The sequence below is a fragment of the Streptomyces roseochromogenus subsp. oscitans DS 12.976 genome, assembly GCF_000497445.1.
GTDB classification, from domain to species: Bacteria; Actinomycetota; Actinomycetes; order Streptomycetales; family Streptomycetaceae; genus Streptomyces; species Streptomyces oscitans.
The window spans coordinates 5,079,126-5,126,939 of sequence record NZ_CM002285.1 but is presented as its reverse complement, the minus strand read 5'-3'; the positions used below and the strand labels follow the sequence as shown (position 1 = coordinate 5,126,939).

Genomic DNA, 47,814 nt, shown 5'->3' with positions numbered 1-47,814 from the left:
GTCGGCTTCGCCCAGCCCCCACCGACCTCTCCGAGCCCCATCGACTCCGCCCAGCCCCCATCGACTCCGCTGAGCCCGTCCGCTTCGCCGGGCCCCCACCGACTCCTGAGCCCGCCGTCGACTCCGCCCAGCCCCCACCGACCTCGTCAAGCCCCGCCGACTCCGCCCAGCCCCCACCGACCTCGCCAAGCCCCGTCGACTCCGCTGAGTCCCTGATCAGGGGATCAGCTCTCGTCGGCAGCCGGAAGTTCCGGCCACCCCTTACCGCGCTCGTCGGGCACCGGAAGCGGCTGCCGGCACGGTGTGGAGGCGTCGATCTCCGGTGCGGCCCGGACCAGCGAGGCAGCCATGGCCGCCGCCTCCGAGCGGTTCGGGGCGGAGACGGCGAGGAGGCGGAACGGGGCGGAGGGGCGCAGTTCGACGCATACGACGGGTCTGCCGGGCCGCAGGACGACGAAGTCCGCTCCGGCGAGGTGGCCGCGCGTGCCGACGCACCGGGTCCCGGGAATCCACACCCCGCGCCGGGGGTCACCGCGCAGCGCGCGCCACCAGGCTGGTTCGACGGTCACCCGGCACACCGCAGCGAGCGGCACCCGTACGTCACCACGCCGCGCGGCGACCCGTTCCCGCCACGTCAGACGGACGACCAGGTCGTCACCGCGGACGTCCATCCGGGCCATCGCCGGCCTCTCCGCGCAGGACGCGCAGGACGACCGGCGGGGCCGTCCTGCGCGTCTCACGCCCGTTTCGATCCTCAGGACCTGCGTCCTCAGGACTCGGCGATCTCGATGTGGCGCGGCTTCGTGGCCTGCGCCTTGGGAACGGTGACGGTCAGCATGCCGTCGCAGAGCGTCGCGTGGACGTCCTCCGACCTGACGTCGGCGGGCAGCAGGGCCCCGTACTCGAAGCGGCCGCTACGGCGGGTGCTGCGGCGCAGGACACCTTCGCGCTCCTGCTCCTTGTACTCACCTGTGATGCGCAGCTCGCGCGCGCTCATCTCGATGTCGATGTCGTCCCGCTTGATTCCCGGCAGCTCCGCCTCGATCACATAGGCGTCGTCGGTCTCCCGCATGTCGGCCGCGGGGGACCAGGCCATCGCGGCGGGAGCGGCAGCGGCGGCGCCTTCCAGCAGCCGGTTCATGCGCTCGAACAGCTCATCGAACTCGGCGGCGACGGGCTCGCCCCAGCCAAAGGCGTGGAACGGCCTCTCCAGCAGACTGCCGTGCCGGTGTCGGACAGGCAGCGTCATCGGGGTTCACCTCCCCGAATGTGGGTACATGGGTACTTTTCATACTCCATGTACCCATGTGTGGAGCCCCCTGTCGGATTCGAACCGACGACCTTCGCTTTACAAGAGCGGCGCTCTGACCAGCTGAGCTAAGGAGGCCTGCGCATGGGCGCCCGTGCAGTGTACCCAGGTCTGAGCCCGTCCCTGTCGAAAATTTCCGCGAAGTTCACAGTCGTCTTGGTGCTGACAGGGCGAGTGAACGGCAGGTACCGTCGTGAGCCAGTTCACCCGCGTGGACTACACCACCACCTTCCTACAACGGATCGTCCGGCACGTTCCTGCCGGTAGAAGGGGGCCCATCACCATGGCCACTGTCACGTTCGACAAGGCGACCCGGATCTACCCGGGTTCCACCAAGCCCGCCGTCGACTCGCTCGACATCGCGATCGAGGACGGCGAGTTCCTCGTCCTGGTCGGCCCGTCGGGTTGCGGAAAGTCCACCTCGCTGCGGATGCTCGCGGGGCTCGAAGACGTCAACGCCGGCGCCATCCGGATCGGCGACCGCGACGTCACGCACCTGCCGCCGAAGGACCGGGACATCGCCATGGTGTTCCAGAACTACGCCCTCTACCCGCACATGTCGGTCGCCGACAACATGGGCTTCGCGCTCAAGATCGCCGGCGTCAACAAGGCGGAGATCCGGCAGAAGGTCGAGGAGGCCGCGAAGATCCTCGACCTGACCGAGTACCTGGACCGCAAGCCCAAGGCTCTGTCCGGCGGTCAGCGCCAGCGTGTCGCGATGGGCCGCGCCATCGTGCGTGAGCCGCAGGTCTTCCTCATGGACGAGCCGCTGTCCAACCTGGACGCCAAGCTCCGTGTCAGCACCCGTACACAGATCGCGTCGCTGCAGCGCCGTCTCGGCATCACCACGGTCTACGTCACCCACGACCAGGTCGAGGCCATGACGATGGGCGACCGGGTGGCGGTCCTCAAGGACGGTCTGCTGCAGCAGGTCGACTCGCCGCGGAACATGTACGACAAGCCCGCGAACCTCTTCGTCGCCGGCTTCATCGGCTCCCCGGCGATGAACCTGGTCGAGGTGCCGATCACCGACGGCGGTGTGAAGTTCGGCAACAGCGTCGTCCCGGTCAACCGCGAGGCCCTGAAGGCGGCCTCGGACAAGGGTGACCGCACGGTGACCGTGGGCGTCCGGCCCGAGCACTTCGACGTGGTCGAGCTGGGCGGGGGTGCCGCCGCCTCCCTGACGAAGGACAGCGCGGACGCCCCGGCCGGTCTGGCCGTCTCGGTGAACGTGGTCGAGGAACTGGGCGCCGACGGGTACGTCTACGGCACCGCCGAGGTCGGCGGCGAGGTCAAGGACCTGGTCGTCCGGGTCAACGGCCGCCAGGTGCCGGATAAGGGCTCCACGCTGCACGTGGTGCCGCGGCCGGGCGAGATCCACGTGTTCTCGACGTCCACGGGTGAGCGCCTCTCCGACTGAGCAGCGCATTTGCTCCGAAGTTGACGAAAGGGGCCCCGCAGAGCGCCGCGGGGCCCCTTTCGTGTGCCGACTACGCCCGGATATACCCCGGCACAGCGATCATTCCGGGCGCGGCTGGTCAACCCTTTACCCAGAAAGAAGTGCCTTTTCATCCCCCGAAAGGGTGACTAAATGTCGCCAAATCATTACCCCGCGCTACCCTCACACGCGTGAAGCACTCCACCATCCCGCATACACGACGCGGCCACCGGGGCGGCCCTGCCCGCCGGATCGGCCGCACTCTCGCCCTCGTCCTGCCCGTCGTCCTGGTGCTCTCGGGGACCCTCGCGGTCACCCGGGTCAATTGGACGGGAAGCCCCTCCAGCTCGCTGCTGGCCGCCTCGGACGTCTCCTCGGCGGGGGTCTCCGCCAAGAGGGTCTCGCGCGCCCCACAGGACGTGCTCCGAAGCCAGCTGATGGGTGAGCTCCAGGAGAAGAACCCGGGGGTCGTCCTCACCCACCTCCAGCAGGCGGTCAACGGACGCCCTTCGCTCGCCCGGCACTGCGCCGCGATCGCCCGCGCCCTGGGCCAGGCCGCAGAGCGCATGTACGGCCCCTCCCGCGCCCAGTCCTACGCCCGCCCGGTGTGCGACACGTCGTTCGCCTCCGGCGTGCTCGCCGCGCACAGCTGACGCTCCTCTCGGGGGCGGCTGTTCCTTGTAACGGCTCCTCAAGAAGCGTGCCGCTGTCGGCCGGCCCGAGTGGGGCGCCACGTACAGTGCGGTCATGACCCATCCCAACGCCGCGTCGCGCCCCACTCAAGCCGTGGTCCTGGCCGGTGGCCAGGGCTCCCGGCTGCGTCCCTACACCGACGACCGGCCCAAGCCGATGGTCGAGATCCCCGGTACGGGCACTCCGATCATCGGCCACCAGCTGATCTGGCTCGCCGAGGAAGGCGTGACCGACGTGGTGGTCTCCTGCGGCCACCTCGCGGAGGTCCTGCAGAAGTGGCTGGACTCCGCCGACCTGCCCGTCTCGGTCACCACGGTCGTGGAGACCGAGCCCCTCGGCCGTGGCGGCGGCCTCAAGTACGCCGCCGCGCATCTGCCCCGCCCGGATCAGCCCTGGTACGCCACCAACGGCGACATCTGGACCCGTTTCTCGCTGCGGGACATGGCCGACTTCCACACCGAGCGGGATGCCACGGCCACGTTGGCGCTGGCACGTCCGCGTATCCCCTGGGGCGCGGTGACGACGGACGGGTTCGGGCACATCACCGACTTCATCGAGGCCCCGCCGTCGACGTTCGAGATCAACGCGGGTGTCTACGTCTTCTCGCCCGGGTTCGCCTCGCTGCTGCCGGAGCGGGGGGATCACGAGCGGACGACGTTTCCGGGGCTGGCCCGTGAGCGGAAGCTCTTCGGGTTCCCGATTCCCCAGGGGGCGTACTGGCGGGCCATCGACACGGCCAAGGATCTGACGGAGGCGGCCAAGGAACTGGCGGCGCTGGGGCGGTAGTTGAGTAGTTGACGTAGTTCAAAGGGATTCGAAGCAGTTCAAAGAGATTCAAAGGGAAGGGCCCCGTACCTCCACTGGGTACGGGGCCCTCTCCTTCTCTGTGGGCTGCCCGAGCAGGTTCTCTGTGGGCTATCCGAGCAGGCCGCCCACCAGGCCCTCCTGGCCGGAGGACGACGAACCGCCGCCGCTCGTCGACGAGCCGCCGCCGGTCGAGGAGCCGCCGGTGCTCGTCGGGCCGGCCGACGTGCTCGGGGCGCCTCCGGTCGGGGAGGACTGGCGGGGCGGGATCTGGCCCGTGGTGCCCTGGGTCTGGCTGGGCGTCGTGGTCGTACCGCCGGCGGAGCGGGTGGCGCCGGGGGTCGCCGCCCGGCCGGACGGGCTGGCGCCCGCGGTGGCGCCGCCCGTGGGCGAACCGGAGGAGGACGGGCTGTGGCTGTGCCGTCGGCTGGGCCCCTGCGGGAGCGGGGAACCGGGCTGGTCGTTGCGGGGGGCCTCGCCGGGGCCGGGGACGACCACGCGGCTGGAGTCGCGTACGGCGCCACCGAGCAGAGAGCCGACGAGCAGTGTGAGGCCGACCGTGACGACCGTGATGAGGGCGCCGCGGCGCAGGACGTAGCTGCGCAGGTCCCAGATGTCGGCGCGGGGGCCGAGGCGGCGCCAGGCGCTGGCGGCAAGGCGGCCGTCCACGGAGTAGACGGGGGCGCCGGCGATGATCAGCGGGGACCAGGCGGCGAGGTAGATGATGTCGGGGGCGTCGTAGGCGGGGACCGTCTTCCAGCTGACGGTGACGATCAGGGCGGCCGAGAGCAGGGCACCGACGACCGCGGCCACGCGCTGCCAGCAGCCGAGGATCGTGAGGACGCCGACGACCACCTGGAGGAAGGCGATGACCAGGCCGGAGCCGACCGGGTGGTGCAGGGCGAACTGGCGCAGCGGTTCGGCCACGTCCCACGGGTGCAGGGTGTTGAGCCACTTGACCATCGAGCCGCGCTTGCCGCCGTCGAAGTAGACGGGGTCGCACAGCTTGCCCATGCCGGCGTAGATGGTGATGAAGCCGAGGAAGATGCGGAGGGGGAGGAGGACGACGCCGAGGTTCATCCGGCGGCCGGGGTAGTAGGCGTGCCGGGCCGGGTCGTCGCCGTGGCGGCGGGTGGGGCGCGGGGCGTCGGGGTCGGATTCGGCGTACTCGTCGTAGTCGTCGTAGTCCTCGAAGTCCTCGTACGACTCGTAGCCGGCGTCCGGATAGGGCGGGTCGTCGTAGGCGCCGGCTTCCGTGCGCATGGGGGGCAGCAGGCGGGTCCCGGAGTCGTCGGGGGCGGTGCGCTGGTGGCCCACGACCGGGGTCTCCGACGTATGGTCCAGTACGTCGTAGCCGTCGCCGTAGCCGGTCTCGACGCGCGGGATGACCTGGGTGGCGCCGGGCTCGGGCTCGTCGGCGTGGCGGACGCTGCTGCCCCGCACGGCCTGGAGGAGGCGGTGGGCGCCGGTGTCGTCGGGGGCGGACTTGCCGCTCCACACGACGGGGCGGCGGCGGCCGGCGGCGCCCGACCGGCCGGCGGCGCCCACGACGGGCATCCGGGCGGGGTCGGCACTCAGATGCCGGGCGATCCGCGGGGACTGGGTACGTTTCGCCGACGGGCCCAGCTGTACGCGGAAGCTGGGGTGGTTGACGATGACCTGCGCCGGATCGCTCGGCACCTTCACCATGCTCAGCGCGGGAGCGTCGTCGGGCCCGGACTGGAATCCCGACGAGCGGTCCCCCGTGGGTGTGCGGGGTGTTCTGGTGTCCACACTCATCTAACCGAGTGACGTGGAGTTAGGACACTGCTTTGACCGGGACGGATGTGTCCGGACCCCGTCAAAGCAGCCTCGAACGCCACGCGGGCGCCAGAATTACCCCGTAAGGGTGAAGTTCCGGACGGGTGTTCAATCCTCGTTCCATCCCGTCCGCGTGCCGAAGTCAGCTACGCCTGCGCGCCGCCTCGTAGAGCACGATGCCCGCCGCCACACCGGCGTTCAGCGACTCCGCGCCGCCCGGCATCGGGATCCGGACGCGGACGTCGCAGGTTTCGCCGACCAGGCGGGACAAACCCTTGCCCTCACTGCCGACCACGATGACGACCGGGCCCTGGAGGGCTTCCAGGTCGCCGAGCTCGGTCTCGCCGTCGGCGGCGAGACCGACGACCGTGATGCCTGCCTTCTTGTACGCCTCCAGGGCGCGGGTGAGGTTGGTGGCGCGGGCGACCGGGGTGCGGGCGGCCGCACCGGCGGAGGTCTTCCAGGCGCCGGCGGTCATGCCGGCCGAGCGGCGCTCGGGCACGACCACGCCGTGGCCGCCGAAGGCGGAGACGGAGCGGACCACGGCGCCGAGGTTGCGCGGGTCGGTCACGCCGTCCAGCGCGACGATCAGCGGGTCGGCACCCTCGTCGTAGGCCGCGTCGGCGAGGTCCTCGGGGTGCGCGTACTCGTACGGCGGGACTTGCAGGACCAGGCCCTGGTGGTTGAGGCCGTTCGTCATGCGGTCCAGCTCGGGGCGCGGGGCCTCCATCAGGTTGATGCCGCCGCGCTCGGCGGCGAGCTGCAGGGCCTCGCGGACGCGCTCGTCGTTGTCGATGAACTGCTGGACGTAGAGGGTGGAGGCGGGTACGCCCTCGCGGAGCGCCTCGACCACCGGGTTACGGCCGACGACCATCTCGGACGCCGACCTGCCGGCGCCCCGGCGCTGCTGGGGGCGGCCCTGGGCGCGGCGGGCCTTGGCCGCGGCGGCGCGCTGCTTGGCGTGGCCCTTGCGCATCTCGGCGGGCGGGGTCGGGCCCTTGCCCTCCAGGCCCCGGCGCCGCTGTCCGCCGCTGCCGACCTGCGCGCCCTTCTTGCCGGACATGCGGCGGTTGTTCGCGGCCATGAGTTACCTGTCTCCGTGAGCTTTGTGTTGAGCGTCGTACGTACGTCTTATGCAGTGTGCCGCCCGGGAGGCCGGGCGGCACAGTCGATCTTCATGACCTGGGGTCAGGACTTGAGGCTCCAGCGCGGGCCCTGCGGGCTGTCCTCGATGGCCAGTCCGGACTGGGTGAGCTGGTCGCGAATGGCGTCGGCGGTGGCCCAGTCCTTGCGGGCGCGGGCGGACTCGCGCTGGTCGAGGACGAGGCGGACGAGGCTGTCGACCACGCCGTTCAGGTCCTCGCTCTGGTCGGACTCCCCCGCCCACTGCTCGTCCAGCGGGTCGAGGCCGAGGACGCCGAGCATGGCCCGCACCTCGGCGAGCCGGGCCACGGCGGCCTCCTTGTCGTCGGCCGCCAGCGCGCTGTTGCCCTGCCGGACCGTGGTGTGCACGACGGCGAGGGCCTGCGGGACGCCCAGGTCGTCGTCCATCGCCTCGGCGAAGGCGGGCGGGACCTCGGCGGCCGGGTCGACCGTCTTCCCGGCCAGCTCGGTGACCCGCTGCACGAAGCCCTCGATCCGGGCGAACGCGGACTCGGCCTCGCGCAGCGACTCCTCGCTGTACTCGATCATCGAGCGGTAGTGGGGGGTGCCGAGGTAGTAGCGCAGCACGATCGGGCGCCACTGCTTGACCATCTCGGACACGAGGACGCTGTTGCCGAGCGACTTGGACATCTTGTCGCCGGCCATGGTCACCCAGGCGTTGTGCACCCAGTACCGGGCGAAGTCGTCGCCGTAGGCCTTGGCCTGGGCGATCTCGTTCTCGTGGTGCGGGAAGATCAGGTCCAGGCCGCCGCCGTGGACGTCGAAGGCGGAGCCCAGGTACTTGTGCGCCATCGCCGAGCACTCCAGGTGCCAGCCGGGGCGGCCGGGGCCCCATGGCGTCGGCCAGGTCGGCTCGCCGGGCTTGGCGGCCTTCCACATGGCGAAGTCCCGCGGGTCCCGCTTGCCGGTCTCGCCCTCGCCGGACGGCTGCAGCAGGTTGTCCAGCTCCTGCCGGGACAGCTCCAGATACTGCGGGAAGGACCGTACGTCGAAGTAGACGTTGCCGTCGGCCGCGTAGGCGTGCCCGCGCTCGATCAGGCGCTGCATCATCTCGATCATCTCGGTGATGTGGCCGGTCGCGCGCGGCTCGTAGGTCGGCGGCAGGCAGCCGAGGGCGGTGTAGCCCTCGTTGAAGGCGCGCTCGTTCTCGTACCCGATCGACCACCAGGGCCGGCCCTGCTCATGGGCCTTGGCGATGATCTTGTCGTCGATGTCGGTGACGTTCCTGATGAACGTCACCTCATAGCCGCGGTACTCGAACCAGCGGCGCATGATGTCGAAGTTGAGGCCCGAGCGGATGTGGCCGATGTGCGGTGCCGCCTGCACGGTGGCGCCACACAGGTAGATCGAGACACAACCCGGCTTGAGCGGGGTGAAGTCACGGATCTGCCGGGCGCTGGTGTCGTACAGGCGAATGGTCACCACTCCAGGGTAGTGGGCGTGCAGTGGTGCCTCGTGCCGCTTGGCTCAGAACATTCCGACGACCTTCTCCGGCGTGATCCTGACGACCACACGGGCGGCGTCCTTGGCGGAGGCCGGGTTGAAGTCTGCGTATTTCTTGCCGGTGTACTTCACCGACAGTTCGTCGATCAGCTCGCCGGCGCCCTGCGTGGTGAACTCCGCGGTACCCCGGATCTCACCGTAGATGTAGGGCGTCTCGGGGTCCTGGACGACGACGCTCACCCGGGGGTCGCGGTCGAGGTTCTTCTTCTTGCGGCGGTCGACGGTCGTGGAGAAGAGGATCTGGTCCCCGTCGCGCTTCACCCACACCGGGGACAGCTGCGGGCGACCGTCGGGCTGGATCGTGCCCACCACGATGAAGACGGGGCTGTCGAGCAGCGACTTGAGCCGGTCCGGCAGGGTGGCGGGCATGGGTACCTCCTGGGTCAGCGGTGACTCTCCGGGTACCCTCGCACGCTCTCCGCTCACCCGCATCACGAGCGGAACGGCGGCCTCAGCCGGTATGGACCACCAGTGCCGTCGCGATCGCCATCAGCCCCTCCTCACGGCCCGGGAAGCCGAGGCCGTCCGTGGTGGCGCCGGAGACGGAGACGGGGGCGCCGGCCGCCGCGGAGAGGATCTTCTGGGCCTCGGTGCGCCGCTTGCCGATCTTCGGGCGGGGGCCGATCACCTGGACGGCGATGTTGCCGATGGTGAAGCCCGCCGCGCGGACGATCCGGGCGGCCTCGGTGAGCAGGGTCACCCCGGGGGCGCCGGACCACTCGGGGCGGCCGGTGCCGAAGTGCTGTCCCAGGTCACCGAGCCCGGCGGCGGAGAAGAGGGCGTTGCAGGCGGCGTGGGCGACGACGTCCGCGTCGGAGTGCCCGGCCAGCCCCGGCCCCTCGCCCTCCCACTTCAGGCCCGCGCACCACAGCTCGCGGCCTTCCTCGAAGGCGTGGATGTCGGTGCCGATGCCGACCTGCGGCAGGGGCAGTACGAAGCCGGCCTCAGAAGCCATCGTTCAGCCTCCTGCGGGCCAGGACCGCCTCGGCCAGGACCAGGTCGAGGGGGCGGGTGACCTTGAAGGCCTCCTCGTGACCGGGGACGGCCACGACCGTGAGCCCCAGCTGCTCGACCATGCTCGCGTCGTCCGTGACGTTGTCGGTGACGGTGTCGTGGGCGCGGACCAGGGTGGCCCGGTCGAAGCCCTGGGGCGTCTGGACGGCGCGCAGCCGGGCGCGCTCCGGGGTGGCGACGACCGGTTCGGGCTCGCCGGCCTCGGCGGCGGGCTCGACCTCCTTGACGGTGTCGGCGAGCGGGAGCGCGGGGACCACGGCGGGCGCGCCGGCGCGTACGGCCTCGATGACCGCGTCGACCGTGTCGACCGGGACGAGCGGGCGGGCCGCGTCATGGACGAGGACGACGCCGTACTCGGGCGGCAGGGCGTCCAGGCCGAGCTTCACCGATTCCTGCCGGGTGTCCCCGCCGGGCACGACCAGGAAGTCGGTGCGCTCGGGCAGGGCGTGCGCGTCGAGCAGGGACTTGACCTCGGCGGCGCCGTCGGACGGGGCGACGACGATCACCAAGGAGACATGGCGGGACGCGGCGAGCGCGCGGACCGCGTGGATGAGCATGGGCGTGCCGTTCAGCGCGCGGAGCGCCTTGGGGGCGCCCGGGCCGAGGCGCACGCCCCGGCCGGCGGCGGGAATCACGGCGGCGACGGGGGTCTGCGCGGGCGAAGGGCGCGATTCGTCAGACATCGGTTCCTGTCAGGTTTGTGTGCTCGACCTAGGTGGGTATGGCCTGGAGGAGTGCCGGGCGCGACGCTTTGACCGGACCCTTTCCGTGACCCTGGTCGAGCCATCTGCCCGGGCCCGGCACATCAAACAGGGGGATTTTCCCTGAGGTGTACGGCGGGCGTTTCGGCGCCCCGTTTTCGGCTGCCGAAGCTGTGGTGAAGTTTTGCGGTTTTTCCGGGGACGAACATGCCGCAGCGCCCGGCGACAGGGTCAGTGTCATCGGGCACCGCGGCATTTCACTGTGCTGAACGTGCTGAGCGTGGCGGGAGCGAAGGTTCGCTGCCGTGGTGCGTCAGGAGGCGAGCACCTCGTCGAGCAGGGCCTCGGCCTTGTCCTCGTTCGTGTTCTCCGCGAGAGCCAGCTCGCTCACCAGGATCTGGCGGGCCTTGGCAAGCATGCGCTTCTCGCCGGCTGAGAGCCCGCGCTCACGCTCACGACGCCACAGGTCACGCACGACTTCGGCGACCTTGATGACATCGCCGGAGGCGAGCTTCTCCAGGTTTGCCTTGTAGCGACGGGACCAGTTCGTGGGCTCCTCGGCATACGGTGCGCGCAGCACCTCGAAGACCCGGTCCAGCCCGTCCTGACCGACCACATCACGCACGCCCACGAACTCAGCATTGTCCGCTGGCACACGCACCGTCAGGTCACCCTGGGCGACCTTCAGCACCAAGTAGGTCTTGTCCACGCCTTTGATCTGGCGAGTTTCGATGGCCTCGATCAGCGCGGCCCCGTGATGGGGATAGACCACGGTGTCGCCAACCTTGAACGTCATGTGACAGGTACCCCTTCCGTGGCTATCCAGGGTAACACGGATACGGCGTCTTCTGAATGGCGTTTTCGCAGGTCAGGGCATATCTCGGGGCTTGACAACTGCGACAGGAACGTGCTGCGAGGGGCCTGCGGAAGCGGGAATTCGCAGGTCGGAGGGGCTCTTCGGGCGGGGTGAAACGCGTACGTTACACACTCCCGGAGCCGCCTCCAAGTGGACGAACGTCCCGTTTTGTCCACTTCCAAGCGTACGACTTCCGCTACTCCGTTCGGTGCCGTGAGGCCGATCCGGACCGATTCCGGAATTGATCAACGGCTGCCGGACAGGTGCCGCGTGATCAATATCGAGGCGGTCATCCAGAGGGTCATCAAGAGCGGTCATCGACGGAGTCATCAAGGGAGCCATCGACGGATCCCGCATTCCTTCACGGAAATTTTGCGAGCGGTTATGTGAATGGCGGACGAGCGCCCGGCAAAGTGACTGGAGAGTCACTTGTGACGGGAGTGACGAGGGGGCGCGGTACCCCCAGCCGGAGGCAAGCCGAACGCTTGGGGAGGGTCGGGTGCGGCCGCCTGGGGACGGCTCGGTAACCTAAGCCCGCTGACAGACACTTAGGGTGGCTTTATAAGAGGAGCCGCCCGCGCGTTCAAGGAGTTGCCGCCGCCGTGAGCAGCAGCCTTCGACGCGGCGCCCTCGCCGCCTCCGCCATCGTCTTCTCGATCGCCTCGCTCGCCGCCTGCGGCGCCGGCAACGGCTCCCAGACCCTGCAGGTCAAGCCGGACAACGCGGCGACCTCGGTCGGCAACATCAAGATCCAGAACGCGATGGTCATCACCCAGCCCGACCTGAAGTCGACGGGTCCGGCGGTGATCTCCGCGACCCTGTTCAACCAGGGCGGCACGGACGAGACCCTGCAGTCCATCGCCGTCGAGGGCAGCAGCCAGACCGTCAAGCTGACCCCGGCCAAGGGCGGCAACCTGACCGTCCCGGCGCACGGCTCGCTGATTCTCGGCGGCAACGGCAACGCCTCCGCGGAGCTGCCCAACGGCCGGCAGTCGGTCCAGGACGGCAACGCGCAGAAGATCACCTTCACCTTCAGCAAGACCGGTGCGGTGAGCCTGCAGGCCTTCGTGGTGCCGGCCACCAGCTACTTCGACAAGTGGGGCCCGAGCACGATCCCGTCCGCCCCGGCGATCCCCACCGGCGTCCCGGGCGCGAGCGGCTCCCCGTCCACCAGCGGCAAGCCGGCCAAGGGCAAGGGCGGCAAGGCCACCCCGTCGTCCTCCGCGAGCGACAAGGCGGGCACCGGCGCCACCCCGAGCGACTCGGCGTCGCAGTCGGTCGCCGGCCACTGAGCAGCCGTACACACGAGGGCGGCACCCCAGCGCGGGGTGCCGCCCTTCGCCGTACGGCGAATACGAGCGGTTTACGGCTCGTATTCGCCGGCGCGTGCGGTTTACGGCTCGAACTTGTAGCCCAGACCGCGCACCGTCACCAGGTACCGCGGCGCCCCGGGGTCCGGCTCGATCTTGGCGCGGAGGCGCTTGACGTGGACGTCGAGCGTCTTGGTGTCGCCCACGTAGTCGGCGCCCCAGACGCGGTCGATGAGCTGCATGCGGGTCAGGACACGGCCGGCGTTGCGCAGCAGCATCTCCAGCAGGTCGAACTCCTTCAGCGGGAGGTCGACCTTGGAGCCGGAGACGGTAACCACGTGGCGGTCGACGTCCATGCGGACCGGGCCCGCCTCCAGGGCGGCCGGGGCGACCTCCTCCGGCTCGCCGCGGCGCCGCAGGACGGCCCGGATGCGGGCGACCAGCTCACGCGAGGAGAACGGCTTGGTGACGTAGTCGTCGGCTCCTATTTCGAGACCGACCACCTTGTCGATCTCGCTGTCCTTGGCCGTCACCATGATCACGGGGACGTTGGAGCGGCCGCGCAGCTGGCGGCACACCTCCGTGCCGGGCAGTCCCGGCAGCATCAGGTCGAGGAGGACGAGGTCGGCGCCGTTGCGCTCGAACTCGTCGAGTCCGTCGGGGCCGGTGGCCGCGATGGCGACCTCGAAGCCCTCCTTGCGGAGCATGTACGACAGGGCGTCGGAGAAGGACTCCTCGTCCTCGACGACGAGCACTCGGGTCACGGAAGGACCTCCGGGGCGGGAAGCGGTTCGTACGGGGATGACTCGGGGTTGCCGGCCTCGTCGTCGAGGTCGGGGTCGGGGTGCTGCGATGCGCGGTCGCGGGCCGCACCCGCCTCCGGCAGCCTCAGGGTGAAGGTGGAGCCCTGGCCTTCGGCGCTCCAGACCGTGACCTCCCCGCCGTGCGAGGCGACCACGTGCTTGACGATCGCGAGACCCAGACCGGTGCCTCCGGTGGCTCGCGAGCGGGCCGGGTCGACGCGGTAGAAGCGCTCGAAGATGCGCTCCTTGTCCTTGTCGGAGATGCCGATGCCCTGGTCCGTCACGGCCAGCTCGATCATGTCGCCGCCGGGGGCGTTGACCCGGCGGGCGGCTATGCCGACACGGGTGCGGGCCGGGGAGTAGTTGACGGCGTTCTCGACGAGGTTGCCCAGGGCGGCGGCCAGCTGGCCGCGGTTGCCCCAGACGTGCAGATCGGCGGTGCCTCCGGCGGCCATGGTGATCTGCTTCGTACCGGCCTGGTGGCGGCAGCGGTCGACGGCCTCGGCGACCAGCTCGTCCACACGGATGGGCTCCGCGTCCTCCAGCGGGTCGTCGTTCTGCACCCGGGAGAGGTCGATGAGCTCCTGGACCAGGTTGGTCAGGCGGGTCGCCTCGATCTGCATACGGCCCGCGAAGCGCTGTACGGCCTCGGGGTCGTCGGAGGCGTCCATGACCGCCTCGGAGAGGAGGGAGAGTGCGCCGACGGGCGTCTTCAGCTCATGGCTCACATTGGCCACGAAGTCGCGTCGTACGGCCTCGATTCTCCTGGCCTCCGTCAGGTCCTCGACCAGCAGCAGGACCAGGCGGGAGCCGAGCGGGGCCACGCGGGCGGAGACGGCGAGGGCCTCGCCGCGTCCGGTGCCGCGCCGGGGGAGATCCAGCTCGACCTGGCGTATCTCACCGTCCCGTCTGGTGTCCCGGGCCATCAGGAGCATGGGCTCGATGGCGAGCTTGCCGCCCCGCACCAGCCCGAGGGCGTAGGCGGCGGAGCTGGCCTTGACGACGGCATCGGCCTCGTCGAGGACGACGGCCGAGGAACGGAGCACGGACAGCACGGTGTCCACGCCCGGCGGGAGTACGGGATCGATATGCAAGGAAGTCCTGGTCGGTCGCTTCTGGTCGCGCTCGCTCCAGCGGAACGCCAGCATGGCGATGACGCCGGTGAGCACCCCGGCGATCGCTGCCGCTGCGGCGACCGCCGCGTTCACGTCCATGCATCCAGGTTAAGCAGGGCGTACGACAAGACCACAGCCATCGAGGGGCGACCTCGGACACTCGTCGCCCAGAGTTCACCTTGGAGCCAGTATTGGTTCATTTGGGGTGGCAGAAACGGACGCGTACAGGCCACAGCGTGGGAGCGTGGGGTTCGCACCGCCGGTTTTGCCACGGGGCGCTCGGTCCGCTTGGTCCAATTGGCCGACTCCGACCACTCGGTGTCACAGCCCCGGGAACCCCGGAACACGCACGTAGGAGAGGAAAACCCTGATGCGGGACGCGTACCACGAGGAACTTGACTCGATCGGTGACGGTCTGGTGGAGATGGCCCGGCTGGTCGGGTCGGCGATCGGGCGCGCCACGACCGCCATCCTGGACTCCGACCTGAAGCTGGCCGAGAGCGTGATCGAGGCGGACCAGAAGGTCGACGAACTCCAGCACGACCTGGAGGCGCGGGCGATAGCCCTGCTGGCCCGCCAGCAGCCGGTGGCGACCGACCTCCGGATCGTCGTCACCTCCCTGCGCATGTCCGCCGACCTGGAGCGCTCCGGCGACCTCGCCCAGCACGTGGCGAAGCTGGCCCGGCTGCGCTTTCCCAACCGTGCGGTCCCGCAGGACCTGCACGCCACGATCCTGGAGATGGGGCAGCTCGCGCAGCGCCTGATGGCGAAGGCGGCCGAGGTGATCATCACGAAGGACGTCGACCTCGCGATGCAGCTGGAGCAGGACGACGACGAGATGGACCTGCTGCACCGCACGCTGTTCCAGCACCTGATCGACGAGCGCTGGAAGCACGGCATCGAGACCGCGGTGGACGTCACCCTGCTCGGCCGCTACTACGAGCGCTACGCCGACCACGCGGTGGCCGTCGCCAAGCGTGTCGTATACCTGGTCACGGGCGAGCACGCGGACGAACTGCAGCCGGACATCCAGCCGGTCACGGGAGTCGAGGGATCCTGACCCCGCGGGGCGCGGCCTCCGGGCATCCGGGCATCCGGATTTCCGGGGCAGCTTCTCAAGGCTTCCCGGGGCTTCCGGCGCTTTCCGGGGCTTCCGGAGTGGCGTCGGGGGCGCGTGGACGCGTGAGCGCCTCCGTGCGCCGTTGATGCGCCCAGGGAAGCGGGCATGAAATAGGCGAGGGCACCCCTGCCCCAGCGTCTAGGAGGGACCCATGGCCGAATCCCCCAGCACTACGCCCGACCCCACGCGGGAGCGTGAGACCGACCAGCCCGCCGAAACGAGGAACCTTCCGCTGATCGGTGCGTGCGGCTGCGGCTCAGGCTGCGGCTGCGGCTGCCAGTCGGGTGGCCCCTGCCAGTGCGGCTGAGGGCGGCACGGCGTCACGAGGGCCGGTGTGCACGCGGCATGCGCTGCACACCGGCCCTTGTCGTTCCCGCACAACCCGGCCGCTGATCGGGTCAGCGCCTCCGCGCGGTGCTCGGCAGAAGTGGGCCGTTCGGGGTCGCCGGGAAGACACTCCACGCTGAGATCCACCTCATTCATGTTCTCATCTTTTATGCTTTCTCCGTCACTCAGCGTGAGGAATCATATGAGAAGCGTGATTGAAGCGCTGCGTAACCCGCGGCGCCCCCTTGTGCTCGGCGCAGTGCTGACCGTCGCACTCGTCGTGCAGTCAGCGTTGCTCCTCACCCAGCACATGCAGATCGTCGATCTGCAGGCGCAGCCCGTCGGCCAGCAGGAGCACATCGAGTCCAGTCCGTCCGGTCCGCCAGGTCCTCGCGGTCCGGCCGGCCCTGTCGGCCCGCCAGGGAAGGACGGTCATGACGGGAGGGACGGCAAGGACGGGAAGGACGGTCATGACGGGAAGGACGGGAAAGACGGGAAGGACGCCGTCTGCCCGGGCTAGGCCCTCGGCCGCAGGGGGAATGCACGGGCAGGACCCTCCCGGGCAGCTCCTCGTCATGAGCCGGGGAATGTTCGGCCCCACGGTCTTCGCCGTCACACAGAGTGAGGAACAGCGTGAGAAGCGTAGTCGAGGCGTTGCGCAGCCCGCGGCGCCCCCTTGTGCTCGGCGCAGTGCTGACCGTCGCGCTTGTCGTGCAGTCAGCCCTGCTCGTCGCCCACCAGCAGCAGCTCGACAGACTCCAGGCACGGCGCGTCGCCCTCCAAGGGGAGGGCATCACACCCGGCCTGCCCGGCCCCTCCGGCCCGCCTGGCCCTACCGGCCCGCAAGGCAGACCGGGGCGGCACGGGGAAAACGGCTATGACGGCAGAAGGGGTCATAACGGCAGACCGGGTCATCACGGCAGGAACGGGCATGTCATCGCGGCGAAACCATCACCGGACGAGGCCGACTAGAAAACAACAGCACACAGCGACCTCTGCACCGGATTGCCGGAAAGCCCCCTACCAGCAGAGAAACTGCAGGTAGGGGGCTTTTCGTGGGCGGTTACTTCTTCTTGCCCTGGTTCTTGACCGCCTCGATGGCCGCCGCGGCCGCCTCGGGGTCGAGGTACTTGCCGCCGGGGGTGGTCGGCTTGAAGTTCTCGTCCAGTTCGTAGTAAAGCGGGATGCCGGTCGGGATGTTCAGGCCCGCGATGTCGGCGTCGGAGATGCCGTCCAGGTGCTTGACCAGGGCGCGCAGCGAGTTGCCGTGGGCCGCGACCAGGACCGTGCGGCCGGCCAGCAGGTCGGGGACGATGCCGTCGTACCAGTAGGGGAGCATCCGGACGACCACGTCCTTCAGGCACTCCGTGTCCGGGCGCAGCTCCGGCGGGATGGAGGCGTAACGGGGGTCGTTCGCCTGGGAGAACTCGGAGTCGTCCGCGAGCGGCGGGGGCGGGGTGTCGTAGGAGCGGCGCCAGAGCATGAACTGCTCCTCGCCGAACTCGGCCAGCGTGGCCGCCTTGTCCTTGCCCTGCAGGGCGCCGTAGTGGCGCTCGTTCAGCCGCCAGCTGCGGTGGACCGGGATCCAGTGGCGGTCCGCGGCCTCGAGGGCCAGCTGGGCCGTACGGATCGCGCGCTTCTGGAGGGACGTGTGGACCACGTCGGGGAGGAGATCGGCGTCCTTCAGGAGCTCGCCACCGCGGACTGCCTCCTTCTCGCCCTTCTCGTTGAGGTTGACGTCCACCCAGCCGGTGAACAGGTTCTTCGCGTTCCACTCGCTCTCGCCGTGGCGGAGGAGGATCAGCTTGTACGGTGCGTCGGCCATGGGAAAGAGCGTAATCCACCCGTTCCCGCGCCCGCCCGGACCGGTCGAGGGATGGACCGTTGACGGCATCTGTTAATTGAGTGGTCACCGTCAACCCTCCGCTGTAACTTGTGGCCACCGCTTGCGCTACTTACAGGGCCCGTATCGGGGCGTCCTGTGATCCATGGGGGGTCTTTTCATGTCAGCCGCTCGTCTTCGACGTGCTGCCCGGGAGACCGTCTCCGGGCTACCCCGTGAGTTCTGGTGGCTGTGGACGAGCACCCTCGTCAACCGGCTCGGCGCCTTCGTGGCCACGTTCATGGCCCTCTACCTCACCCTCGACCGCGGCTACTCGGCCTCGTACGCCGGTCTCGTCGCCTCGTTGCACGGGCTCGGCGGGGTCGTCTCCTCGCTGGGGGGCGGAGTCATGGCCGACCGGCTGGGACGGCGGCCCACCCTGCTCATCGCCCAGTCCGCCACGGCCGCATCGGTCGCGCTGCTCGGCTTCATGACCGACCCGGTCGCCATCGCCGCCGTCGCCTTCCTCGTCGGCATGGCCTCCAACGCCTCCCGGCCGGCCGTGCAGGCGATGATGGCCGACATCGTCAGGCCCGAGGACCGGGTGCGGGCGTTCTCGCTGAACTACTGGGCCATCAACCTCGGGTTCGCCGTCTCCTCCATGGCCGCCGGGTTCATCGCCGAGTTCAGCTATCTCGCCGGGTTCCTGATCGAGGCCGGGATGACCCTGGCCTGCGCGCTCGTCGTCTTCCTGAAGGTGCCCGAGTCCCGGCCCACGGCTCATGCGAAGGAGACGGACAGCCCCGTCAGTCTCGGCACCGTGCTGCGCGACGGGCGGTACATGGCCGTCGTCGGACTGTCCTTCCTGGTCGCGCTGATCTTCCAGCAGGGGTCCGTGGGGCTGCCGGTGGCCATGGGGCGGGCCGGTTTCTCGCCCGCGGACTACGGCCTCGCCATCGCCGTCAACGGCATCCTGATCGTCGCCCTGCAGATCCCGGTCACCCGGTTCATCGAGCACCGCGATCCGCGCACCCTGCTCGTCGTCTCCTCGCTGCTCGCCGGCTACGGCTTCGGACTCACTGCCTTCGCCGGGTCGGTCGGCGTCTTCATGGTCACCGTGTGCGTCTGGACGCTCGCCGAGATCGTCAACGCACCGACCCAGACCGGACTCGTCGTACGGCTCTCTCCGGTGCACGGGCGCGGGCGCTACCAGGGCGTGTACACGCTGTCGTGGTCCGTCGCCGCGCTGGTCGCACCGCTGATGTCCGGCGCGGTCATCGACCGCCTGGGCGCGCGGTGGCTGTGGGGGATGTGCGCCGTGGTGGGGACGGTCGCGGGGCTGGGGTACGCGGTGCTCATGCGGGGGCTGCCGAAGAAGAGCCCCGCGGCGCCCGCTCCGGCCGTGGACACCGAGCCCGAGGTCCGTACGGTCTGAGCCCCGGGAGCGCTGTCCCACGACCAGTGCCGACCGGTGCCGTCACATGCCGTCCCGTGCCGTCACATGCAGGGGAACACCCCCGCCCCGCACCGAGAGCGTCACGGCACGGGGCGGGGCGGGAAATGGGGGCACGGTCCGGCAGTCAGTTACCGACGGCCTTGTCGAAAATTCCCCCGACATGGCCGAAGCCGGACGTCTTCGGGCCGAAATCGGATTTACCGTGAGAGGCGCTCCCGAAATCCCCTCCGCTGTTCCCCATGTTCCCCATGGCGTTTCCGGTGTTCCCCATGACGTTTCCGCCGCTACCCATGAGGTCGCCCATGCCGTCGTTGTTGTCGGCGAGGGCCTGGGCCGCACCTCCGAGCAGAACGGTCCCGGTGAGGGCGATGGCGGCCAGCACGGTACGTGTACGCATAAAGCGTCTCCTTCGGTGGATGTGTGGTTGCCAGAGGTATGCCGCCGGTCCACACACGAGAAGCGGTGACGTGCGCACAAGCACCCGAATAGGGGCGCACATGGCGCCACCCGAATGGGCGCCCCCCGCCGAAAGATTTGCACGAAAGAATCGCCGGAGACATGACCGAGCCCCCTGCCCTGGAGTCTCCTCCGGCAGGGGGCTGGGTGCGCTGATCGGGACGATCAGAGGGAGGCGTTGAAGCCGACCTGGTGGGTCTGGCCGAGGGCGCCCAGGGCCTCTCCCTGGACGGCGCTGAGCTGGGACAGGGCGTCGGCGCTGCTGAGGGTCGTGTCGTCGAGGGAGAGGGTGACCTCGGGCATCAGGCCGCCGGCGACGGTGTCGAGGTCGGCGTCGGAGATCTCGAGGGTCTCAACCTGGTGAGCGGAGTTCATGGGGAAACTGCCCTTCGCATGATGGTCCACAGGGGGAAGCGGCACCGCCGGGGGACAGACGGTGGGCCGCGGCCGCAGGCGTGCGCCGTCCCTTTCGGACACCTGGCGCGATTCCGGCGGTGCGAGCGATCAAACCACGGAGCGCGCCGACCATCCAGCCAACCGAAGCCCGACCCTGGCCAGTTGACCCCGCGGCGTGCCCCATCCGTGCGGACGCGGTCACGCTTCCTGGGCGGTTTCTCCACATGCGGCGCCACACAGGCAGGCCACAGCTCTTGCCACCGCCGCGCCGGTCCGGACAACTCGGCACCAACGGAACCAGTCCGTTCCGGGGTTGCGTACGCCCTGTGCAGATTCCGTTCCAGGCTCGCTCCCGGGGTCACCGGCAGGCGTGTCACATCTCCTCCGGCCCGTACGTCAGCTAGGTGTAACCACCGCAACCACCACACAGGAGCACACCATGGACGCTCGTCTGAACATCTTCGCCAACCCGGTCACCGGCAAGTTCTTCAAGTACATCAACTCGGCGGGGAAGGTCGTCTCGGACTCGCCCCTGCCGGCCGCGACGCAGGAGCTGGTGAAGATCCGGGCCAGCCAGATCAACGGGTGCGGGTTCTGCACCGACATGCACACCAAGGACGCCACCGCCGCCGGGGAGACCGCGCAGCGGCTGCACATGATCGCGGCCTGGCGGGAGGCCAAGGTGTTCTCGGACGCCGAGCGGGCCGCGCTGGAGCTGACGGAGCAGGGCACCCGTATCGCGGACGCGGCCGGCGGGGTCCCGGACGAGGTCTGGGCGAACGCCGCCAAGCACTACGACGAGGACCAGCTCGCCGCCCTCGTCTCGCTGATCGCCCTGATCAACACGTACAACCGCATCAACGTCATCGTCCAGCAGCCCGCCGGCGACTACCAGCCCGGCATGTTCGACTGATCCGGACCGGGGGCCTCACGGGTGCATCCGTGCGCCCTTGAGGACCTTGTCCACCACGCCCCGCGCGCCGTACACCGCCAGCCCCACCAGGTCCAGCTCGGCGGTCGGTACGGCCCGCACCGCCGCGCGGTTGTCCCGGTCGTTGCCCGTCGTGAACAGGTCCGCAGTGAAGACGGCGCGGGGCAGGGCGCGGCTCAGTGCCCTGTCGTGGGCTGCCTTCAGGATCTCCTTCGAGCCCTCGAAGACCAGCACCGGCTGGCGGAACATGGGGAGGTAGCCGACACCGTCCGCGTCCTCGTACGGCTCGCCGATCACCTCGGGGACCTGGCTGCCGAGGCCGCTGACCAGGAACGCGGTGACGTTGAGGCCCTGCCAGGGCTCCAGGTCCGCGCGCAGCAGTACGGCGATCTTCGTGTCGAAGCGGACAGGCTCGGTGGGGATCGGTTCGGTGTTCATGCAGTGAGACTGCCGGACGGTCCGGTGCCGGGTCTTGTACGTTTTTTGCGTGGCTGACCAGCAGGAAGTATCCGCCTGGCGCCCGCGCGTCCCGGGTGTCGTGGAGGTCTTCCACGCCCACTTCACCGAGTACGCCTATCCGATGCACGTCCACGACGCCTGGACGCTGCTCATCGTGGACGACGGGGCCGTACGGTACGACCTCGACCGGCATGAGCACGGCACCCCGCTCGGCACCGTCACCCTGCTCCCGCCGCACGTGCCGCACAACGGCTCCCCCGCGACCCCGGACGGCTTCCGCAAGCGGGTCGTCTACCTCGACACCAGCCGTCTCGGCAGCGATCTCATCGGTCGCGCCGTCGACACACCCGGTCTCCGGGATCCCGTACTGCGGCTGCGCGTCGGGCAGTTGCACGGCGCCCTCGCCCACCCCGGCGACGAACTGGAGGCGGAGAGCAGGCTGAGCCTCGTCGGGGAGCGGCTGTGCGAGCATCTGCGGCGGACGGCCACGGCGGAGCACCGCCCGGACCCCGTTCTCGCCCGTTCGCTGCGGGAGCTGCTCGACGCCCGGGTCGTCGACGGTGTCTCGCTGGAGGAGGCGGCGCGGCTGCTGCACGCCCATCCCGCCCATCTGGTACGGGCGTTCAGCGGCGCGTACGGCATCGCCCCGCACCAGTACCTGATGTCGCGGCGGGTCGGGCGGGCCCGGCGGCTGCTGCTGGACGGGCTGGCGCCGGGCGAGGCGGCCTCGGCCGCCGGGTTCTACGACCAGGCCCATCTCACCCGGCACTTCAAGAAGCTGGTGGGCGTCACGCCAGGGCGCTATCGGCGCAGCTCGCGCTGAGCGTCGTACAGGTTGCGCGGGCGTACGGCATCCGTCGTGCCGTACAGCTCCAGTCGGGAGTGCAGATCGCCGGTGAAGTCGGGGACGTCGATCTGGTCGAACTCGCTCACCTCGTTCAGCCCCACGGTCGCCGAGTACGGGGCCAGGCCGTCGATCTTCATCAGGCCCGCGCGGCCGTTGGTGACCCGGATGTTCCAGTGCGTGAAGCGGGCGCCGAAGAGCGGGCCCGCGCCGGCGTCTCCGCCGTGGCGGCCGTTGTTGTTCACGGTGATGTCCGTGCGGACGTTCGCGAAGGGCAGGCCGCGGTGCGAATCGAAGGTGCCCATCCGCATCTCGCCGCGCGACCAGACGTTGTACGACGACAGTCCCTCGACGTTGATGCCGTGCAACTGTGTGTTCGGCGGGGCCGGGACCGTGCGCTGCTCGATGGTGAAGTCCTCGATCAGGTTGTCGTGGGAGCCCTCGCGGCAGAAGTAGGGGTGGTGCGAGCCGCGGCCGGCCATGCGCGTGCGGCGCAGGGTGCAGGCGGAGGCGGCGACCAGGCCGAAGCCGTTGTCGACGTTGCGGACCGTGACGTCGTCCACCCAGCAGTCGTAGGCGCACTGCAGGACCACGCCGTTGTAGCCCTTGTCGAGGAGGTGCGGGGACATCGGGGTCTGCAGCACGTCCAGCGTCAGGCCCTCGACCGCCGATCCGGTCAACTCCGGTACATGGGTGGTCAGTTGCGGGCTCCACTCGGGACGCAGGTCCAGCGGGAGCGGGCGTTCGAGGGTGATCCGGCGGCCCCGGACGCGGGCGATGCGCACCGGCCACTCGTAGGGGATGTACGACAGCAGTTTCGTCTTGTCGTCCCAGGTGTACGACGCCGGGCCCGGGCCGCCGCCCGCCATGTGCTGCAGGAGGGTGTGGGCGGGGTCGTCGGCGAGGCGGAGGAGGACGAGCCGGCCGGGGTGCAGGGCCGAGGCGTCGGCGACGGTGACGGTCCAGGAGCCCCGCTCGGCCGGTTCCACCGCCGTCAGGGCCGTCCACTCGTCCCGCTTGTTGCCGGTCCAGCCCTCGAAGGGCCAGGCACGGGACCGGATCGCGGCCACCAGGGAGTCCCAACGGGCCTTCGGCGCCAGCCATATGAGGCCGCCCGCCCAGGACCAGGCGGACTTGTCGCCGCCGTAGCGTGAGCCGTAGACGCCGATCAGTTCGGTCAGGGACTTCGTCGCGTGGAGGGTCGTGCGGTCGCTGCCGGCGCCGCGCAGGACGACGTTCGAGTCGCCGATGCGGATCACGTCGTCGATGCGGAAGGTGCCGGGCGGGATGGTGACCGTGCCACCGCCGGCCCTTCCGGCGGCGGCGATGGCACGGTTGATCGCGGGGGCGCAGTCGGTGGTGCCGTCGGGTACGGCGCCGTAGTCCGTGACGTCGGCGACGGTCCGGGGGCGCGGGAAGCGGGTGGCTCCGCCCTGGCGGCCGGACCGGCCGACGTAGGGGATCTGCGGATGGGTGAACGGGGTGCGCCTGAACTCCTGCCACAGCGAGGGGAATTCCGCCGCCCGTGCGGTACCGGTCGCGGCCCCGAGCGCCACGGCGGTGGCACCGGCCAGCAGGGTCCGTCTTGTGAGGTGCGTGCCGCTCGGCTGCGCGCTGCTCATGCCCATCCGCCCCTTCATATTCATGGATATGAACGACGTTCAGGTTCTCGTCGGCGGTGAGCATGCCACTGCCCGGGCAGCAGAGGGAAGGGGGCGAACCGTAAGTCAGTCAGCGGAGCGTTCGATCAGATGCCTGAACGCGTCCAGGTTGCGTGTGGACTCGCCGCGGGACACCCGCCAGGCGTACTCCTTGCGGATGGAGGAGGCGAAGCCCAGTTCCAGCAGGGTGTTGAAGGCGCCGTCGGCCGCCTCCAGGACCTGGCCGAGGAGGCGGTCGATCTCGTCGGGGGTGACGGAGGCGAGGGGCAGGCGGGCGGTGACGTAGATGTCGCCGAGGCGGTCGACGGCGTAACTCACGCCGTACAGCTTGAGGTTGCGCTCCAGGAGCCAGCGGTGGACGCCGGCCTCGTTCTCGTCGGGGTGCCGGACGACGAAGGCGTTGAGGGAGAGGGAGTGGCGGCCGACGAGGAAGGAGACCGTCGTGGAGAGCTTGCGCGTACCGGGGAGCTTGACCACGTAGTTCCCGGGCTCGGGGCTCTCCCACTCCAGTTCGGCGTCCTTGAGGACCGCCTCGATGACCTGCGCGGCCCTCTCCACATCACCCATGGTGGGAGCGTACGCGACGGCGGTGCGACTGGGTCGCGGCCGTGTAGACGTCGGCGGTCGCGGCGGCCGCCCGGTCCCAGCCGAAGGACCGCGCGTGCCGGGCGGCGGCCCGGCCCATGGTCGCCGAGAGGTCCGGCGCGTCGGCGAGACGGTCCAGCACGCGCGCGTAGTCGGCGGGATTGTGGCCGTTCACGAGGAAGCCGGTCTCGCCGTCGCGCACGGCCACCGGCAACCCGCCGACCGCGGCCGCGAGCACCGGCGTACCGGCCGCCTGCGCCTCGATCGCGACCAGCCCGAAGGACTCGCTGTACGACGGCATGACCAGCACGGACGCGGCCCGGAACCAGTCCGCGAGCTGTTCCTGGCCGACCGGCGGGCGGAACCGTACGACGTCCGCGATGCCGAGCCGGGCGGCGAGCTTCTGCAGCCCCTCCGGCTTGGCGAGCCCGCTGCCGCTCGGGCCGCCGACGACCGGGACGTGGATGCGGGTGCGAAGCTCGGGGCGCTCGTCCAGCAGCACCGCCACCGCGCGCAGCAGGATGTCCGGGGCCTTCAGGGGCTGGATACGGCCCGCGAAGAGCGGGATCAGCGCGTCCGGGGGCAGTCCCAGGCGGGCGCGGGCCGCCGCGCGGCCGTCGTCCGGGCGGAAGCGGTCGAGGTTCACGCCCGGGTGGACCACGGCCACCTTCTCGGGGTCGGCGGCGTAGTGCCGTACCAGCTCGCCGGCCTCCTCCGCCGTGTTGGCGATGAGCCGGTCGGCGGCGGCCACGATCTGGGTCTCGCCGATGACCCGGGCGGCGGGCTCGGGAGTGTCGCCGTCGGCCAGGTTGGCGTTCTTTACCTTGGCCATGGTGTGCATGGCGTGCACCAGGGGGACGCCCCAGCGCTGGGCGGCGAGCCAGCCGACATGGCCGGAGAGCCAGTAGTGGGAGTGGACGAGGTCGTAGTAGCCGGGGCGGTGGCCGGCCCAGGCCTGCATCACGCCGTGCGTGAAGGCGCACAGCTGGGCCGGGAGGTCCTCCTTGGCAAGGCCCTCGTAGGGGCCCGCGTCGACGTGCCGGACGAGGACGCCGGGGGCCAGCTCCACCGCGGGAGGCAGGCCGCCTGCCGTGGCCCGGGTGAAGATCTCGACGTCGATGCCCAGGGCTGCGAGCCGCTGGGCCAGCTCCACGATGTAGACGTTCATGCCGCCGGCGTCGCCGGTGCCGGGCTGGTGGAGCGGAGAGGTGTGCACGGAGAGCATCGCGACCCGGCGGGGCCGGCGGTGGAGCCTCAGTAGTGACGCGGCCGACGGGGAACGTCGCCCGAGCCTGCTGACGTACTGGCTCACGTGGCGGTCCTCCTTGCTGCGGGCATGCCGAACGGAGGAACGACCTCGCCCTCCAGGGAGGTCCAACAGCGGACGGGCGCCCGGCCATTTCCCGATCAAGTCGCTTTACCTAATCATTGCCATAATTCGATCGACAGTTCGAATGTGGTCGCCTCGGCGGGGCGCGTCCGCGAACCCGCTTACCCTCGTACGCATGACAGCCCGCGCCGCATCCCTCCCCCACTCTCGGCTTCGCCCGAGCAGGGGGACCCCCATCGTGGGCACGGTGACGCGCGGGACCACCAACCCCAACCGGCTGCGCCGTATGGACCGCTGGATCGCTGCGACCCACGGCGCCGAACTTCGCCGCGCCGAGGACCCGCTGGCGATCGACCTCGGCTACGGCGCCGCGCCCTGGACCGCCGTCGAACTGCTCGGCCGGCTGCGGACCGCGGCGCCACGCGCGCGCGTGGTCGGCGTCGAGATCGAACCGGAGCGGGTCGCGGCCGCGCGGCCGTACGAACGGGAGGGGCTGGCCTTCCGGCACGGCGGCTTCGAGGTCCCGGTGCCCGGACGGCCGCTGCTCATACGGGCCGCCAATGTGCTGCGCCAGTACGACGAGGCCGAGGTCGCCGCCGTCTGGGCGCGGCTGTGCGCGCGACTGGCTCCGGCCGGCGCCGGCTCGCACGGCGGGCTGCTGGTCGAGGGGACGTGCGACGAGATCGGACGGCGGCACGTGTGGGTGGCACTCGGCCCGGAGGGGCCGCGGACCGTGACCTTCGCCGCCCGGCTGGGCTCGCTGGAACAGCCGTCCGACCTCGCCGAGCGGCTGCCGAAGGCGCTGATCCACCGGAACGTCCCCGGCGAGCCGGTGCACGCCTTCCTGCGCGACTTCGACCGCGCCTGGGCCGCCGCCGCGCCCTACGCCTCCTACGGCGCCCGGCAGCGCTGGCTGTGCACGGTACGGGACTTGACGACCGACTGGCCGGTGACGGACTCCCCGGCCCGCTGGCGGCAGGGCGAAGTGACGGTGGCGTGGGCGGCGTTGGCGCCGAGGACCTGACCTCTCCGGTTGCGAGGACGCCATCACCCTTTCGGGGGCTGTGGGGTGGAACGAATCCCGCGCGTCGTTCGTCACACCGGCGGGGAGATCGTCATGACCGGGCGGTACGGGGGGAAACACCTACCTCTGTCGCTTTGAGCCGCGACGTGGCACCATCCCCGAGGCACCATAAGTTACTGACGGTAAATCAGCTTGGGGGCATCTGTGACGGGCTGGGGCAAGCGCAGCATCCTCTCGGCCGCCGTGACCGTGGTCTGCGCGGTGACCGTGCTGGGCGCGCCCGGCACGGCCTTCGCCGCCCCGAAACCGACCCCGAACACCTCTCCGAGTCCGAGCACCACCCCGACTCCCCCGCCGGGCAAGGACCTTGAGAAGGTCCGCGAGCAGCTCGACAAGCTCTACCACGACGCGGCCGTCGCCACCGACGCCTACAACGCGGCCGAGGAGAAGGCCAAGCAGCAGTCCGCCGAGATCGTCGCGCTGGCGAAGAAGATCGACGAGGGACAGCAGACGCTCACGAAGCTCAAGGACCAGGCGGGCGCGGCCGCCCGCGCCCAGTACCGCACCGGCGGCATCCCGCCCACCGCCCAGTTCCTGCTCAGTGACGACCCCGGACAGGTCCTGGACGGGGCCGGACTGCTCCTGCAGGGCCAGCGGGCAACGAAGTCGCTGATCAGCGAACTGACCAGCACCCAGAAACAGTTGCAGGCGTACGCCGCCGACGCCGCCGACCAGTGGAAGAAACTGGACGCCGACCGCAAGGACAAGGCCGCCGCCCAGAAGAAGGTCCAGCAGCAGATCGACGCCGCGAAGAAGCTGGAATCCAAGCTGCAGAAGAAGGAGCAACAGCAGCTAGACCAGCTGGAGCAGCAGGCCGCGCTGAAGGCGCAGACGGACTGGCTGGACACCGGCATTCTCAAGAAGATCCACGGCAAGGCGTCCGCGCAGGGCGAGAAGGCCATCGCGTTCGCCACCGAGCAGCTCGGCAAGCCGTATGTGTGGGGCGCCGAGGGCCCGCAGTCCTACGACTGCTCCGGCCTGACCTCCCAGGCCTGGGCGGCGGCCGGCCACCCCATCCCGCGCACCTCGCAGGAGCAGTGGAAACAGCTCCAGCACGTCGGCATCCAGGACATGCGCCCGGGCGACCTCATCATCTATTTCGACGACGCCAGCCACGTCGCCCTCTACATCGGCGACGGCGCGATCATCCAGGCCCCGCGCCCGGGGCGTACGGTGACGATCGCGGGCGCCGGTTCGATGCCGATCCTGGGGGTCGTACGACCGGACGCGTAGGCCTCCGGCCGGGGCGCGGGGCAGTACAGGGCCGTTGAGAGGCGGTACAGCGCCGTTGAGGGGCGGTGCAGCGCCGTTGAGAAGCGGCCGTCTTCCGGGTGCGGCTTTCGCCGCGGCTGGTCGCTCCCGCGGGCAATCCCCGTGACCCACGCCATGTGACCCACTCCACCAACCCGCCGCCCGTATCCGGGCCGGACGTGAGCTTCGTCATCCCCCGGGCCGGGGCACCCTGTCCAACTGTCGTACGGAACGCGGCATATGACAGCGGCCTGCGCGCGAGCGACGCGGCTCACACCATTCCATCGGGGCGGTCAATGCCGCTATGGTCCCCGTCGGTGGCTTCGAGACCCTCGACGCCGCCATGCCCTCGGGGGGAGGGAAGGAACCCAAGAGATGCCCGTACCCGTACCGCGGCAGAGAGCGATCCCGGCCGTGGAGAGTGGTCAGGCGCAGGCCGCCTCCGCAGTCGGCGGCCCCCTCAAGGAAGAGGCCCACCGCGACGCCACACCCACCGGCACCACTCTCACCCTGCTGCTGATCGAGGACGATCCGGCCGGCTCGCCGATCGTGCCCGATCTGCTGGACCCCGCCGGCAAGCCGATCCGCGTGCGCACCGCCCGCAACCTCACCGAGGCCGAGCGGCTGCTCACCGACGACGTGCACTGCATCCTGCTGGACCTCGCGCTGCCCGCGCCCGGTGGCAGCGACGCGGACGACGAGCTTGCCGTGCTCCGGCATGTGCTGAGGCTCGCGCCCCGGCACGCCGTGCTCGCACTGACCGGCTCCGGCGACGCCGAGCGCGGCACCGAGGCCGTGCGCGTGGGCGCCCAGGACTATCTCTACCGGGAAGAGCTGGACGGCCGGCTGCTCAGCCGTGCCATCCGGTACGCGGTGGAGCGGAAACGTTCCGATACGGCCGAGCGGCGGCTGGCCGAGGGCCGGCTGCGCGCGCAGGAGAACCGCCGCCTGGAGCGCGGGCTGCTGCCCACGCCCCTGCTGGACGGCTCCGCGCTGCGCTTCGCCGCCCGCTACCGCCCCGGCCGTTCCCGGGCGCTGCTCGGCGGCGACTTCTACGACGCCGTCCGCACCCCCGACGGCACCGTGCACGCCATGATCGGCGACGTCTGCGGCCATGGCCCGGACGAGGCCGCGCTCGGCGTGGAGCTGCGCATCGCCTGGCGTGCGCTGACGCTGGCCGGGCTGTGCGGGGACGAGCTGCTGGGCACGCTGCAGCAGGTGCTGGAGCATGAGCGGTCAGACGAGGAGATCTTCGCGACGCTGTGCACGGTCGATATCGCGCCGGACGGCCGGAGTGCGGGCCTGTGCCTGGCCGGGCACCCGGCACCGCTGCTGGCCCGTCCCGGGCGGCTGGCCGGGCTGCTCCCCTACGACAACAACGGACCCGCCCTCGGCCTGCTGCCGGGTGCCCGCTGGCCGCGGATGCAGGTGGAGCTGGGTGCCGAGTGGAGCCTGATGCTCTACACCGACGGGCTGATCGAGGGCCGGGTCGGTCAGAGCGGGGAGCGGCTGGGGCAGGACGGAATGGTGTCGATGATCCGCCGGCAGCTGGCTGAGGGGCTGCGGGGGGAGACGCTGTTGCGGGCCGCGGTGAGTGAGGTGCGGGATCTCAATGGGGGCGAGCTGACCGACGACGTCGCCGTTGTGCTGCTGGACCGGACGTCGTAATCCGGGGGCTCGCCGTGGGGGTCTCCTCGCCTTTGCCAGGGTGGCCCCGCGACATACCCCTCAGCGGCCGCCGTTGTACGGGCCGTAGGGGCCGTCGCTGCTGCTCCCGCGGCCCCGGCGGCGGAAGCCCCTGCCGCCCGAGACCTGCTGGAGGGCGGGGCGTACGTCCACGAAGAAGACGATCGTCGCGACCAGGCCCGCCAGCTGCAGGAACAGCATAGGGACGAAGAGGTTCACGGCGACCGCGATGCCGAGGATGATCAGCCAGAAGCCCTTGTTCTGCTTGTCCGCGGCGCGGTACGCGTCCACGCGGAAGATCGCGGCCATCACGAACGCCACGATGGCGAGTGCCAGCATGGCGGTGAAGATCAGCCACATCAGTCCGCCGACTGCCGTCATCAGCACAATGCCCACCACCTGAGTCAAGTCGTCCGTACAGCCACCGTACCCGTACAACGGGCCGGACACCCCCAAGGTGCCCGGCCCGATGTCATCTCCCCGGTCCCGCTCACTTCGCCGGAGGGGTCGTCTTCTTCGCGGTGGTGGTCTTGCGGGCGGCCGGGGCCTTCTTGGCCGCCGGCTTCTTGTCCGCGGCCTCGGCCTCGGTCTCGGCCGGCTTCGGCTCGTCCTTGACCGCGACCGGCTCGGGCTTGCCCTCGACGACGACCGCGAAGTCCTCGATCTCGTCGGCGGCCTCGCCGCGCCATGTCCGCACGGTCTGCTCGCCGTGCTCGGCGACCTTCTCGTAGGTCTCGCGGGCCTTGACGGCGTACTCGGCGGCGACGCCGACGCCGCGCAGGGCGAGGTCCTGGGCCTGCTCGCCGAGCTTCTTCAGGTCCACGTCGAGGGTGCCGAGGAACTCGTTGACCTTGGCCTGGAGGGTCTCCTGCGCCTCCTTGGCACGGGCGGCGGCCTTCTCCTGCACGGCCTTCGGGTCGGTGTGGCGCACGGCGTCGATGCGGGCCGGGGCCTCGGCGCGCAGCTGCTCCACCAGGGCGGGCACCTTCTTGGCCTGCTGCAGGGCGAGGTCGGCCGTACCGGCGGCGAAGTAGAGCGGAGTCGGGTCGCTGAGGGTCTTGCGCAGGTCGTCGGTGATGGCCATCGTGATCAGGTCCTCCCGGATTCGCGTTCGGCTGAGGTTGGTGTGGTCCGCGGTGGGGCGGCCGGCGCCCTGGTCCGGTTACCCGGCCGTCCGCCGCGGACCGGCATCGGTATCGCTCACGTCGGCCGTACCGGTGTCGTCGGTGTCCGCACCCGCGTCCTGTGCCGGGTCGCCGGCCGCCTCGTCCGCGTCGGGCTCGCCGCCCCCGAATCCGTTCTCCTTGCGGAAGGACTCGTAGATCTGGAGCAGCACCTGCTTCTGCCGCTCGTTGAGCGAGGGGTCGGCGAGGATGACCGCACGCGTCTCCGCCTCGTCGCGGTCGCGTTCGGCATCGAGGATGCCGGCGCGGACGTACAACGTCTCGGCGGAGATGCGCAGGGCCTTGGCGACCTGCTGGAGCACCTCCGCGCTGGGCTTGCGCAGCCCGCGCTCGATCTGGCTCAGGTACGGATTGGACACCCCGGCGGCGTCGGCGAGCTGCCGCAGCGACAGCTGGGCATTGCGCCGCTGCTCGCGCAGGTACTCACCGAGATTGCCGACGTTCAGCGATGCCATGCCTCTACCTTGCCCCACTCCCGCTAACAATTGCAAGCGACCCGCTTGCAAAAGTGTTCGCGGGGGTGAGACGAGTGGGGCCGACGGGCCTAACTGTCCGGTCTCTGCGATGTGTAGGCAGTCCCGCTCTTCTGTGGGCATGTGCGATTGCGTCCCGGTCATGTGTAGGCAGGGCCAATCAGACCCTTGGTTGACCTTCACCTTGGGGGAGCCCACAGCATCAGTGGGGCCGGGCGACGTGCCCGGCACGAGGAGGAACGAGCATGGGGTTGCTGACCATTGGGGCGTTCGCGAAGGCGTCCCGGCTGTCGCAGAAGGCGCTGCGTCTTTACGACGAGCTCGGCCTGCTGCCCCCCGCCCGCGTCGACCCGGTGACCGGCTACCGCCTCTACGCACCGGAACAGCTGGACCAGGCCCGACTGGTCGCCTGGCTCCGCCGCCTGGGAATGCCCCTGGCCCGCATCCAGCACGTCCGCACGCTGAATGCAGACGCGGCAGCCCAGGAAGTCCGCGCGTTCTGGGCCCAGGTCGAAGCTGACACCGCCGCACGGCGGGACCTGGCCACCTTCCTCATCGACCACCTGTCACGGAAGGACCCCGCCATGTCCCCGACCGCCAAGCCCCTGGGAATCCGTTACGCGGCTCTTTCGGACACGGGCCTTGTCCGCGAGAGCAACCAGGACACCGCCTATGCCGGACCGCGCCTGCTCGCCGTCGCCGACGGCTGCGGCAGCCAAGGAGCCCCCGCCAGCGCAGCCGCCATCGACGCGCTCAAGCACCTCGAAACCGACAACATCCCCGCCGGCAATCTCCTCAACGTCCTCGAAGACGTCATCGAACAGGCCCAGCAGGCCGTGCACGACATCGCCGAGAACGGCTCATCGCCCGAAGGCACCGGCACGACGCTCACCGCGATGCTCTGGACCGGATCACAGCTGGCACTGGTCCACATCGGCGACTCCCGCGTCTACCTCCTGCGCGAGGGAGAACTGTTCCAGATCACCCACGACCACACCATGGTCCAGTCGATGGTCGATGAAGGACGCCTCAGCCCGGAAGAAGCCGCCTCCCACCCCCAGCGGTCACTGTTGATACGCGCCCTTGGCCAAGGAGCGAATACCACCCCCGACATGCGCCTCCACGACGCCCAGCGGGAAGACCGATACCTGCTCTGCTCCGACGGCCTGTCGACCGTCGTGCCGACCCAGGACATCCACCGAGCGCTCTCCGAGATCAGCGAACCCGAACTGGCCGTCCGCGAACTCATCACGCTCGCCAACGGCTCCGGCGGCCCCGACAACGTCAGCTGCGTAGTCGCCGACGTCCCTCTGGAGCTCGAGCAGTAGGAGCGAGCGGCATGCACTTCAAGTTGCACCAGCTCCGCTCTCAAGAACTCATCCGCGAAGCCGACGAATACCGACTCGCCCAACAAGTCAGGAGAGCCGCATCGGCTCCCCGATCCACGTCGGGCAGCGCATCACGACCGACTCCACGACGCCCCTGCTGGCTGGCCTGGCTCCGAGGGTGAACCATCATGCTGCCTGCAGTCGAGCGGGACACCGACCGCCAGTCTCTTCACTCAACCTTAGGCGCCAGAGCCGCCGCTATGGCGTCCGACACAGGACGCCAGTCAGCGCGTGACGATGCAGAAGGGATGCCCAGCAGGGTCGGTGAGGACCCGCGCCTTGTCCCCGTGCGGCTGGTGATCCGGCTTGCCCGCACCCAGCTTCAGTAGCCGGGCCTCGGCCTCGTCCAGGCTCTCCGCGACCTTGAAGCAGATGTGAAGCTGCTGAGGAACGGTCTGGCCAGGCCAACTCGGAGCCCGGTAGTCCTCGACCCGCTGGAAGCCGATGAAGAGTCCGTCCTCACGGTTGAGACCGGCGAACTGGGCGTCCGACTTCGGGTGTGGTTCAAAGCCGGTGGCCTGCTGATAGAACGCCGCCAGAGCCAGCGGATCAGGGCAATCAAGTGTTATCGCGACCAGTTCCATCTGCAGGGGCATGAGACCTCCGAGCCGATCAGTGGACTTCCGTGCACGCCGCAGAGGCGGCTGCCTACTGTTGAGCGGGACGGGGAGACTGCCTTCGTTCCGCTCAACCGTAAGCACACCAGGTCAGAGCCCCCACCATGCCAACAGTTATCTGGGACAGGACACTAACGCGGTCCAACGGGCGAGTGACCTGTCTCGCTGAAGGTGGGCCAGTCTCGGTCTATCTGAGTCATCTGGTCTTGCGTCCCGGTCGACCTGGGCCATCTATCGATCCGTCTCGCTCTTTCTGAGCCACTGCCGTGCCCGGCTCCCTATGGTCGTCGTACGTGGTCAGTGCCGGGCGGGGGTGGCTGGTGGAGCCTGAGGACTACTCGCTGGAGTACGTCGACGCTCGCGGTGAGCTGCAGGGGCCGCTTGGGGTGATGTGGTCGACGCGTTTCGAGGCTGCCAGGCAGGTGCGGGCGTTCCCGTCGTACCGGGGACAGCGCAACTTTCCCGGCTGGTACTGGGCCGCCACCAGCGGCGAGTTGGTGGGCTTCGAGTCGTGGGTGGAGCTCGGTCATCTGATGCGGCTGGACTCCGAGCCGGACGTGGTGGCCGTCGCGTCACAGCCGTTCCGGCTCTCATGGCGACCGGGTGACCAGGCCCGCCGAGTCAGTCATACGCCGGACTATTTCGTGCGCCGTCGGGACGGGTCCGCCGTGGTGCTGGATGTGCGCCCTGATGACCGGATCGAGCCCGAGGATGCCGTGAAGTTCGCGGCCACGGCGGCGGCTTGCACGGTGGTGGGCTGGGATTTCGAGCGGGTTGGTGTGCTCGATCCGGTGTTGGCGGCGAATCTGCGCTGGTTGTCGGGCTACCGGCATCCGCGAGTACGGCGCGAGCCGGTGGTGGCGGGGTTGCGGGCGGTGTTCGCCCATCCCCGTGGCCTGCTGGCCGGGGCTCGTGCGGTGGGCGATCCAGTTGCCGTGCTGCCGGTGCTCTTCCACCTGCTGTGGTGTCGGGAGCTGGCGGTGGATATGGAGGCCGGGCTGTTGTCGGCGGCGACGACGGTTCGCCCGGCATCCGCAGTCGCGGAGGAGGCGAGTGGAGATGCCGGCGCGTCCGAAGCTGCTGTCGCTGGGTGACCGGGTTCGCTATGACAGGCGGGAGCACACGGTTGCCGCCCTGCACGGCACTTCGGTGCAGCTGGTCGATGATGCAGGCCGCCAGTGTCGTGCTTCTGGGGCATCTCCTGGCGTCCGAGGGGTTCGCCGTGCTCGGCACTACGTTGAGCCGCCCGCCGTTGCCGGAGGCCGGGGTGCTGGAGGGCCTGCCGGAGGAAGCGGTGGAGCGGGCCGAGTGGTGGCGCAGGCACCTGACCGAGCTACTCACCGGCCACCCGGACGGCGGTGCCGGCGCCTTGGTGCGGGCCGAGTACGACCCGGTGGTGCACTCGCTGCGGCAGCGGGAGCTGACCAAGGTGGCCGAGCTGCGGGCCGCTGGTGAGGAGGTGGGGCTGAGCACGCTGCGCCGGATGCGGTCGCGTTTCGAGCGCGAGGGGGTGGCGGGCTTGGTGGACGGCAGGATGCGCAGGCCGGCCACGGGCACGGGCCGGGCCGATCCCCGGGTGGTCGACGCGATCGCGAGGGTCGCGGGCAGCCGCATCGATGAGCCGACCGTCTCCGCGCAGGTGCTGCGGCGCCAGATCGAACGGCTCCTGGTCGCCGAGCACGGGGCCGGAACGGTCCGGATGCCGTCCAGAACGGCGTTCTACCGTCTGCTGGAGGCGGTCACGTCCGGGCAGCACCTGTTCGGATCCGCCCGCACCCGTCGCTCGCTGGGCAAGCAGCCGAAGCGGATGTTCGGACAGCTGACGGCGGCCCGGCCGGGCGAGGTGATGGAGATCGATTCCTCGCCGCTGGACGTCATGGCCATCCACGACGACGGGACGGTGGACCGCTGCGAGGTGACCGGGCTGGTGGGCCTGGCGACCAGGACACTGTCCGCGGTGGTGCTGCGGCCGTCGACGAAGGCCGTGGATGCCGCCCTGCTGCTGGCCCGCGCCACGACCCCGGAGCCAGTACGACCGGGCTGGTCCGACGCTCTGCGCATGTCGCGATCGGTGCTGCCTTTCGCCTCCTTGCTGCCGCTGGACGAGCGGCTGGACAAGGCCGCCGCGGTCCCGGTGATCGTTCCGGAGACGGTGGTCTGCGATCACGGCAAGGCGTTCATCTCGAACAACTTCCGCAACGCCTGCCTCCACTTGGGGATCTCGTTCCAGCCCGCGCATCCGGACACACCGACCGACCGGCCGCACATCGAGCGGACGCTGGGTTCGGTGTCGACGATGTTCGCCCAGTACGTGGCCGGCTACACGGGACGCAGCGTCGAGACGCGGGGCAAGGCCCCGGCCGCTCAGGCCGTCTGGTCCATCCACGAGCGCCAGGAACTCCTTCAGGAGTGGATCGTCGTCTGGCAGTCCAGGCCGCACGACGGGCTGCGCGACCCCTTGATGCCGGACCGGCCGCTGAGCCCGAACGAGAAGTACGCCGCGCTGGTGTCGGCGGCCGGATACGTCCCGGTCGCGCTCAGCCCGGAGGAGTACATCCAGCTCATGCCGCGTGAATGGCGGGTCATCGGCCGCAGCGGGGTGCGGATCAACAACCGCACCTACGACGCACCGGCGCTCACCCCCGTTCCGGCGGCAGCCCTCGGGCGCGGGCCCGGACGGCAAAGGCTGGGCAGTCCACTACGACCTCTATGACATCTCCTGCGTCTGGATTCGCAACCACCACGACACGGGCTGGATCACCGCGACCTGGCGCCGCCTGCGCACCACTCCCGTCCCGATGGGCGAGCTGGTCTTCGACCGGGCCCACCAGATCCTGCGGGAACGAGGACAGCGCAAGCCGGACGAGGAAACCGTCGCCCAAGTCGCGGAGGCCCTGCTGGACCGGGCCGGTGACGGCCCCGACCTCGGTTCTGGCCGCAGGCCGGCGGACAAGAGCCGGTCGGCACGGCGGCGCGACCGCAAGGTCGCCGCCCGCACACGGGCCACCAGCGAGCCCGCCTGGCCCCGGTCGGCACCCGAATCACAGCAGGAGCCGGAGAGCGTGTCCGCGGATGAGGAGGACGGCGGCGAGCTTGCCGACGTCGTCCCGCTGGAGATCTTCGACGCGCGCAAGGAGGCCGAGAAGTGGTGGTGAACCCCGCAGGGCCGGCGGGAGAGAGCGACGGCCTGCCGGACGACTGGACCGATCCCTCCACCCGGCTGGAGGGCTGGCGGCGCTTCGTCGAGACCGACCCGGCTGCCTTCGAGCTGCTGCCCGATCAGCAGTGGCAGGCACTCTCCCCGGCCTCCCGGGCCCCTTACGACGAGGCCCGGATCGCCTACCACTCCGAGCTGCAGGTCGTGCGCACGTCCACGGTCAAGGAGATCGCGCATCAGGGACGGCTGCTGACCCTGCTCAACCAGCGGGAACACGGCGCCCGTCGCGGGATGATCGTCTCCGGCCAGTGGACGACCGGGAAGACCACGGCGCTGAAACAACTCGGCCGCACCCACGAACTGTGTGTCCAGCAGCGGTATCCGGGCAGCGACCGCATTCCCGTCGCCTACATCACCGCCCCGCCCAAAGACTCCCCGCGCAAACTCGCCCTGGAGTTCGCCCGGTTCCTGGGCCTGCCCGTGATCAACCCGCGGCACAACACCATCGATGTCACCAGCGCCGTCTGCCAGGTGATGATCGAGGCCCGCACGGAGCTGGTACTGGTCGACGAGATCCACCTGCTCAACCACGCGACCACCGTCGGCGAGGACCTCTCCGACCACCTGAAGTACTTCACCGAGCACCTGCCGGCGACCTTCGTCTATGCGGGCATCAACATCGAGAAGTCCGGGCTGTTCACCGGGAGCCGCGGCAAGCAGCTCGGGGGCCGCTGCATCCTGGTCCGCACCGGTGCCTTCCCCCGCAACACCGAGTGGCAGGCCCTGATCGCCTCGCTGGAGAGCACCCTTCGCCTGCACCGTCACACGCCCGACACCCTGGCCGGTCTCTCGAAATACCTGCACCAGCGAACCGGCGGCATGATCGGGAGCCTCTCCCATCTGATCCGGGCCGCGGCGATCTCCGCCATCCTCGACGGCAGCGAGCGCATCACCAAAGCCTCCCTGCGCAACATCCGGATCGACCACAACAGCGAGTCGGCTTCCCCGCCTGACGCAGACAGGGAAGCGGGGTGAACATGCCGTTCGAGGCCGTCGTCTTCCGTCCGCTGCCGCGTCCGCTCAAGCCCTTCCCGCAGGAGACCGAAGCCTCGTTCCTGGCCCGCCTCGCCACGGCCAACGCGATGCCCGTCCAACGCCTTCAGCGGCCGTCCCACTGGCTGGAATCCCGTCTGGACCCGGTCGGCCGGCTCAGTGTCATCAGCGGACAGCCTCGGACCGCGATCCGGTACGCGATCCCCCGCTGGGAGCGACAGGCGTGGAACATCCCGCAAGGTCCCTTCGCCGCGACTGCCCGATGGGCGTGCCGGCGCTGTGTTGCCCGCAGGACCGGCACCCCCGGCCAAGGCGTCATGGTCTGGATGTCGAAACACCACGACCAGGTCTGCATCCCGCATCGCCTCTGGATCGGCCGGGCCGTCGAAGCCCCCGCCAACCAGTTCGACCTTGCTGATCTACCGGAGATCGTCGCCGCCCAGAAGCGCCACTACCGGCTCCTTCGCCGCTACGGTCCCGACGTGATCAACGTCTGCTACGAACAGACCTCCCGCTTCTGGACCACCCTCCTACAGCACGGCTACCGGATCAGCGACCTCACACAGCGGCTCGCCCGGCTCCAGCCCGGCGACTCCCCAACGAAAGCTCCCTCCGCACCACCGCCAAGCCGTGGTTCATCCATCAGCTCCGCATGATCGCGGACACCATCGAGGCAGCGGCAGCCCCCGGGAATCATGGTGACTGCAGTCTTGGCCGTGGCCTAGCTTGACCCGCATGACCTACCCGGACGCCGAAGAAAGCGGCGTGACTCTCCGCTGCCTGGACAACCGCGCTGTCGGAATCCGGTTCAGCGATCGGTCTCTCGTTGATGCCGACTGCGCACACTACGCCGTCGAGCTCTGGGCTCCCGGCCTGAGCTCGCGCGTCGACGGGGTGGTGGCCTGGATCCGGGATGCCGACCTCGCGTCGTTCCTGGACCGCCTCGTCGCGGACTTCCATGGCTGGGACGGTGCACGGACCTGGCACACCATCGACGAGGACCTGGCCCTATCGGCCGTGTTCCGCTCAGGCGGGCACGTCGGACTGACCTGGACGCTCCGTCCTTGGCGCACCTTTCCCGGGAGTTGGAAAGCGTCGGCCACCATCTGGCTCGAGGCTGGCGAACAGCTCGCTGCCGCGGCATCAGACATCCGGCACTTCCTGGAAGGGAATCCGTCGTGACGATCGGCCTGCGCATTGCCTGGCGCCTCGACGGACACGGCTGGGCTGACTGCACGGTCACAGACCGCCAAGCGGTCGTCGTGCTAACCGCCTCCTACATCACGAGCGCGCCGGAAGAATTCCTGACCGCGCTGGCCCGGCTGATCGCCGGCGAGACGGAAACGCGAGCGCAGTTCGAGGCCGAGCCGACCGCCTATCGATGGATCTTCTACCGGGAAGACGAGCGCGTCTGGATCCGGATCCTGGAACTCCGGGACGGAAGCGACCACGACAACAAAGGCACCGAAATCTGGTCGAGCCGATACGCCATCGACGAGCTGGCCCGCGCCGCAATCCACTGCTTCGACGACGTCGCGCGCACCTACGGCGAGAGCGGCTACCGCGGCAAATGGGGCGAGCACTTCCCCCACACCGAACTCGAAGCCCTCAGACGACTCTGGAACGACGGTCGGCATCTGCACGGTGCATAGCCGGATCCGCGCCAGACCTGCGAAGGAGACCGATGAGGCAGATCAGGGAAATGAGCGAGCGTGAGTACTTCGCCTGCCTCGGCCGGCGTCCCGGCATGTTCGTCGGCACAGCCTCGTCGTTCCACCAGCTGACCGCCTTCCTCACCGGCTACGACCAGCACGCGATGCGCCACGGCGGACAGGGACTCACAGGCTGGCACGAGTGGCTCGTCGGCGGCCGCGGCCGCAGCTGCAACCATGCCTGGCCCGGACAGGTCCTGCATATCGCGCTCCCAGAGGGCTGGAACAACATCGCCGACCTGCCACCCAAGGACGAGAAGCACGCGATCAAGGTCCTGTTCCAGCTTCTCGACGAGTTCGCCGCCGAACGCGAGGCAAGTCCTGGCGCTCAGAACTCAGATTGAGCGAGACGCCAGCCGCGCCTCCGTCTCGCTTAATCTGAACTACCACTGGTCACAGCCCCGACGTGGTCCACCTTCAGCGAGACGGGTCAGATCGGTTGGCCAACTTGAGCAGCCCTGTTGGCCAACCTGTGCAGCTGGACGGGAAGCGTCGCTCAGCGCTGGCAGCAGGAGTCCACCGAGGCTGGCGTCGGGGTCGGGCCGGAGTTGGGCGCGGGCTTGACCGCGCGGACAATGGCGGAGTGCATGCCGTCCGCGACGGAGCGGGTCGGGGTGATCTCGATGTCGGTGAATCCGGCAACTTCGAGCCCGGCGCGGTATTCAGCGAACGACAGGGCTCCGGCAATGCAGCCGACATAGTCGCCGCGTTCGGCCCGCTGAGCGGGCTTGAGGGTGTCGGCGGCGACAACGTCGGAGATGCCGATCCGGCCGCCGGGCCTGAGGACGCGGAAGGTCTCGGCGAAGACGGCCGGCTTGTCGGTGGACAGGTTGATCACGCAGTTGGAGATCACGACGTCGATCGTGTCCGCGGGCAGGGGGATGGCTTCGATGGTGCCCTTGAGGAACTTGACGTTTCCGGACCGCCACGTTGGTCGGGCTCCGCTAACTTCGTATTAGGGTTGTCAAGCGATCCCGCTGGTAGTTGGCGTACAAGCGAGTAAGGCACATGAGGCAAGTACGAGGCTGGGGCTGACTGGCTACCTTGGCTGTGCAGGTGACGAAACGCCATCGATCGGTCTGATCCTGCCGTCCGCCTGTGTGAGAGGCCGCACGATCCGTGGCGGTCCCGGGAGTGCGAGCCAACGGAATGGGCACAGGCGGGGTTGTCGAGGAAGCCTGCCACCCCAGGTGCCTGCGCTGTGCCGGGAACGTTTGCGCAGACTGCGGCGAGCTACCAGCGGAAGACGGAATCGGGGGAGGCTTTCTGCCATCCGCGCGCGCAGCGGGCGCCGAGCCGTGCTGTGCCGTACGAGCCGTGTGAGGGTTCCGGCGGGTACTCGGAATTGGGTGTCTTTCGGCAGTCCGGGACCAAATACGTCGCAGCTGAGCCAGCCTCACCAGGCGCGCGTGCTGCCCAATCCGATGCTGGGCAGAGCAAGAGTCACCAGTTCCTCTGATGACATCTCTCGGTTCATGCGATCTTGACGCAAACCCCACTGGTGGCATCGCGCACCTCATGGGTAGCGTCAGTCGGATTGAGTTACCCCCACCTACACGGGAGTCCACAGTGAACCGCCGCGCCCGGCTCGTTACGGCCGCGCTCACCGCGTCTGCCGCGCTGCTGCTGAACGCTTGTAGCTCGGGAGGGGGTAGCGGGGCATCCTCGGACAAGATCAAGGGCGTGGACGCGGGGGCGAGTAGTAGCCCGTCGACCTCGGCCTCCGGGACGTCCGACGTGAAGCGACCGGATGTCACGCTGCCATCGACCTTCACGATGAACTTCGAAGGCTGGACGAACAGCGACCCGAAGCTGCAGGCAATCATGGATGATGGCAAGGAAGCTCTGCGAGCGGACCACGCAGCCATCATCGAGGCCGACCCGAATGCAAGCCCGGTGGCCTTCTACAACGAGGGCGCTGCTCTGGACTCAGTCCGCACGTGGGTAAAGGGCTATGCGAAGACGGATGACAGCCTGGTAGGCAAGGTCAGGGTCTTCGACTCTCAAATTCAGGTGAACGGCCAGGGATTTGGTGTGCTCTTCTACTGTGTGGATGAAGGGAAGGCGTACACCAAGAACCGGAAGACGAACAAGCTCGCGGGCACCCCGACGGGCACCAGCCCGTACCTCCAGTACCGGACCACGTTGGAGAAGACCTCCCAAGGGGTTTGGAAGACGCGATCGGTGCAGACCGAGCGGGGAGCGTGCGGGCAGTGAGGGGCGCACGCAAGGGCCTGTGCTTGTTGTCTGCCTCATTCGTCGCTCTGATGGCATCTGCCACCGCGGCGTACGGCTACGGCGGGGGCGGCGACGTGTCTCCCAGCCCGCCTGCGCAGAAGCAGCCTTCCGGTGACGCCTCCGGCAGCACGCTGACCGCGGCGGCCACCGCGACCCGCATCAAGGTCACCCAGATCAGCGGCGGTACCGGCAGCTCCGCCAAGCCGCTGGCCCCAGTGGACCCCAATTGGCAGCCGCCGGCGTGCTGGTACGAGCCCGTGGCCACCCCCCAGCAGCTCAAGGACGCCGTCAGCCGCCTCAAGAAGAACCCCAACGGGGACCTGGTGCCCGTCACTCCCTCTCTCAGCTGGGGCGAGCAGCTGATGGTGGACCACTACGAGGAGGGTAAAGCGGAGTTCGGGAGCGGATCGGGCTACACGAACTACAACCTCGGCAAGGACGGCATGTTCTGGCGCGGGGTGATCAACCCGAACAGGCGGAACGACATCGCTTCGGCCGACTGCGAGCAGACCCTGTTCTGGCAGAACGCTCGCACCCTGCCGAACGACAAGCACGCCCCCACTCCCGACGTCCTCGCCGCCTACGCCTACAACAAGATCAATGTTCCGAAGACCGAGGTCGAGCTGAAGCCCACCGTCAAGTCCACGGTGAATCTTCCGACCTGGGTGTGGTTGGACAAGGCCAAGTTTCAGCCGGTCAAGGTCCGCGCCGAGCTGCCGGAAGTCGGTGTGTGGGCGGAGACAACGGCGAAGCCCATCGCCCTGCACCTGGACCCGGGCACGTCCGACGCCGAGACGTACCCAGCCTCTGGCGACTGCACGATCAACGCCGACGGATCCATTGGCGCTCCCTTCACCGCAGGCGGCGCGAACAAGACCCCGCCATGCGGGATCACCTACTTGCGAGCCACTGCCGGCCAGCCGTACCAGCTGAAGGCGTCCATCACCTGGCAGATCAGCTGGAAAGGCTCGGGCAACAGCGGTGGAACCCTGCCGGACGGAACCTTCGACGGCACGCAGAACATCACCGTCCAGGAAATCCAGGCCATCAACCAGTAGCGCGCAGGGGGGTATCACGTGTCATTCCTCAGGTTCTACGGCGACGAAGTGAAAGAGATGGCCCGCACGCTTGAGAGCAGCGGGGGCCATATGAAGAGTGCATCCAAGGAGATGCAGCGGGCCGACGCGAGTCAGCTCGGGCACGATGAGCTTCATTCCGCGTGCAATGATTTCTCCGACTCCTGGCACTACGGGTTCGGGCAGCTCTCCAAAATAACCAAGGGTATTTCCAAGTTCGCCAACAAGGCATCCGAGGAATTTCACAAGCTGGACGTGAAGCTCTACGAGGATCTCAAGAAGAAGTCCCAAGAGCACCGCAAGAACTAGAAGGTAACCAGCGTTCCATGCCACTCAGAAATCCACTGGCCGAGCTGCGGGATGCGGTGGCCGCCGGACGGGACCAGTACGACCTGCGACTCGCTTCTCCCAACTTCCATAGACTCGCCGCCTATGCCTATGTAGCAGAGCAGTTCGGCTACCGGTACATGGGAGCGGCCCCGGGCACTAGTACCTTGAACCAGCCGCTACTGGTCTTCCGGCGAGCTGAGGACTTGCGGGCCCGTGCCGCGGAGACGCTGGCCCGGTACCCGCATTTTGCGGAAGGCGGCCCGCTGCCAGGGATGGCCCCAGGGAAGGGGCTCCACCCCTCGGGAGAGGCCAAGGGCGAGGTGAGTCTTCTGCATTCCCGCTTGGTCGTGGATGCGGCTAGGCGATACAGCAGGAGGGTCCTGAGGAACCTGGTGTCGGTCCTGGTCCTCATGGCTATCGTGTTGTTCTTTCCCGGCTACACCGTTCAACACGTACTCGTGGCGGGCGGCATCTGGCTGGGGCTCTTCGCTCTCTACCTCATCGGCCTCGTCGTGAGTCGTCTCAGGCTCGCCAAGCATGGCGCCCGGTTGGCGGCTGCTGGAATCTCGTGGCCCCCATCGGGTGAGGCGTGACGCCACTCCCGAGGATTGCGGAACAAACATCCGTTGAGGTACCGAACGGACAGGCGCGGCTCCAGCGTGAGTCGGTGAGGGGGATTCCATATGGCTTCTGACGCATATCCGCATCTTGGTTTCGATCCGGCACCCGGGGACCTCGAAGCCACCAGGGCTTTGACGGCGGCCGTCGGACGCGTCGTGAACGGCAGTGACCAGGCCAAGACCGAGCTGCACAAGATGGGTACGGCGGACGGGGTGTGGGTCGGGAAATCAGCGGATGCGTTCACCGATACGTATGCGAAGGTGCCGCCGTATCTTCAGAAGGCTCTGACCTCCCTCGGCACCGCGCACCGCGCTCTCACCTCGTGGGAGGGCCAGCTGGATGGCTTCCAGGCGCGTGCCCGGCGCCTGGAAGCGGAGGCGGCGGATGCGGTCGGCCGCGTCAGCTCTGCCCAGTCCGCGGTCGACTCGCTCCCCACGTCCACCGACGGCATGACGGACAAGGAGAAGGAGCAGCACGAGAAGGACACCAAGGCCAAGAAGGGCTCGCTCGACACGGCGAACGCCGAACTCGAGGCCGTGCGCAGTCGCGCGCACGCCCTCAAGACCGAGCACGGGCAAGCCGCTTCGGCCACTGCACGCCTCGTCAAGGGCGCGGCAGACGATGCGCCCCCCAAGCCCGGCTGGTTCGACAAGGCGATGCATGCGGTGGCTTCGTTCGTCGAGGGCGCCTGGGACACCATCACCGACCCCAACTTCTGGAAGCTGATCGGGGACATCCTGGCCGATGTCGCCCTGGTTCTCGGTGTTGCCTGCCTGATGTTCTCCGGACTCGGTGAGATCGCGTTCGCCGTCGCGGGGCTGGCTCTGCTCTTCCATGCTGCCGCTAAACTCGGCGGCGCCGACGTGTCCTGGGAAACCCTCGCCTGGGACGCCGTCGGTGCCTTTCTCGGCGGCGTCAGCCTGCTCGGCGGCCGCTTGGCCCAAGCCGGTAAGGCCTTGATAACGGCGGGACGCGAGTTGCGCATGTCGTCCGGATTCGTGAGTGCGCTCAGTAAGATCCGGTTCGGCAATCTCTTCGGCGGCCTGAAAGGAATTCCCAGCGGGGTCGCCAATTCTGCTCGCGGCTTCGCGATGGCAGGCAAGGGCTGGGTCTTCAAGACCGCAGGCACCGCGATCGACACGACCGCCACCTGGACGGGGGCCGCCCTGGGGATCGGCTCCAACATGCACGACGGAACCTGGAGCAACGGCCGCTGGACAGACGGCAAGTGGGAGATCGGAGATGTCCCCATTGTCGGACCCTTGGTGAACTACTTCGACCCGCCTGCGGCTACGCCCCAGTCCGCACCAGCCGGGCCGCACCAGCCCGTGTTCGATCCGTCCTCGGCGCTCGCCTCCTCGGGCAGCGCCTTCACCAAGCACCTCGACCCGTCGCAGATGGGGACCGCCGCGTGAGTATCTCCGACCAGGACAGAGCGGGCACCATCGCTCCGAGCACCACTGCCCCCTTCCGCTACGCCTTTCACCATTCGGTGCCCGACGAGTTCGTCCAGCTTCCCGAGCCCACCTCCTCCGAGGGCTGGCGCGAAGCCATGGAACAACTCTTGCCGGGAGCCAGCGAAGAAGAACGCGAGGCCGCGAGCAAGGGGCTGCGTGGCCCGCTCCCCCTGCTGACAGACCGGGCGAACGTGGTACTCACCGCTATGTGCATCGGGACGGAAGACGTCGGCGGCGAGGAGCGGCTGTCCATGGGACTCCTCGCTGTGACCGTGCGTGCCAGCGAACACAGCCCGGCAACACGGCTGTTCACCGCCGAAGGGATCTATCAGGCCACCGCGCAGAAGGTGTTCTCCGGTGTCCCGGAGAGGGATCTCCAAGAGCTAAGCTTCCCCCTGGGCGAGGGGCTTCAGGGCCCCGAGGACATGGTCCTTGCTGCCAAGCTACCCTGCGGGCCGGCCGTCATGACTACCTCGCTGCGCAGCATCCAATACCCCACGCCCGAGCCCGGGTTGGCCACCCCGCCGCTTCCCATGGCAGTCCTGGAACTGGTCATCCCGGCGCCGCACAGCTACTGCGTATGCGTCACCATCACCACCCCCTCGGTGTTCCTGCTCGACTCGTACAGCGCCCGTCTGGCACACATAGGCCGGACGTTCAGCTTTGGTGATCCTCCCTCCGATCCGGACTGAACGTCCGCGCTTCTAGATCCCCAGCAGCATCATGAAGCCGGTCAGTGTGGAGGAATTCGGAGAGTGATCGGTCCGGCGGCAGAAGCCCCGCAGACCGAAGGAACGGAACAGCGGCGGCAAGCCCATGCAGGCAGACGGCGAAGCCAGGCAGCGGCCCGTCAGGCGGCCGAGGACCGCGACCGGGCTGTCGACTTGGAGTAGGGCACGCTGCAGCTGCTGTCGCTGCCGCAACGCGGTCAAGCAGGAAGCGCTGTTCCTCCAAGCTCTCGAACCCGTGATGGTGCCCGGTGAAGAGCATGTACTGAAGCCCCGGCCGATGCCGCTGACGCGGCCGCCAGCTGAACTGCCGCACCGGCTGTGCCCGCGACAACGGGACCGTACCGAGATGCGGCAGGCTGCACACCACCTCCGTACCGGCGATCCGCCACTCCGCCGACCACCGGTCGCTCACTGCCAGTGCGGAGCACTCCGCAGTGAAGTCCTCGAAAAGATCACCCACCACGCAGGACTGGGACCACAGCCGATCGCCGCGATAGCACTGGGACAGAGTCGTTCGTACGCATGGTTCCAGAGCGCCAGAACAGGCCCCAACCCGTCACTAGCCCCCGTCCAGATACCACTCGTACAGGGCTGAAGCACCTTGTTTCACCTGTACCGTCGGGCCTGGCCAACTAAGCTGAAAATTTTGGCCATCCGCTGTGCTCAGTCACAGGGGTGAGACGAGTGGGGCCGACGGGCCTAACGCGGTCCAACGGGCGAGTTCTGCCCGGTCGTTCAGGCGGGTCAGCTTGTGCCGGTTGCGGATCACGAAGACACCGCCCGGTTCGCGGATGTGACACCCGGACCGCGTCAGTCGGTGACGAGGTCCTCCGGGGCGGTGCGGGCCACTTCGGCGAGGGTGCAGAGGGCCTGGGCGAGGACGTCGGGCGGCGGTGTGGCGAGGCCCAGGCGGACGGCGTTCGGGGCGTGGCTGTCGCCGACGGTGAACGCGGCCGCCGGTACGACCGCGATGCCGTGCCGGGCGGCGGCGGCCACGAAGGTGTCCGCGCGCCAGGGCCGCGGGAGGTCCCACCAGGCGTGGAAGGAGCGCTCGTCGCTCCGTACGGCGAACCCGGCCAGGCACCGGGCCGCAATCTCCTGCCGTACCGTCGCCTCCCGCTGTTTGGCGGCCACCAGCTTCCGTACCGTGCCGCTGCGCTGCCAGCGGTGGGCGGCCTCCAGGGCGAAGCGCAGGGGAGCCCAGCCGCCCGCGCGCAGGGAGGTGGTGACCGCGGCCGTCAGGGCCGGCGGGGTGATCGCGAAGCCGAGGGACAGGCCCGGGGCGATGCGCTTGGAGAGGCTGTCGATCACGACGGTCCGCTCGGGGGCGTACGCGGCGAGCGGCGGGAGGTCGTCGCACAGGAACGCCCAGATCGCGTCCTCCACGGCGGGCAGCCCGAGGCGCAGCAGCACCTCGGCGAGCTGCTCGACACGCTGCTCGGGCATGGTGAGCGAGAGCGGGTTGTGCAGCCGCGGCTGGACGTAGACGGCGTGCAGCGGCGCGGCCGCGTGGGCCTCCGCCACCGCCTGCGGGACCAGGCCGTCCTCGTCCATGGCCAGGGGGACGAGGGTGATGCCGAGCCGCGCGGCGACCGCCTTGACGAGCGGGTACGTCAGCTCCTCGACCCCGAGGCGGCCGCCCGGCGGCACCAGGGCGGCGACGGCGGCCGAGAGGGCCTGCCGGCCGTTGCCCGTGAACAGGATCCGCTCGGGGGCGGGGGCCCAGCCGCCGCGGGCGAGGATGCCGGCGGCCGACTCCTGGACGGCGGGCAGCCCGGCCGCGCCGACCGGCCGCAGCGCCTGCCCGAGGGCGTCGGGGCGCAGCAGCGCACCGAGCCCCTCGGCGAGCAGCGCGCTCT

Annotated in this window: 50 protein-coding genes, 1 tRNA gene and 1 pseudogene; 26 read left to right on the top strand and 26 right to left on the bottom strand. The window is 69.4% G+C overall.

Annotation, left to right across the window (positions count from 1 at the left end; all coding sequences use genetic code 11):
• Window positions 1-224 precede the first annotated feature (224 nt).
• The 3 genes from M878_RS48490 to M878_RS71855 all read right to left on the bottom strand — a co-directional run bounded on the left by M878_RS48490 (window position 225) and on the right by M878_RS71855 (window position 1,387).
• Window positions 225-680 (bottom strand): hypothetical protein, encoded by a 456-nt coding sequence (locus M878_RS48490; RefSeq protein ID WP_023549309.1) that lies wholly within the window; start codon window positions 678-680, stop codon window positions 225-227.
• An 89-nt stretch (window positions 681-769) separates the two neighbouring features.
• Window positions 770-1,249 (bottom strand): Hsp20/alpha crystallin family protein, encoded by a 480-nt coding sequence (locus tag M878_RS71860; RefSeq protein ID WP_023549308.1) that lies wholly within the window; start codon window positions 1,247-1,249, stop codon window positions 770-772.
• A 61-nt stretch (window positions 1,250-1,310) separates the two neighbouring features.
• Window positions 1,311-1,387: transfer RNA gene (locus tag M878_RS71855), tRNA-Thr, on the bottom strand.
• Window positions 1,388-1,592: 205 nt separating this feature from the next.
• On the opposite strand from M878_RS71855, the gene msiK reads away from it, so the two are divergent.
• The 3 genes from msiK to M878_RS71840 all read left to right on the top strand — a co-directional run bounded on the left by msiK (window position 1,593) and on the right by M878_RS71840 (window position 4,226).
• Complete coding sequence (msiK, locus tag M878_RS71850; RefSeq protein WP_031225476.1) at window positions 1,593-2,729, top strand: diacetylchitobiose ABC transporter ATP-binding protein MsiK; 1,137 nt, start codon at window positions 1,593-1,595, stop codon at window positions 2,727-2,729.
• A gap of 209 nt (window positions 2,730-2,938) precedes the next feature.
• A complete protein-coding gene (locus M878_RS71845; RefSeq protein ID WP_023549306.1) occupies window positions 2,939-3,400 on the top strand; it encodes a hypothetical protein in 462 nt (153 codons plus the stop codon).
• Between the two features lie 94 nt (window positions 3,401-3,494).
• Window positions 3,495-4,226 carry a nucleotidyltransferase family protein gene (locus tag M878_RS71840; protein ID WP_031225475.1) on the top strand — a complete coding sequence of 244 codons (732 nt, stop codon included), beginning with the start codon at window positions 3,495-3,497 and terminating at the stop codon, window positions 4,224-4,226.
• 129 nt (window positions 4,227-4,355) lie between these two features.
• Here the strand turns inward: M878_RS71840 and M878_RS71835 are convergent, their stop codons facing one another.
• The 7 genes from M878_RS71835 to M878_RS71805 form a co-directional block, all read right to left on the bottom strand.
• On the bottom strand, window positions 4,356-6,023 hold the full coding sequence (locus M878_RS71835) for a DoxX family protein (protein WP_031225474.1): 1,668 nt from the start codon (window positions 6,021-6,023) through the stop codon (window positions 4,356-4,358).
• Between the two features lie 163 nt (window positions 6,024-6,186).
• Entirely contained in the window at window positions 6,187-7,128 is a 942-nt protein-coding gene (rlmB, locus tag M878_RS71830) for a 23S rRNA (guanosine(2251)-2'-O)-methyltransferase RlmB (RefSeq protein WP_023549303.1), read from the bottom strand.
• A 104-nt stretch (window positions 7,129-7,232) separates the two neighbouring features.
• On the bottom strand, window positions 7,233-8,630 hold the full coding sequence (gene cysS / locus M878_RS71825; RefSeq protein ID WP_023549302.1) for a cysteine--tRNA ligase: 1,398 nt from the start codon (window positions 8,628-8,630) through the stop codon (window positions 7,233-7,235).
• Window positions 8,631-8,675: 45 nt separating this feature from the next.
• Complete coding sequence (locus M878_RS71820) at window positions 8,676-9,080, bottom strand: PPOX class F420-dependent oxidoreductase (protein WP_023549301.1); 405 nt, start codon at window positions 9,078-9,080, stop codon at window positions 8,676-8,678.
• Between the two features lie 82 nt (window positions 9,081-9,162).
• Complete coding sequence (gene ispF / locus M878_RS71815; protein WP_023549300.1) at window positions 9,163-9,666, bottom strand: 2-C-methyl-D-erythritol 2,4-cyclodiphosphate synthase; 504 nt, start codon at window positions 9,664-9,666, stop codon at window positions 9,163-9,165.
• Window positions 9,656-10,408 carry a 2-C-methyl-D-erythritol 4-phosphate cytidylyltransferase gene (ispD, locus tag M878_RS71810; RefSeq protein ID WP_023549299.1) on the bottom strand — a complete coding sequence of 251 codons (753 nt, stop codon included), beginning with the start codon at window positions 10,406-10,408 and terminating at the stop codon, window positions 9,656-9,658. Before ispD ends, ispF begins: the two co-directional genes overlap by 11 nt.
• Window positions 10,409-10,739: 331 nt before the next feature.
• Complete coding sequence (locus M878_RS71805; protein ID WP_003953493.1) at window positions 10,740-11,222, bottom strand: CarD family transcriptional regulator; 483 nt, start codon at window positions 11,220-11,222, stop codon at window positions 10,740-10,742.
• 662 nt (window positions 11,223-11,884) lie between these two features.
• Here M878_RS71805 and M878_RS71800 point away from each other — a divergent pair.
• Window positions 11,885-12,574: a copper chaperone PCu(A)C domain-containing protein gene (locus tag M878_RS71800; protein WP_023549298.1), complete on the top strand. Its 690-nt coding sequence runs from the start codon at window positions 11,885-11,887 to the stop codon at window positions 12,572-12,574.
• A gap of 101 nt (window positions 12,575-12,675) precedes the next feature.
• Here the strand turns inward: M878_RS71800 and phoP are convergent, their stop codons facing one another.
• Window positions 12,676-13,347, bottom strand: a complete 672-nt coding sequence (phoP, locus tag M878_RS71795; protein ID WP_472573265.1) for a two-component system response regulator PhoP — start codon at window positions 13,345-13,347, stop codon at window positions 12,676-12,678.
• A 5-nt stretch (window positions 13,348-13,352) separates the two neighbouring features.
• Window positions 13,353-14,609 carry a two-component system sensor histidine kinase PhoR gene (phoR, locus tag M878_RS71790; RefSeq protein ID WP_023549296.1) on the bottom strand — a complete coding sequence of 419 codons (1,257 nt, stop codon included), beginning with the start codon at window positions 14,607-14,609 and terminating at the stop codon, window positions 13,353-13,355.
• Between the two features lie 271 nt (window positions 14,610-14,880).
• Between phoR and phoU the strand changes: the two genes are divergently transcribed.
• The gene (gene phoU, locus M878_RS71785; protein WP_023549295.1) at window positions 14,881-15,570 is read left to right on the top strand and encodes a phosphate signaling complex protein PhoU; all 690 of its coding nucleotides are present in this window, start codon (window positions 14,881-14,883) and stop codon (window positions 15,568-15,570) included.
• A gap of 673 nt (window positions 15,571-16,243) precedes the next feature.
• Here the strand turns inward: phoU and M878_RS000000100075 are convergent.
• Both M878_RS000000100075 and M878_RS71770 read right to left on the bottom strand, forming a co-directional pair.
• Window positions 16,244-16,429 (bottom strand): hypothetical protein, encoded by a 186-nt coding sequence (locus M878_RS000000100075; protein WP_245238173.1) that lies wholly within the window; start codon window positions 16,427-16,429, stop codon window positions 16,244-16,246.
• A gap of 591 nt (window positions 16,430-17,020) precedes the next feature.
• A complete protein-coding gene (locus tag M878_RS71770) occupies window positions 17,021-17,782 on the bottom strand; it encodes a phosphoglyceromutase (RefSeq protein ID WP_023549292.1) in 762 nt (253 codons plus the stop codon).
• 178 nt (window positions 17,783-17,960) lie between these two features.
• On the opposite strand from M878_RS71770, the gene M878_RS71765 reads away from it, so the two are divergent.
• The gene (locus M878_RS71765) at window positions 17,961-19,214 is read left to right on the top strand and encodes an MDR family MFS transporter (RefSeq protein ID WP_031225473.1); all 1,254 of its coding nucleotides are present in this window, start codon (window positions 17,961-17,963) and stop codon (window positions 19,212-19,214) included.
• Window positions 19,215-19,359: 145 nt separating this feature from the next.
• Here the strand turns inward: M878_RS71765 and M878_RS71760 are convergent, their stop codons facing one another.
• The gene (locus tag M878_RS71760) at window positions 19,360-19,632 is read right to left on the bottom strand and encodes a hypothetical protein (RefSeq protein ID WP_023549290.1); all 273 of its coding nucleotides are present in this window, start codon (window positions 19,630-19,632) and stop codon (window positions 19,360-19,362) included.
• 224 nt (window positions 19,633-19,856) lie between these two features.
• Entirely contained in the window at window positions 19,857-20,066 is a 210-nt protein-coding gene (locus M878_RS71755) for a hypothetical protein (RefSeq protein WP_023549289.1), read from the bottom strand.
• A 460-nt stretch (window positions 20,067-20,526) separates the two neighbouring features.
• Between M878_RS71755 and M878_RS71750 the strand changes: the two genes are divergently transcribed.
• Window positions 20,527-21,000: a carboxymuconolactone decarboxylase family protein gene (locus tag M878_RS71750; RefSeq protein ID WP_023549288.1), complete on the top strand. Its 474-nt coding sequence runs from the start codon at window positions 20,527-20,529 to the stop codon at window positions 20,998-21,000.
• A gap of 15 nt (window positions 21,001-21,015) precedes the next feature.
• Here M878_RS71750 and M878_RS71745 read toward each other — a convergent pair whose 3' ends face one another.
• Window positions 21,016-21,456: a DUF2000 domain-containing protein gene (locus M878_RS71745; RefSeq protein WP_023549287.1), complete on the bottom strand. Its 441-nt coding sequence runs from the start codon at window positions 21,454-21,456 to the stop codon at window positions 21,016-21,018.
• Between the two features lie 49 nt (window positions 21,457-21,505).
• Between M878_RS71745 and M878_RS71740 the strand changes: the two genes are divergently transcribed.
• On the top strand, window positions 21,506-22,300 hold the full coding sequence (locus M878_RS71740) for a helix-turn-helix domain-containing protein (RefSeq protein WP_037730165.1): 795 nt from the start codon (window positions 21,506-21,508) through the stop codon (window positions 22,298-22,300).
• On the opposite strand, the gene M878_RS71735 is transcribed toward M878_RS71740, so the two are convergent.
• The 3 genes from M878_RS71735 to mshA all read right to left on the bottom strand — a co-directional run bounded on the left by M878_RS71735 (window position 22,279) and on the right by mshA (window position 25,879).
• Complete coding sequence (locus M878_RS71735; protein WP_031225470.1) at window positions 22,279-23,943, bottom strand: glycosyl hydrolase family 28-related protein; 1,665 nt, start codon at window positions 23,941-23,943, stop codon at window positions 22,279-22,281. The genes M878_RS71740 and M878_RS71735 overlap by 22 nt on opposite strands.
• Window positions 23,944-24,048: 105 nt before the next feature.
• Complete coding sequence (locus M878_RS71730) at window positions 24,049-24,549, bottom strand: type III secretion system chaperone family protein (RefSeq protein ID WP_023549284.1); 501 nt, start codon at window positions 24,547-24,549, stop codon at window positions 24,049-24,051.
• On the bottom strand, window positions 24,542-25,879 hold the full coding sequence (gene mshA / locus M878_RS71725) for a D-inositol-3-phosphate glycosyltransferase (RefSeq protein ID WP_031225469.1): 1,338 nt from the start codon (window positions 25,877-25,879) through the stop codon (window positions 24,542-24,544). The genes M878_RS71730 and mshA overlap by 8 nt, the downstream gene beginning before the upstream one ends.
• Window positions 25,880-26,135: 256 nt before the next feature.
• On the opposite strand from mshA, the gene M878_RS71720 reads away from it, so the two are divergent.
• The 3 genes from M878_RS71720 to M878_RS71710 all read left to right on the top strand — a co-directional run bounded on the left by M878_RS71720 (window position 26,136) and on the right by M878_RS71710 (window position 29,900).
• Window positions 26,136-26,921, top strand: a complete 786-nt coding sequence (locus tag M878_RS71720) for a class I SAM-dependent methyltransferase (protein WP_023549282.1) — start codon at window positions 26,136-26,138, stop codon at window positions 26,919-26,921.
• Between the two features lie 192 nt (window positions 26,922-27,113).
• Window positions 27,114-28,214 carry a C40 family peptidase gene (locus M878_RS71715; protein ID WP_245238171.1) on the top strand — a complete coding sequence of 367 codons (1,101 nt, stop codon included), beginning with the start codon at window positions 27,114-27,116 and terminating at the stop codon, window positions 28,212-28,214.
• Between the two features lie 393 nt (window positions 28,215-28,607).
• Entirely contained in the window at window positions 28,608-29,900 is a 1,293-nt protein-coding gene (locus M878_RS71710; protein ID WP_023549280.1) for a PP2C family protein-serine/threonine phosphatase, read from the top strand.
• 60 nt (window positions 29,901-29,960) lie between these two features.
• Here the strand turns inward: M878_RS71710 and M878_RS71705 are convergent, their stop codons facing one another.
• The 3 genes from M878_RS71705 to M878_RS71695 form a co-directional block, all read right to left on the bottom strand.
• Complete coding sequence (locus tag M878_RS71705; protein WP_425347935.1) at window positions 29,961-30,299, bottom strand: DUF2516 family protein; 339 nt, start codon at window positions 30,297-30,299, stop codon at window positions 29,961-29,963.
• Window positions 30,300-30,408: 109 nt separating this feature from the next.
• Window positions 30,409-31,002 carry a hypothetical protein gene (locus M878_RS71700; RefSeq protein ID WP_023549278.1) on the bottom strand — a complete coding sequence of 198 codons (594 nt, stop codon included), beginning with the start codon at window positions 31,000-31,002 and terminating at the stop codon, window positions 30,409-30,411.
• Between the two features lie 78 nt (window positions 31,003-31,080).
• Window positions 31,081-31,557 (bottom strand): helix-turn-helix domain-containing protein, encoded by a 477-nt coding sequence (locus M878_RS71695; protein WP_023549277.1) that lies wholly within the window; start codon window positions 31,555-31,557, stop codon window positions 31,081-31,083.
• 263 nt (window positions 31,558-31,820) lie between these two features.
• Between M878_RS71695 and M878_RS71690 the strand changes: the two genes are divergently transcribed.
• Window positions 31,821-32,903: a MerR family transcriptional regulator gene (locus M878_RS71690; RefSeq protein ID WP_023549276.1), complete on the top strand. Its 1,083-nt coding sequence runs from the start codon at window positions 31,821-31,823 to the stop codon at window positions 32,901-32,903.
• 284 nt (window positions 32,904-33,187) lie between these two features.
• On the opposite strand, the gene M878_RS71685 is transcribed toward M878_RS71690, so the two are convergent.
• Complete coding sequence (locus tag M878_RS71685) at window positions 33,188-33,559, bottom strand: VOC family protein (RefSeq protein WP_023549275.1); 372 nt, start codon at window positions 33,557-33,559, stop codon at window positions 33,188-33,190.
• 341 nt (window positions 33,560-33,900) lie between these two features.
• On the opposite strand from M878_RS71685, the gene M878_RS71680 reads away from it, so the two are divergent.
• From M878_RS71680 to M878_RS71655, 8 genes are all read left to right on the top strand, one after another.
• Window positions 33,901-34,674 (top strand): TnsA-like heteromeric transposase endonuclease subunit, encoded by a 774-nt coding sequence (locus M878_RS71680; RefSeq protein ID WP_031225467.1) that lies wholly within the window; start codon window positions 33,901-33,903, stop codon window positions 34,672-34,674.
• Between the two features lie 68 nt (window positions 34,675-34,742).
• Window positions 34,743-36,293, top strand: a complete 1,551-nt coding sequence (locus M878_RS71675; RefSeq protein ID WP_023549273.1) for a DDE-type integrase/transposase/recombinase — start codon at window positions 34,743-34,745, stop codon at window positions 36,291-36,293.
• 85 nt (window positions 36,294-36,378) lie between these two features.
• Entirely contained in the window at window positions 36,379-36,735 is a 357-nt protein-coding gene (locus M878_RS000000100070; RefSeq protein ID WP_023549272.1) for a hypothetical protein, read from the top strand.
• Window positions 36,726-37,772, top strand: coding sequence for a TniB family NTP-binding protein (locus M878_RS71670; RefSeq protein ID WP_023549271.1), 1,047 nt, complete (start codon window positions 36,726-36,728; stop codon window positions 37,770-37,772). Before M878_RS000000100070 ends, M878_RS71670 begins: the two co-directional genes overlap by 10 nt.
• Window positions 37,769-38,446, top strand: coding sequence for a hypothetical protein (locus M878_RS71665; protein WP_023549270.1), 678 nt, complete (start codon window positions 37,769-37,771; stop codon window positions 38,444-38,446). The genes M878_RS71670 and M878_RS71665 overlap by 4 nt, the downstream gene beginning before the upstream one ends.
• A gap of 79 nt (window positions 38,447-38,525) precedes the next feature.
• The gene (locus M878_RS71660) at window positions 38,526-38,972 is read left to right on the top strand and encodes a DUF6228 family protein (protein ID WP_023549269.1); all 447 of its coding nucleotides are present in this window, start codon (window positions 38,526-38,528) and stop codon (window positions 38,970-38,972) included.
• Window positions 38,969-39,442, top strand: coding sequence for a hypothetical protein (locus M878_RS48475; RefSeq protein WP_023549268.1), 474 nt, complete (start codon window positions 38,969-38,971; stop codon window positions 39,440-39,442). Before M878_RS71660 ends, M878_RS48475 begins: the two co-directional genes overlap by 4 nt.
• A 32-nt stretch (window positions 39,443-39,474) precedes the next feature.
• Entirely contained in the window at window positions 39,475-39,846 is a 372-nt protein-coding gene (locus M878_RS71655; RefSeq protein ID WP_031225465.1) for a hypothetical protein, read from the top strand.
• Between the two features lie 152 nt (window positions 39,847-39,998).
• Here the strand turns inward: M878_RS71655 and M878_RS48470 are convergent.
• Window positions 39,999-40,418, bottom strand: a pseudogene (locus tag M878_RS48470) (methyltransferase domain-containing protein); the annotation flags it as partial.
• Between the two features lie 653 nt (window positions 40,419-41,071).
• Between M878_RS48470 and M878_RS71650 the strand changes: the two are divergent.
• From M878_RS71650 to M878_RS71625, 6 genes are all read left to right on the top strand, one after another.
• Window positions 41,072-41,719, top strand: a complete 648-nt coding sequence (locus M878_RS71650; protein WP_023549264.1) for a hypothetical protein — start codon at window positions 41,072-41,074, stop codon at window positions 41,717-41,719.
• A 50-nt stretch (window positions 41,720-41,769) separates the two neighbouring features.
• Window positions 41,770-42,798, top strand: coding sequence for a hypothetical protein (locus M878_RS71645; RefSeq protein WP_023549261.1), 1,029 nt, complete (start codon window positions 41,770-41,772; stop codon window positions 42,796-42,798).
• A gap of 18 nt (window positions 42,799-42,816) precedes the next feature.
• Entirely contained in the window at window positions 42,817-43,125 is a 309-nt protein-coding gene (locus tag M878_RS71640) for a hypothetical protein (protein ID WP_023549259.1), read from the top strand.
• A 17-nt stretch (window positions 43,126-43,142) separates the two neighbouring features.
• On the top strand, window positions 43,143-43,739 hold the full coding sequence (locus tag M878_RS71635) for a hypothetical protein (RefSeq protein WP_031225462.1): 597 nt from the start codon (window positions 43,143-43,145) through the stop codon (window positions 43,737-43,739).
• 90 nt (window positions 43,740-43,829) lie between these two features.
• Window positions 43,830-45,182, top strand: a complete 1,353-nt coding sequence (locus M878_RS71630; RefSeq protein ID WP_031225461.1) for a putative T7SS-secreted protein — start codon at window positions 43,830-43,832, stop codon at window positions 45,180-45,182.
• Entirely contained in the window at window positions 45,179-45,916 is a 738-nt protein-coding gene (locus M878_RS71625) for a hypothetical protein (protein ID WP_023549253.1), read from the top strand. Before M878_RS71630 ends, M878_RS71625 begins: the two co-directional genes overlap by 4 nt.
• 849 nt (window positions 45,917-46,765) lie before the next feature.
• Here M878_RS71625 and M878_RS71615 read toward each other — a convergent pair.
• On the bottom strand, window positions 46,766-47,814 hold a 1,049-nt coding region (locus M878_RS71615), incomplete at its 5' end, for an aminotransferase-like domain-containing protein (protein WP_023549250.1).

Bases quoted from the DNA above. Each gene is read 5' to 3' on its own strand.
- M878_RS48490 (WP_023549309.1), bottom strand. From the start codon at position 680: ATGGCCCGGATGGACGTCCGCGGTGACGACCTGGTCGTCCGTCTGACG.
- M878_RS71860 (WP_023549308.1), bottom strand. From the start codon at position 1,249: ATGACGCTGCCTGTCCGACACCGGCACGGCAGTCTGCTGGAGAGGCCG.
- msiK (WP_031225476.1), top strand. From the start codon at position 1,593: ATGGCCACTGTCACGTTCGACAAGGCGACCCGGATCTACCCGGGTTCC.
- M878_RS71840 (WP_031225475.1), top strand. From the start codon at position 3,495: ATGACCCATCCCAACGCCGCGTCGCGCCCCACTCAAGCCGTGGTCCTG.
- M878_RS71835 (WP_031225474.1), bottom strand. From the start codon at position 6,023: ATGAGTGTGGACACCAGAACACCCCGCACACCCACGGGGGACCGCTCG.
- rlmB (WP_023549303.1), bottom strand. From the start codon at position 7,128: ATGGCCGCGAACAACCGCCGCATGTCCGGCAAGAAGGGCGCGCAGGTC.
- M878_RS71820 (WP_023549301.1), bottom strand. From the start codon at position 9,080: ATGCCCGCCACCCTGCCGGACCGGCTCAAGTCGCTGCTCGACAGCCCC.
- ispF (WP_023549300.1), bottom strand. From the start codon at position 9,666: ATGGCTTCTGAGGCCGGCTTCGTACTGCCCCTGCCGCAGGTCGGCATC.
- ispD (WP_023549299.1), bottom strand. From the start codon at position 10,408: ATGTCTGACGAATCGCGCCCTTCGCCCGCGCAGACCCCCGTCGCCGCC.
- M878_RS71805 (WP_003953493.1), bottom strand. From the start codon at position 11,222: ATGACGTTCAAGGTTGGCGACACCGTGGTCTATCCCCATCACGGGGCC.
- phoR (WP_023549296.1), bottom strand. From the start codon at position 14,609: ATGGACGTGAACGCGGCGGTCGCCGCAGCGGCAGCGATCGCCGGGGTG.
- phoU (WP_023549295.1), top strand. From the start codon at position 14,881: ATGCGGGACGCGTACCACGAGGAACTTGACTCGATCGGTGACGGTCTG.
- M878_RS000000100075 (WP_245238173.1), bottom strand. From the start codon at position 16,429: ATGACCGTCCTTCCCGTCCTTGCCGTCCCTCCCGTCATGACCGTCCTT.
- M878_RS71770 (WP_023549292.1), bottom strand. From the start codon at position 17,782: ATGGCCGACGCACCGTACAAGCTGATCCTCCTCCGCCACGGCGAGAGC.
- M878_RS71765 (WP_031225473.1), top strand. From the start codon at position 17,961: ATGTCAGCCGCTCGTCTTCGACGTGCTGCCCGGGAGACCGTCTCCGGG.
- M878_RS71760 (WP_023549290.1), bottom strand. From the start codon at position 19,632: ATGCGTACACGTACCGTGCTGGCCGCCATCGCCCTCACCGGGACCGTT.
- M878_RS71755 (WP_023549289.1), bottom strand. From the start codon at position 20,066: ATGAACTCCGCTCACCAGGTTGAGACCCTCGAGATCTCCGACGCCGAC.
- M878_RS71750 (WP_023549288.1), top strand. From the start codon at position 20,527: ATGGACGCTCGTCTGAACATCTTCGCCAACCCGGTCACCGGCAAGTTC.
- M878_RS71745 (WP_023549287.1), bottom strand. From the start codon at position 21,456: ATGAACACCGAACCGATCCCCACCGAGCCTGTCCGCTTCGACACGAAG.
- M878_RS71735 (WP_031225470.1), bottom strand. From the start codon at position 23,943: ATGAGCAGCGCGCAGCCGAGCGGCACGCACCTCACAAGACGGACCCTG.
- M878_RS71730 (WP_023549284.1), bottom strand. From the start codon at position 24,549: ATGGGTGATGTGGAGAGGGCCGCGCAGGTCATCGAGGCGGTCCTCAAG.
- M878_RS71710 (WP_023549280.1), top strand. From the start codon at position 28,608: ATGCCCGTACCCGTACCGCGGCAGAGAGCGATCCCGGCCGTGGAGAGT.
- M878_RS71705 (WP_425347935.1), bottom strand. From the start codon at position 30,299: ATGACGGCAGTCGGCGGACTGATGTGGCTGATCTTCACCGCCATGCTG.
- M878_RS71700 (WP_023549278.1), bottom strand. From the start codon at position 31,002: ATGGCCATCACCGACGACCTGCGCAAGACCCTCAGCGACCCGACTCCG.
- M878_RS71695 (WP_023549277.1), bottom strand. From the start codon at position 31,557: ATGGCATCGCTGAACGTCGGCAATCTCGGTGAGTACCTGCGCGAGCAG.
- M878_RS71690 (WP_023549276.1), top strand. From the start codon at position 31,821: ATGGGGTTGCTGACCATTGGGGCGTTCGCGAAGGCGTCCCGGCTGTCG.
- M878_RS71685 (WP_023549275.1), bottom strand. From the start codon at position 33,559: ATGCCCCTGCAGATGGAACTGGTCGCGATAACACTTGATTGCCCTGAT.
- M878_RS71675 (WP_023549273.1), top strand. From the start codon at position 34,743: ATGATGCAGGCCGCCAGTGTCGTGCTTCTGGGGCATCTCCTGGCGTCC.
- M878_RS000000100070 (WP_023549272.1), top strand. From the start codon at position 36,379: ATGGGCGAGCTGGTCTTCGACCGGGCCCACCAGATCCTGCGGGAACGA.
- M878_RS71660 (WP_023549269.1), top strand. From the start codon at position 38,526: ATGACCTACCCGGACGCCGAAGAAAGCGGCGTGACTCTCCGCTGCCTG.
- M878_RS71655 (WP_031225465.1), top strand. From the start codon at position 39,475: ATGAGGCAGATCAGGGAAATGAGCGAGCGTGAGTACTTCGCCTGCCTC.
- M878_RS71645 (WP_023549261.1), top strand. From the start codon at position 41,770: ATGGCATCTGCCACCGCGGCGTACGGCTACGGCGGGGGCGGCGACGTG.
- M878_RS71635 (WP_031225462.1), top strand. From the start codon at position 43,143: ATGCCACTCAGAAATCCACTGGCCGAGCTGCGGGATGCGGTGGCCGCC.
- M878_RS71630 (WP_031225461.1), top strand. From the start codon at position 43,830: ATGGCTTCTGACGCATATCCGCATCTTGGTTTCGATCCGGCACCCGGG.